This window comes from Streptomyces sp. CA2R106 (genome assembly GCF_037034245.1).
Lineage (GTDB): Bacteria > Actinomycetota > Actinomycetes > Streptomycetales > Streptomycetaceae > Actinacidiphila.
In genome coordinates, this window is sequence record NZ_JBAGKC010000003.1 from 113,964 (window position 1) to 168,388 (window position 54,425).

Annotated in this window: 59 protein-coding genes (2 of these 59 cut by a window edge); 38 read left to right on the forward strand and 21 right to left on the reverse strand. The window is 74.2% G+C overall.

Annotated features, from left to right (window positions below; translation table 11 throughout):
- From WA788_RS06080 to WA788_RS06095, 4 genes are all read left to right on the forward strand, one after another.
- Window positions 1–506: the 3' end of a baeRF3 domain-containing protein gene (locus tag WA788_RS06080; protein WP_335972998.1), read on the forward strand. It extends 592 nt beyond the left edge of the window; only the last 506 of its 1,098 coding nucleotides appear in the window; its start codon lies off the left edge, out of view; it ends in the stop codon at window positions 504–506.
- A gap of 240 nt (window positions 507–746) precedes the next feature.
- Window positions 747–1,187 (forward strand): XRE family transcriptional regulator, encoded by a 441-nt coding sequence (locus WA788_RS06085; protein ID WP_335972327.1) that lies wholly within the window; start codon window positions 747–749, stop codon window positions 1,185–1,187.
- A 207-nt stretch (window positions 1,188–1,394) separates the two neighbouring features.
- A complete protein-coding gene (locus WA788_RS06090) occupies window positions 1,395–1,973 on the forward strand; it encodes a ParH-like protein (protein WP_435130686.1) in 579 nt (192 codons plus the stop codon).
- Window positions 1,966–3,186, forward strand: coding sequence for an MAB_1171c family putative transporter (locus WA788_RS06095; protein ID WP_335972329.1), 1,221 nt, complete (start codon window positions 1,966–1,968; stop codon window positions 3,184–3,186). The genes WA788_RS06090 and WA788_RS06095 overlap by 8 nt, the downstream gene beginning before the upstream one ends.
- 158 nt (window positions 3,187–3,344) lie before the next feature.
- Here the strand turns inward: WA788_RS06095 and WA788_RS06100 are convergent, their stop codons facing one another.
- Window positions 3,345–3,938, reverse strand: a complete 594-nt coding sequence (locus tag WA788_RS06100; RefSeq protein WP_335972330.1) for an SRPBCC family protein — start codon at window positions 3,936–3,938, stop codon at window positions 3,345–3,347.
- A 238-nt stretch (window positions 3,939–4,176) separates the two neighbouring features.
- Here WA788_RS06100 and WA788_RS06105 point away from each other — a divergent pair, with 238 nt between their 5' ends.
- On the forward strand, window positions 4,177–4,641 hold the full coding sequence (locus tag WA788_RS06105; protein ID WP_335972331.1) for a universal stress protein: 465 nt from the start codon (window positions 4,177–4,179) through the stop codon (window positions 4,639–4,641).
- 93 nt (window positions 4,642–4,734) lie between these two features.
- Here WA788_RS06105 and WA788_RS06110 read toward each other — a convergent pair whose 3' ends face one another.
- Window positions 4,735–5,331 carry a winged helix-turn-helix domain-containing protein gene (locus tag WA788_RS06110; protein ID WP_335972332.1) on the reverse strand — a complete coding sequence of 199 codons (597 nt, stop codon included), beginning with the start codon at window positions 5,329–5,331 and terminating at the stop codon, window positions 4,735–4,737.
- A gap of 118 nt (window positions 5,332–5,449) precedes the next feature.
- Window positions 5,450–5,578, reverse strand: a complete 129-nt coding sequence (locus WA788_RS06115) for a hypothetical protein (RefSeq protein WP_335972333.1) — start codon at window positions 5,576–5,578, stop codon at window positions 5,450–5,452.
- Window positions 5,579–5,741: 163 nt separating this feature from the next.
- On the opposite strand from WA788_RS06115, the gene WA788_RS06120 reads away from it, so the two are divergent.
- On the forward strand, window positions 5,742–5,885 hold the full coding sequence (locus WA788_RS06120) for a hypothetical protein (RefSeq protein ID WP_335972334.1): 144 nt from the start codon (window positions 5,742–5,744) through the stop codon (window positions 5,883–5,885).
- A 125-nt stretch (window positions 5,886–6,010) separates the two neighbouring features.
- Here the strand turns inward: WA788_RS06120 and WA788_RS06125 are convergent, their stop codons facing one another.
- On the reverse strand, window positions 6,011–7,240 hold the full coding sequence (locus WA788_RS06125; RefSeq protein WP_335972335.1) for an acyl-CoA dehydrogenase family protein: 1,230 nt from the start codon (window positions 7,238–7,240) through the stop codon (window positions 6,011–6,013).
- 217 nt (window positions 7,241–7,457) lie between these two features.
- Here WA788_RS06125 and WA788_RS06130 point away from each other — a divergent pair, with 217 nt between their 5' ends.
- From WA788_RS06130 to WA788_RS06155, 6 genes are all read left to right on the forward strand, one after another.
- Window positions 7,458–8,105, forward strand: coding sequence for a TetR family transcriptional regulator (locus WA788_RS06130; protein WP_335972336.1), 648 nt, complete (start codon window positions 7,458–7,460; stop codon window positions 8,103–8,105).
- 253 nt (window positions 8,106–8,358) lie between these two features.
- Window positions 8,359–9,597, forward strand: coding sequence for a Mur ligase family protein (locus WA788_RS06135; RefSeq protein ID WP_335972337.1), 1,239 nt, complete (start codon window positions 8,359–8,361; stop codon window positions 9,595–9,597).
- Between the two features lie 89 nt (window positions 9,598–9,686).
- Window positions 9,687–10,415 (forward strand): type 1 glutamine amidotransferase, encoded by a 729-nt coding sequence (locus WA788_RS06140; protein WP_335972338.1) that lies wholly within the window; start codon window positions 9,687–9,689, stop codon window positions 10,413–10,415.
- 216 nt (window positions 10,416–10,631) lie between these two features.
- Entirely contained in the window at window positions 10,632–11,657 is a 1,026-nt protein-coding gene (locus WA788_RS06145) for a 6-phosphofructokinase (protein WP_335972339.1), read from the forward strand.
- A 99-nt stretch (window positions 11,658–11,756) separates the two neighbouring features.
- Window positions 11,757–12,737 (forward strand): cytochrome c oxidase assembly protein, encoded by a 981-nt coding sequence (locus WA788_RS06150; protein ID WP_335972340.1) that lies wholly within the window; start codon window positions 11,757–11,759, stop codon window positions 12,735–12,737.
- 15 nt (window positions 12,738–12,752) lie between these two features.
- Window positions 12,753–13,634, forward strand: coding sequence for a hypothetical protein (locus tag WA788_RS06155; RefSeq protein ID WP_335972341.1), 882 nt, complete (start codon window positions 12,753–12,755; stop codon window positions 13,632–13,634).
- 55 nt (window positions 13,635–13,689) lie between these two features.
- Here WA788_RS06155 and WA788_RS06160 read toward each other — a convergent pair whose 3' ends face one another.
- Window positions 13,690–14,568, reverse strand: coding sequence for a sulfotransferase family protein (locus WA788_RS06160; protein ID WP_335972342.1), 879 nt, complete (start codon window positions 14,566–14,568; stop codon window positions 13,690–13,692).
- 208 nt (window positions 14,569–14,776) lie between these two features.
- On the opposite strand from WA788_RS06160, the gene WA788_RS06165 reads away from it, so the two are divergent.
- Window positions 14,777–15,823 (forward strand): NAD-dependent epimerase/dehydratase family protein, encoded by a 1,047-nt coding sequence (locus WA788_RS06165; protein ID WP_335972343.1) that lies wholly within the window; start codon window positions 14,777–14,779, stop codon window positions 15,821–15,823.
- A 42-nt stretch (window positions 15,824–15,865) separates the two neighbouring features.
- Here WA788_RS06165 and WA788_RS06170 read toward each other — a convergent pair whose 3' ends face one another.
- Entirely contained in the window at window positions 15,866–16,681 is an 816-nt protein-coding gene (locus WA788_RS06170) for a DUF1707 SHOCT-like domain-containing protein (protein WP_335972344.1), read from the reverse strand.
- A gap of 163 nt (window positions 16,682–16,844) precedes the next feature.
- Between WA788_RS06170 and WA788_RS06175 the strand changes: the two genes are divergently transcribed.
- Window positions 16,845–17,693 (forward strand): TIGR02452 family protein, encoded by an 849-nt coding sequence (locus WA788_RS06175; RefSeq protein ID WP_335972345.1) that lies wholly within the window; start codon window positions 16,845–16,847, stop codon window positions 17,691–17,693.
- A gap of 134 nt (window positions 17,694–17,827) precedes the next feature.
- The gene (locus tag WA788_RS06180; RefSeq protein ID WP_335973000.1) at window positions 17,828–18,325 is read left to right on the forward strand and encodes a YbaK/EbsC family protein; all 498 of its coding nucleotides are present in this window, start codon (window positions 17,828–17,830) and stop codon (window positions 18,323–18,325) included.
- A gap of 7 nt (window positions 18,326–18,332) precedes the next feature.
- On the opposite strand, the gene WA788_RS06185 is transcribed toward WA788_RS06180, so the two are convergent.
- The 7 genes from WA788_RS06185 to WA788_RS06215 all read right to left on the reverse strand — a co-directional run bounded on the left by WA788_RS06185 (window position 18,333) and on the right by WA788_RS06215 (window position 23,280).
- Complete coding sequence (locus WA788_RS06185; protein ID WP_335972346.1) at window positions 18,333–19,130, reverse strand: urease accessory protein UreD; 798 nt, start codon at window positions 19,128–19,130, stop codon at window positions 18,333–18,335.
- The gene (gene ureG, locus WA788_RS06190) at window positions 19,127–19,804 is read right to left on the reverse strand and encodes an urease accessory protein UreG (protein WP_335973001.1); all 678 of its coding nucleotides are present in this window, start codon (window positions 19,802–19,804) and stop codon (window positions 19,127–19,129) included. Before ureG ends, WA788_RS06185 begins: the two co-directional genes overlap by 4 nt.
- A gap of 31 nt (window positions 19,805–19,835) precedes the next feature.
- Complete coding sequence (locus WA788_RS06195) at window positions 19,836–20,540, reverse strand: urease accessory protein UreF (protein ID WP_335973004.1); 705 nt, start codon at window positions 20,538–20,540, stop codon at window positions 19,836–19,838.
- A 6-nt stretch (window positions 20,541–20,546) separates the two neighbouring features.
- A complete protein-coding gene (locus WA788_RS06200; RefSeq protein WP_335972347.1) occupies window positions 20,547–22,268 on the reverse strand; it encodes an urease subunit alpha in 1,722 nt (573 codons plus the stop codon).
- Complete coding sequence (locus tag WA788_RS06205; RefSeq protein ID WP_335973009.1) at window positions 22,261–22,605, reverse strand: urease subunit beta; 345 nt, start codon at window positions 22,603–22,605, stop codon at window positions 22,261–22,263. Before WA788_RS06205 ends, WA788_RS06200 begins: the two co-directional genes overlap by 8 nt.
- 14 nt (window positions 22,606–22,619) lie before the next feature.
- Window positions 22,620–22,922 carry an urease subunit gamma gene (locus WA788_RS06210; protein WP_335972348.1) on the reverse strand — a complete coding sequence of 101 codons (303 nt, stop codon included), beginning with the start codon at window positions 22,920–22,922 and terminating at the stop codon, window positions 22,620–22,622.
- Window positions 22,923–22,989: 67 nt separating this feature from the next.
- A complete protein-coding gene (locus tag WA788_RS06215; protein WP_335972349.1) occupies window positions 22,990–23,280 on the reverse strand; it encodes a type II toxin-antitoxin system Phd/YefM family antitoxin in 291 nt (96 codons plus the stop codon).
- A 57-nt stretch (window positions 23,281–23,337) separates the two neighbouring features.
- On the opposite strand from WA788_RS06215, the gene WA788_RS06220 reads away from it, so the two are divergent.
- From WA788_RS06220 to WA788_RS06230, 3 genes are all read left to right on the forward strand, one after another.
- Complete coding sequence (locus WA788_RS06220; protein WP_335972350.1) at window positions 23,338–24,003, forward strand: ATP-dependent Clp protease proteolytic subunit; 666 nt, start codon at window positions 23,338–23,340, stop codon at window positions 24,001–24,003.
- Window positions 24,004–24,009: 6 nt separating this feature from the next.
- Window positions 24,010–24,387, forward strand: a complete 378-nt coding sequence (locus WA788_RS06225) for a hypothetical protein (RefSeq protein WP_335972351.1) — start codon at window positions 24,010–24,012, stop codon at window positions 24,385–24,387.
- 537 nt (window positions 24,388–24,924) lie between these two features.
- A complete protein-coding gene (locus WA788_RS06230; protein WP_335972352.1) occupies window positions 24,925–25,422 on the forward strand; it encodes a C40 family peptidase in 498 nt (165 codons plus the stop codon).
- 70 nt (window positions 25,423–25,492) lie between these two features.
- Here the strand turns inward: WA788_RS06230 and WA788_RS06235 are convergent, their stop codons facing one another.
- On the reverse strand, window positions 25,493–26,161 hold the full coding sequence (locus WA788_RS06235; RefSeq protein ID WP_335972353.1) for an ADP-ribosyltransferase: 669 nt from the start codon (window positions 26,159–26,161) through the stop codon (window positions 25,493–25,495).
- Window positions 26,162–26,285: 124 nt separating this feature from the next.
- Between WA788_RS06235 and WA788_RS06240 the strand changes: the two genes are divergently transcribed.
- Complete coding sequence (locus tag WA788_RS06240; protein WP_335972354.1) at window positions 26,286–26,975, forward strand: GNAT family N-acetyltransferase; 690 nt, start codon at window positions 26,286–26,288, stop codon at window positions 26,973–26,975.
- Between the two features lie 9 nt (window positions 26,976–26,984).
- Here the strand turns inward: WA788_RS06240 and WA788_RS06245 are convergent, their stop codons facing one another.
- Window positions 26,985–27,413 (reverse strand): ATP-binding protein, encoded by a 429-nt coding sequence (locus WA788_RS06245; RefSeq protein ID WP_335972355.1) that lies wholly within the window; start codon window positions 27,411–27,413, stop codon window positions 26,985–26,987.
- 284 nt (window positions 27,414–27,697) lie between these two features.
- Here WA788_RS06245 and WA788_RS06250 point away from each other — a divergent pair, with 284 nt between their 5' ends.
- Both WA788_RS06250 and WA788_RS06255 read left to right on the forward strand, forming a co-directional pair.
- On the forward strand, window positions 27,698–28,552 hold the full coding sequence (locus WA788_RS06250) for a helix-turn-helix domain-containing protein (protein ID WP_335972356.1): 855 nt from the start codon (window positions 27,698–27,700) through the stop codon (window positions 28,550–28,552).
- A complete protein-coding gene (locus WA788_RS06255) occupies window positions 28,549–28,797 on the forward strand; it encodes a DUF397 domain-containing protein (RefSeq protein WP_335972357.1) in 249 nt (82 codons plus the stop codon). Before WA788_RS06250 ends, WA788_RS06255 begins: the two co-directional genes overlap by 4 nt.
- Here the strand turns inward: WA788_RS06255 and WA788_RS06260 are convergent.
- Window positions 28,772–29,953: an 8-amino-7-oxononanoate synthase gene (locus WA788_RS06260; RefSeq protein ID WP_335973012.1), complete on the reverse strand. Its 1,182-nt coding sequence runs from the start codon at window positions 29,951–29,953 to the stop codon at window positions 28,772–28,774. The genes WA788_RS06255 and WA788_RS06260 overlap by 26 nt on opposite strands.
- Window positions 29,954–30,196: 243 nt before the next feature.
- On the opposite strand from WA788_RS06260, the gene bioB reads away from it, so the two are divergent.
- Both bioB and WA788_RS06270 read left to right on the forward strand, forming a co-directional pair.
- A complete protein-coding gene (gene bioB / locus WA788_RS06265) occupies window positions 30,197–31,438 on the forward strand; it encodes a biotin synthase BioB (protein WP_335972358.1) in 1,242 nt (413 codons plus the stop codon).
- Window positions 31,431–32,735, forward strand: coding sequence for an adenosylmethionine--8-amino-7-oxononanoate transaminase (locus WA788_RS06270; protein ID WP_335972359.1), 1,305 nt, complete (start codon window positions 31,431–31,433; stop codon window positions 32,733–32,735). The genes bioB and WA788_RS06270 overlap by 8 nt, the downstream gene beginning before the upstream one ends.
- 81 nt (window positions 32,736–32,816) lie before the next feature.
- Here WA788_RS06270 and WA788_RS06275 read toward each other — a convergent pair whose 3' ends face one another.
- Window positions 32,817–34,148 (reverse strand): DUF3500 domain-containing protein, encoded by a 1,332-nt coding sequence (locus WA788_RS06275; RefSeq protein WP_335972360.1) that lies wholly within the window; start codon window positions 34,146–34,148, stop codon window positions 32,817–32,819.
- Window positions 34,149–34,440: 292 nt separating this feature from the next.
- Here WA788_RS06275 and bioD point away from each other — a divergent pair, with 292 nt between their 5' ends.
- Window positions 34,441–35,178, forward strand: coding sequence for a dethiobiotin synthase (gene bioD / locus WA788_RS06280; protein WP_335972361.1), 738 nt, complete (start codon window positions 34,441–34,443; stop codon window positions 35,176–35,178).
- Between the two features lie 60 nt (window positions 35,179–35,238).
- Here bioD and WA788_RS06285 read toward each other — a convergent pair whose 3' ends face one another.
- Together WA788_RS06285 and WA788_RS06290 are read right to left on the reverse strand one after the other, a co-directional pair.
- Window positions 35,239–35,610: a fic family toxin-antitoxin system, toxin component gene (locus WA788_RS06285; RefSeq protein ID WP_335972362.1), complete on the reverse strand. Its 372-nt coding sequence runs from the start codon at window positions 35,608–35,610 to the stop codon at window positions 35,239–35,241.
- Window positions 35,607–35,843 carry an antitoxin gene (locus WA788_RS06290; RefSeq protein ID WP_335972363.1) on the reverse strand — a complete coding sequence of 79 codons (237 nt, stop codon included), beginning with the start codon at window positions 35,841–35,843 and terminating at the stop codon, window positions 35,607–35,609. Before WA788_RS06290 ends, WA788_RS06285 begins: the two co-directional genes overlap by 4 nt.
- Before the next feature lie 115 nt (window positions 35,844–35,958).
- On the opposite strand from WA788_RS06290, the gene WA788_RS06295 reads away from it, so the two are divergent.
- The 8 genes from WA788_RS06295 to mug all read left to right on the forward strand — a co-directional run bounded on the left by WA788_RS06295 (window position 35,959) and on the right by mug (window position 44,409).
- Window positions 35,959–36,381, forward strand: coding sequence for a GNAT family N-acetyltransferase (locus WA788_RS06295; protein ID WP_335972364.1), 423 nt, complete (start codon window positions 35,959–35,961; stop codon window positions 36,379–36,381).
- 237 nt (window positions 36,382–36,618) lie between these two features.
- Window positions 36,619–37,962 (forward strand): hemolysin family protein, encoded by a 1,344-nt coding sequence (locus WA788_RS06300; protein WP_335972365.1) that lies wholly within the window; start codon window positions 36,619–36,621, stop codon window positions 37,960–37,962.
- The gene (locus WA788_RS06305; protein ID WP_335972366.1) at window positions 37,959–38,975 is read left to right on the forward strand and encodes a hemolysin family protein; all 1,017 of its coding nucleotides are present in this window, start codon (window positions 37,959–37,961) and stop codon (window positions 38,973–38,975) included. The genes WA788_RS06300 and WA788_RS06305 overlap by 4 nt, the downstream gene beginning before the upstream one ends.
- A gap of 279 nt (window positions 38,976–39,254) precedes the next feature.
- Complete coding sequence (gene ctaD, locus WA788_RS06310; RefSeq protein WP_335973015.1) at window positions 39,255–40,967, forward strand: aa3-type cytochrome oxidase subunit I; 1,713 nt, start codon at window positions 39,255–39,257, stop codon at window positions 40,965–40,967.
- 35 nt (window positions 40,968–41,002) lie between these two features.
- Window positions 41,003–41,362 carry a hypothetical protein gene (locus tag WA788_RS06315; protein WP_335972367.1) on the forward strand — a complete coding sequence of 120 codons (360 nt, stop codon included), beginning with the start codon at window positions 41,003–41,005 and terminating at the stop codon, window positions 41,360–41,362.
- 89 nt (window positions 41,363–41,451) lie between these two features.
- Window positions 41,452–42,318, forward strand: a complete 867-nt coding sequence (locus WA788_RS06320) for an SGNH/GDSL hydrolase family protein (protein ID WP_335972368.1) — start codon at window positions 41,452–41,454, stop codon at window positions 42,316–42,318.
- A 40-nt stretch (window positions 42,319–42,358) separates the two neighbouring features.
- The gene (gene purB / locus WA788_RS06325; RefSeq protein ID WP_335972369.1) at window positions 42,359–43,792 is read left to right on the forward strand and encodes an adenylosuccinate lyase; all 1,434 of its coding nucleotides are present in this window, start codon (window positions 42,359–42,361) and stop codon (window positions 43,790–43,792) included.
- Window positions 43,789–44,409: a G/U mismatch-specific DNA glycosylase gene (gene mug, locus WA788_RS06330; RefSeq protein ID WP_443033989.1), complete on the forward strand. Its 621-nt coding sequence runs from the start codon at window positions 43,789–43,791 to the stop codon at window positions 44,407–44,409. The genes purB and mug overlap by 4 nt, the downstream gene beginning before the upstream one ends.
- Here the strand turns inward: mug and WA788_RS06335 are convergent.
- The gene (locus WA788_RS06335; RefSeq protein ID WP_335972370.1) at window positions 44,381–45,334 is read right to left on the reverse strand and encodes a LysR family transcriptional regulator; all 954 of its coding nucleotides are present in this window, start codon (window positions 45,332–45,334) and stop codon (window positions 44,381–44,383) included. The two genes, mug and WA788_RS06335, sit on opposite strands and share 29 nt — an antisense overlap.
- Window positions 45,335–45,492: 158 nt before the next feature.
- On the opposite strand from WA788_RS06335, the gene WA788_RS06340 reads away from it, so the two are divergent.
- Window positions 45,493–46,236 carry an SDR family oxidoreductase gene (locus tag WA788_RS06340; RefSeq protein WP_335972371.1) on the forward strand — a complete coding sequence of 248 codons (744 nt, stop codon included), beginning with the start codon at window positions 45,493–45,495 and terminating at the stop codon, window positions 46,234–46,236.
- A 157-nt stretch (window positions 46,237–46,393) separates the two neighbouring features.
- The gene (locus WA788_RS06345; protein WP_335972372.1) at window positions 46,394–47,551 is read left to right on the forward strand and encodes an ROK family protein; all 1,158 of its coding nucleotides are present in this window, start codon (window positions 46,394–46,396) and stop codon (window positions 47,549–47,551) included.
- Window positions 47,552–47,699: 148 nt separating this feature from the next.
- On the opposite strand, the gene WA788_RS06350 is transcribed toward WA788_RS06345, so the two are convergent.
- Entirely contained in the window at window positions 47,700–48,464 is a 765-nt protein-coding gene (locus WA788_RS06350) for a GntR family transcriptional regulator (RefSeq protein WP_335972373.1), read from the reverse strand.
- Between the two features lie 288 nt (window positions 48,465–48,752).
- Between WA788_RS06350 and WA788_RS06355 the strand changes: the two genes are divergently transcribed.
- From WA788_RS06355 to WA788_RS06370, 4 genes are all read left to right on the forward strand, one after another.
- Window positions 48,753–49,499 (forward strand): SDR family oxidoreductase, encoded by a 747-nt coding sequence (locus tag WA788_RS06355; RefSeq protein ID WP_335972374.1) that lies wholly within the window; start codon window positions 48,753–48,755, stop codon window positions 49,497–49,499.
- 181 nt (window positions 49,500–49,680) lie between these two features.
- The gene (locus tag WA788_RS06360) at window positions 49,681–51,162 is read left to right on the forward strand and encodes an NCS2 family permease (protein WP_335972375.1); all 1,482 of its coding nucleotides are present in this window, start codon (window positions 49,681–49,683) and stop codon (window positions 51,160–51,162) included.
- 412 nt (window positions 51,163–51,574) lie between these two features.
- Window positions 51,575–52,912, forward strand: a complete 1,338-nt coding sequence (locus WA788_RS06365; RefSeq protein WP_335972376.1) for a GNAT family N-acetyltransferase — start codon at window positions 51,575–51,577, stop codon at window positions 52,910–52,912.
- Window positions 52,913–53,045: 133 nt separating this feature from the next.
- On the forward strand, window positions 53,046–54,425 hold the 5' portion of the coding sequence (locus WA788_RS06370) for a DUF885 domain-containing protein (RefSeq protein WP_335972377.1). Its footprint extends 309 nt past the window's final position; only the first 1,380 of its 1,689 coding nucleotides appear in the window; the start codon lies at window positions 53,046–53,048; the stop codon falls past the right edge of the window.

The following is a 54,425-nucleotide window of genomic DNA, read 5'->3' on the forward strand; positions in this document are numbered from 1 at the left end:
TGGGGGCGGTGCAGGCGGCCGACCCGCGCCCGTTGTACCTGGTGGCCGAGCCGGAGGCGGTCAGCGCCCTGGACGAGGTCGGCCCGGTGGCCAGGGACGCGGTGGCGCACATCGGACAGGGCGGACTCGCCGGGGGCCCGGGCGAGGCGCTGGCCCGGGCGGTGGCCGACGCCGACCGCGAGCGCGACGAGCGCGCGGTCGCCGAGGTGCTCGACGACCTGGACCGGGCCCGCGGCCGCAAGGCGTTCGCCGGGGGCGTGGACGAGGTCTGGCAGTCGGTGAGCGAGGGCCGCGCGGCGCTGGTGGCGATCGAGGACGGCTACCGCACCACGGTCCGGGACGAGGGCGACCACCTGGTGCCGGCCGGCACCGAGGAGCGCGGCGCCCGCGACGACATCGTGGACGAGATCGCCGAGCAGGCGCTCGACACCGGCGCCCGGGTCCGCTTCGTGCCGGACGGCCACCTCGCCGACGCCGGCCACATCGCCGCGGTCCTGCGCTACTAGGCTGTCTCCGGCCCACAGCGCCGTCCCGCCCGAGGGGCGGGGGCCGACGGAGCCTGGTACTCCCCATGGCCGGGGGGAATGGGGGCGGGATGTGTCAGGCACGGCCCAGGCCGCCGCACGGCGGGCGGGCGTCCGCTTGCGGCCGGGTGGCGACAGAAGCGGTCCGGACAGCGGTGCCAAGTGGCGGCCCCCGCGCCTATCATGAGATTCCGGTTCTCGGCGGGGGCGGTGGAATCAGGCATGGTTGACGGGGACGGGTCGGCGCGCGGCGCGGCGACCCTTGCGGAGAAGATCGACGCGCTCTTCCGCGTGGTGCGCCGGTCGGGCCGGGAGGCGTACACGCACGAGGAAGTGGCGCGCGCCTGCCGGGAGGCGACCGGGGAGAGCTTCTCGACCACCTACCTCTGGCAGTTGCGCACCGGGCGGCGGACCAATCCGACCAAGCGCCACCTGGAAGCGCTCGCGCAGTTCTTCCGGATTCCGGTCGCGTACTTCTTCGACGACGACCAAGGCGCCCGGATCGCCGCCGAGTTGGAGCTGCTCGGCGCGCTGCGGGACGCCGGGGTGCGCAGCGTCGCGCTGCGGGCGGTGAACCTCTCGCCGGAGGGCATGGACACGATCAGCGACATGATCGACCTGATCGCCCGGCGCGAGGCGGACCGCAACCGCAACTCGCCCTAGGAGCCGCCGGGTTCGGGGCGAACGGGGAGCAGGGACCAACGGGGAGCAGGGCAGAACGGGGCAGAAGGGTTGACGGGATGCCACGGGTGCGGGTCCGGGAGCAGGTGACCGCCGGAACCGCACCGGGGCGTCTTGGAGCTTTCCGGACCGGGCGCGAGAGCGGACCTGGGCGGCGCGCGAGCGCCGGCCGCAGGCGGCGACAGGGGGATGGTGCACGTGAGAGCGCGGGCTGCCGTACATGACGCGCTGTGGGAGAAGTACCGCCGGGCCATGGGCTCGGGCGAACTGCCCCGGCCGTTCGACGAGATGGCGCTGATCGCACGGCTCGCCGAGCGGCGCGGCCGGCCGATCGAGCTGATCCCGGTCGACGCGCTGCCGAACCTGCCGTGCGGGCTGCTGATGGTCACCGACCACGCCGACTGCATCGTCTACGCCACCGACACCAGCGTGCTGCACCAGCGGCACATCCTGCTCCACGAGGCCGCGCACCTGGTGTGCGGGCACGACGGGGCCGGGCCGGGCGCCGGCGACGCCGCGGACCCGGGCGACGCCGCCACCGCCGGGTCCCGGGCGCTGCTGCCGCACCTGCCGGACACGCTGGTGCGACGGGTGCTGGGCCGTACCGTCTACACCGAACCGCAGGAGCACGAGGCGGAGTTGCTGGCGTCGCTGATCTGCTCGCGGGCCGCGCGGGAGGCCCGTACCCCGCCGCTCGCGGAGGGCCAGCAGCGCCGGCTGGGCTCGCTGTTCGGGGTGCCGCGGGCCCGGGGCCGATCGCGTGGTTGACGCGGGGACGTACACCGCGGGCGGGCTGCTGCTCGCCTTCGCCTGCTACCGGATGGTGGTGGTGCGGCTCGGCGGGCCCGACCCGGACCCGGCCACGCGCTACGTCGGCTGGTTCGCGCTGTCGATGGGCGCGGCGCTGCTGGTGCTGGCGCCGGCCACCGTACGGGCGGTGCACCGGTTCGGGCCGGCGCCGCGGGTGGCGGCGCTGCTGGGCACCGAGTTGAAGATGGGCGCGCTGACGGTACTGGCGCTGATCGCCCGGGCGCTGGCGGAGCCGGGGCGTCCGCAGCGCGAGGCGGAGCGGCGCTCGGCGCGGCAGGCGCTGGCGGCCGGTGTGCTGCTGGCCGCGCTGTTCCTGCCCGCGGGTGTCCGCGAGCACAACGGCACCGGGTACGTCACCGGCACCGCGGGCCGCTGGCTGCTGGCGGGCTACGACGTGCTGTTCGTGGGGTACTCGCTGCGCTGCCTGGCCCTGTTCGGCACCCTCCTCGGCCGCCACACCCGCGGGATGCCGCCCAGCGCGCTGCGTACGGGGCTGCGGCTGATGCGGGTGAGCGGCGCGGTCGGCGCGGCCTGGACGCTGCTGCTGCTGTGGGACGCGGTGCGGGTGCTGCGCTCGGGCCGGCAGGACACCGCCGAGCACCGGATGGCGGCGGTGCTGGCGCTGGTGTGCGTCCTGCTGGCGGTGGGCGGGGCGACGGCCAGTACGTGGGAGCGGGCGCTGACCGCGCCGGTCCGGCTGGTGCGTGCCGCCCGCTCCTACCGCGCCCTGGAGCCGCTGTGGTCGGCACTGTACGAGGCGCACCCGGGCATCGCGCTGCGGCCGCCGCGCCCGGACCGCTGGCCGGCGCTGCGGGACGTGCAGTTCGCGCTGTACCGGCGGGTGATCGAGATCCACGACGGGCGGCTGTCGCTGCGGCCGTACTACCCGGCGGACGCCCGGGCGTGGCTGGCCGCGCGGACGACCGCCGGGGCGGAGGCGCTGCCGGACACGCTGTCCAGGGCGCCGTCCGACGCGGCGGTGGAGGCGGCGGCGCTCGCGGCGGCGGTGGAGGCGCGGCGCGCGGGGCACAAGCCGGTGCCGCGGCGGCCCGCGGTGGCCGCGGCCGTGCCGCCGCGCACCGGGACGATCGACGGGGACGTGGCCTGGCTGACGGCGGTGGCGCAGGCATTCGCCCTGCTCACGGCGTCCGGCGGGCGCGACCGGCCATGAACGCGGACATGGACCCGGACACGGACTCGGACATGGACCCGGACGTGAAAGAGCCCCGGCCGGGACGGGGGGACCAGGCCGGGGCAGTCGCGGTGTGACGCCGCGGACACATCATGTTCACCGATGTTCACCGCATCGCCACATGAATACTTTAACACTCAATGAGCGTAGTCGAAGCCAGTGGGCGCGGCCTCGGCCCGCGCGGGGGGCGCGGCGGGCGCGGCCGGCTCCCCCGTCCGCGCCGCGGGCTGCTCGGTGCGCGCCGCGGCGGCCGCGTCGACCCCGGTGGCGATCATCGCCGACAGCGGCTCGACGGCGGTGCGGTTCTCACCCAGCAGTTCGCGCAGCTTCAGGCCGTCGGCGGGCAGGTCCCGCCGCCACGCCATCGCCACCAGCGGCCCGAGCAGCGCGAGCGCGGCACTGAGCGAGCTGGTCACCGACAGCCGTACCAGGGTGCCGTCGGCGTGCGGCAGCAGGTCGAAGCCGAAGTGCGGGACCTGGGTGCCCAGCGGGCCCCACATCCGCTGGCCGCGGAACGCTATCCGGCGGCCCGGCTCGAAGTCCGCGCAGACCAGGTGGTGCGGGCGGCGCCGCCCGGGAAAGCGGTAACGGTAGACCGCGCCGGGCCCCGGCGCCACATGCCCCGACTCCACCGAGGACACGCCCGAACTCCACAGCGCGAGGTTGCGGGCATCGGCGAGGAAGTCGAAGACCTCCGTAGGTGTACGCCGCACGAACACGTTCGTGGACACGCAAGGCATCGCTGACCTCCCCGGTAGCGGCGTGGACCCGGTAGCGCCGCGGACGGCCGCCGCGGGCGGACGCGGACCGCGGAGAACGGTGCGCTTGCCTCGGGTGGCCGTCTGCTTCACTCCACTTCCACAGCGTGCCCCGCAAAAGCGCACATGTCGTGGCGGTGCGGCCGATCGAGTGAGAACGCTGCGTGCACGGGGGTGATCAACGTGTGCCGTAAACCGATAGCCTGACCTGGTGGAAGAGCAGCAACTGCCGACCCGTTTCGAGCGCGGCACCGACGGCCCGAAGGTGATCGTCGCCGGACTCGACGGTTCGGACTCGTCCTGGCGGGCCGCGGCGTACGCGGGCGGTCTGGCCCGCCGGCAGCATGCCCTGCTCGCGCTCGTCTACGTGCAGCCGTACATCGCGGGCGGCGCCGCGCTCGGAGTGCCGGTCTCCGAGGCGGACACCGGGGTCGCCGAGCAGCTGCTCGCCGAGATCCGCGCCTCGGTGGAGCGGGTACGCGGGGCGTTCACGGTGCGCTGGGAGTTCCACACCTTCCGCGGCGACCCCTACAACGGGCTGGCGATGGCCGCCGACCAGCTCACCGCCGACGCCGTGGTGGTCGGCGCCTCCGAACGGGCCGGGCACCGCCTGGTCGGCTCGGTCGCGGTGCGCCTGGTGAAGTCCGGCCGCTGGCCGGTCACCGTGGTGCCGTAGCCCGCGGGGCGCGTACGGCGCGGGTCCCGGTCGTACGCGGACGTACGGCCGGGACCCGGTGGTGTTCTGCTGCTGCCCTCCCCCGCACAGGGCTCAGCGGGCGGCCTGCGCGGGCGCGTACTTGTAGCCCACCCGGCGCACCGTCACGATGCTGCCGCGGTGCGCGGCGCCCAACTTCCGCCGCAGCCGGGCGATGTGGACGTCCACGGTGCGGCCGTCGCCGACATGGCCGTAGCCCCACACGGTGGTGACGAGCTGGTCGCGCGAGTGCACGCGGTGCGGGTGCGCGACCAGGTGGGCGAGCAGTTCGAACTCCAGGTACGTCAGGTCCAGCGGGCGGCCGTCGACGGCGACGGTGCGGCGCTCGCCGTCTATCACCACCGGTGCGGTGGGCGCGCCGCGCTCCGCTGCCGCCGGGGCGGCGGCGTACGGCTGCGGGTCGGCGGCGGGCACCGGCTGCTCGGCGGTCGCCTGCTCGGCCGGGACCAGCACCAGGTAGCCGACCATCGGGGCGCCGCCGGGCACCGCGGGCAGCACATGGCCGGGCGCCGGCAGCCAAGTGGCCCCCGGCGGCAGGAAGTCGGGCGCGGGCGGGACCTCGTCGGGCCGCACCGCGCGCAGCCGCTGCCGGGCGGCGGACGGCGCGGGGACGGCGGTGGGGGCGGACGGGATGTGCGAGACGTTCGACATGGTTTCGGCTCTTTCGCGCGAGAGGTCGGAGAGGACTTCCGTATGCGCGGTACCGGAAACGTGCTGCCGCTGCCGACGGCACCCGGCGTGCGGCCGGGTGCGGTGCGGGTGCGTGGAGTCAGCGGGCGACGTGGTTCCGCGCGGGGATCGCGCGGCAACACCAGCGGTCGAAGTGGTGCTCCTGCCGGGACGGCCAGAAGGGCTCGAGGTCGTCGCGACCTGTCCCGGTGTCAGTGATGCTGGCCATGCGCCTATTGAACCAGACCTCGTGCCCTTCGTGTGAGGGTCCGGTGAGGTCCGGAACGTGTCCGCGGTCACTCCGGCCGCGGACACGTTCCGGCTCGGCGCACCCTGCGGCGGGGCGGCGCACCGCCGGGGCTACGCTGAGGCGTCGAGTCGAAGGAGTCGCCATGCAGTTCCACCACGCGCTCACCACCACCCTGGCGGTCAGCAATTCCCCCGGGCCCGGACCGGTGATGCGCACCTTCATCGTGGTCGCGGTCGTCGGCGCCGCCCTCCTCGGCTGGTTCCTCCTCCGCGGCTACCGGGACTGAACCCCCCAGGCTGCCCGGCCGCGCAGTTGCGGGACCTTGCGGTGGGTGGGTGGCCGGCCGCGCCGTTCCCCGCGCCCCTGGGTATGTGCGGCTCCTCCTGGGGCAAGCCACCGGCCGGGGCAGCCTCAGCGGATCGGCACCCCGGAAAGCGTGCGGGCGATGACGAGGCGCTGGATCTCGCTCGTACCCTCGAAAATCGTGTAGATCGCGCTGTCGCGGTGCATCCGCTCGACGGGGTACTCACGGGTGTACCCGTTGCCCCCGAGGATCTGGATCGCCTGCGCCGTGACCTTCTTCGCGGTCTCGCTGGCGAAGAGCTTGGACATGGAGCCCTCCGCCGAGGTGAAGGGCCGCCCGGCGGTTGCCATCCAGGACGCCCGCCACACCAGCAGCCGCGCGGCGTCGATCTGCGTGCGCATGTCCGCCAGTTGGAAGGCGACCCCCTGGTTGTCGATGATGGGGCGCCCGAACTGCTCGCGGCCCTTGGCGTACTCCAGCGCGTACTCGTAGGCGGCGCGGGCGGTGCCGACCGCCATCGCGCCGACCGCCGGGCGGGACGCCTCGAACGTGGCCATCGCCGCGTTCTTCACCCTCTCCCCGTCCCCGGACCTCGCCCGCTCCCGGGCGCGCGCCAGCCGCTCGTCGAGCTTCTCCTTGCCGCCGAGCAGGCAGTCCCCGGGCACCCGCACGTCCTCCAGGACGACCTCGGCGGTGTGCGAGGCGCGGATGCCGTGCTTCTTGAACTTCTGCCCCTGCGACAGCCCCGCGGTGCCGGGCGGCACGATGAAGGAGGCGTGCCCCTTGGTGCCGAGTTCGGGGTCCACCACGGCCACCACCACGTGGACGTTGGCGATGCCGCCGTTGGTCGCCCAGGTCTTGGTGCCGTTGAGCACCCACTCGTCGGTGGCCTGGTCGTAGACCGCGCGGGTGCGCATCGAGCCCACGTCGGAGCCGGCGTCCGGCTCGGAGGAGCAGAATGCGGCGACCTTCACGTCACTGGCGTCGCCGTACATCTGGGGCACCCAGGTGCCGATCTGCTCCTCGGTGCCGTTGGCGAGCACCCCGACGGCGGCCAGGCCGGTGCCCACGATGGACAGCGCGATGCCCGCGTCGCCCCAGAACAGCTCCTCCATGGTCATGGGGATGCCCAGGCCGGTCGGGTCGAAGAACTGCTGGGCGTAGAAGTCCAGCGAGTAAAGGCCTATCTTGGCCGCCTCCTGGATGATCGGCCAGGGCGTCTCCTCGCGCTCGTCCCACTCGGCGGCGGCCGGGCGCATCACGTCGGCGGCGAAGCCATGGATCCACTCGCGCACGGACTGCTGTTCGTCGTTGAGTTCGAGCGTGAAGTCGCCCATCGTCACCCTCCACGGACTTGTTACTTGCGGTAACGGCAGTCTGTTACCGTGCGGTAGGGAATGTCAACTCGCAGACCGCACAGCGGTCGGGCGCCGCCAGGGTGTTACGTTGCGCGCAGAAACCCGCAGCACACGCGCTGTGCGGACGAGTTGATCAGACAAGCAGCGGACCACCTGCGCCCGGTCACCCGAGCGCGGCAGGCCACCGGGAGGCACCGTGGAGACCGGGCATCGGCAGGACCAGCGGACCGCCACACAGCGGCGCCGCAACGAACTGCTGGAGGCCGCCGACCGCGTGGTGCTGCGCGAGGGGCCCGAGGCGTCGATGAACGCGATCGCGGCCGAGGCGGGCATCACCAAGCCGATCCTCTACCGCCACTTCGGCGACAAGTCCGGCCTCTACCGCGCGCTCGCCAAGCGGCACACCGACGCGCTGCTGGCCACCCTGCGCAGCGCGCTGGACTCCCCCGGCGACCGCCGCGACCGGGTCGAGGCGACCCTGCACGCCTACCTGTCGGCCATCGAGAGCCGGCCGCAGGTCTACCGCTTCCTCATGCACCCGGCCGAGACGCCCGCGGCGGACGGGGAGAAGGGGTTCGACGTCGGCCGCCACCAGGCGCCGCTGCTGCGGCGGATGGGCGAGGACCTCGGCGACGTCATCGCCGAGCGGCTGGACCTGGGCCCCGACACCCGCGAGGTGGCCCGGGTGTGGGGACACGGCATCGTCGGGATGATGTACGCCGCCGGGGACTGGTGGCTGGGCGAACGCCCCTGCTCCCGGGACCAGCTGGTGCGGACGCTGGCCGATCTGCTGTGGGGCCGGCTCACCCTGGCCGGAGACCGGGCCGGCAGCCGCGGGCTGTAGGCGGACCGCCCCCGGGCCGCCCATCCCCGGCCGCCCGCTCCGGGCCGCCCACTCCGGACAGACCGCCCCGGGCAGACTCGCACCGGTCCCCGGCCTGTCCCCTGACCGACCCCGACCGACCCCGGGCCGGCCGCGCACGGCCATCCGCGTCGCTCCGCGGACCGCGCGCCCCGCCGGGCGCCGCGGCGGTCAACTCCCCCGCCTGGAAGTCGATAGGCTGGCGCCGGGCGCAAGTCGAGGAGGAAACAACAGGATGGCAGGCAACTCTGAGCCGCTGACGCCGCGGGCGAAGCTCGCCGTGACGGCGGGCAAGGCCGCGGCCGCGGTCTCCCGCGTCGCAGGCAAGGGCAGTGGATCGGTGATCGGCGGCAAGGTCGCGCTGAGGCTCGACCCGGACCTGCTCGCGCGCCTCGCCCGCCACCTGGACGTCGTACTGGTGTCGGCGACCAACGGCAAGACCACCACCACCCGCCTGCTCGCCGAGGCGCTGCGCGCCGGCGGACCGGTGGTGTCCAACGCGCTCGGCGCGAACATGCCCGCCGGCATCACCTCGGCGCTGGCCGGCGGCTCGGACGCGAGGTTCGGCGTCATCGAGGTGGACGAGAAGTACCTCGCCGGAGTGGCGCGCGACGTCACCCCGAAGGCGATCGCGCTGCTCAACCTCTCCCGGGACCAGCTCGACCGCGCCGCCGAGACCCGGATGCTCGCCGAGAAGTGGCGCGAGGGGCTGGCCGGCTCCGACGCGATCGTCGTCGCCAACGCCGACGACCCGCTGATCGTCTGGGCCGCCTCCTCCAGCCCGACCGTGGTGTGGGTGGCCGCCGGGCAGGCGTGGAAGGACGACGCCTGGTCCTGCCCGTCCTGCGGCGGGGTGCTCCAGCGCCCGTCCGACGACTGGTACTGCGGCGAGTGCGGCTTCCGCCGCCCGACCCCGACGTGGGCGCTGTCCGGCGACCACGTGGTGGACCCGTACGGCGTCGCGTGGCCGATCCACCTCCAACTGCCCGGCCGCGCCAACAAGTCCAACGCGGCGGTGTCCACCGCGGTCGCCGCGGCCTTCGGCATCGACCCCAAGGTCGCGCTGGAGCGGATGTACAAGGTGCAGGCGGTCGCCGGGCGCTACGACGTGGTCACCTACCAGCAGCGCCAGGTGCGGCTGCTGCTGGCGAAGAACCCGGCGGGCTGGCTGGAGACGTTCTCGCTGATCGACCAGCCGCCGGCGCCGGTCGTGCTGTCGGTCAACGCGCGCGGCGCCGACGGCACCGACACCTCCTGGCTGTGGGACGTGGACTACACCCGGCTGGCCGGGCACCCGATCATGGTGCTCGGCGACCGGCGGCTGGACCTGGCGGTCCGCCTGGAGGTGGCCGGCCTGGACTTCCGGGTCTGCGCCGACCTGGACGAGGCGGTGCGCAGCGCGCCGCCCGGCCGGATCGAGGCGATCGCCAACTACACCGCCTTCCAGGACCTGCGCCGCAAGGTCGGAAACTGAACGGGCAGGCGGGACCCGCGCACGACCCCTGGTCGTCGCAGGCCCGGCCCCAGACCCGGTCCCGACAACGGACCCGAGGAGAAGCACGCATGAGTGATTCCAGCCTGCGCCTGGTGTGGGTCTACCCCGACCTGCTCAGCACCTACGGCGACCAGGGCAACGCACTGGTCGTGGAGCGCCGCGCGCAGCAGCGCCGGGTGCCGGTCACCCGCGTCGACGTCCGCTCCGACCAGCCGATCCCGACCTCCGGCGACATCTACCTGGTCGGCGGCGGCGAGGACCGTCCGCAGCGGCTGGCGGCCGAGCGGCTGCGCCGCGACGGCGGGCTGAACCGGGCGGTGGCCAACGGCGCGATCGTCTTCTCCGTCTGCGCGGGCTACCAGATCCTCGGCCACGAGTTCGTCAACGACCTCGGCCGCCCCGAGCCGGGCCTGGGCCTGCTGGACGTGGTGAGCACCCGCGGCGAGGGCGAGCGGTGCGTCGGCGACGTGCTGGCCGACATCGACCCGCAGCTCGGGCTGCCGCAGCTGACCGGTTTCGAGAACCACCAGGGCGTCACGCACCTCGGGCCCGCCGCCCGCCCTCTCGCCCGGGTGCGGGTCGGCCGCGGCAACGGCACCGGCGACGGCACCGAGGGCGCCTTCAACGACACGGTCTTCGGCACCTACATGCACGGCCCCGTCATGGCCCGAAACCCGCACATCGCGGACATGTTGATCAAACTGGCCCTGGACGTCAACGCGCTGCCGCCGGTCGACGACCAGTGGTACGACGCCCTGCGCGAGGAGCGGATCGCCGCGGCGGTGCAGCCTGCCTGAGCGCTCCCGGGTTGCGGTCTCCGGCCGTCCTGCGCGACGTCGTGGCTGGTCGCGCAGTTCCCCGCGCCCCTGTCTGTGCGGCTGCCTCCGTGTGGAGAGCGAGCCGCACAGACGGGACGAGCCTGACTGGAGGGTCCGGGCGCCGGGTAAGCTGAGCCGTGATCCATCCGGACGAAGGGGTCCGGCCGCCTGGTTGAGTTGCAGGAGTAGCGAGCGATGCGAATTGGTGTCCTGACCAGCGGCGGCGACTGCCCCGGGCTGAACGCCGTTATCCGTTCCGTGGTGCACCGCGCCGTGGTGGACCACGGTGACGAGGTCATCGGCTTCCACGACGGGTGGAAGGGCCTGCTGGAGTGCGACTACCGCAAGCTCGACCTCGACGCGGTCAGCGGCATCCTGGCGCGCGGCGGCACCATCCTCGGCTCGTCCCGGGTCCAGCCGGCCCACCTGCGCGGCGGCGTGGAGCAGGCCCGCGGCCATGTCGCGGACCTCGGCCTGGATGCGATCATCCCGATCGGCGGCGAGGGCACCCTCAAGGCGGCCCGGCTGCTGTCGGACGCGGGGCTGCCGATAGTCGGCGTGCCGAAGACGATCGACAACGACATCGCCTCCACCGACGTCACCTTCGGCTTCGACACCGCCGTGACTGTGGCCACCGAGGCGCTGGACCGGCTGAAGACCACCGCCGAGTCGCACCAGCGGGTGCTGATCGTGGAGGTCATGGGCCGGCACACCGGGTGGATCGCGCTGCACTCGGGCATGGCGGCCGGCGCGCACGCCATCGTGGTGCCGGAGCGGCCGTTCGACGTGGAGGAGCTGGCCGACGTGGTCGGCAAGCGCTTCGAGGCGGGCAAGAAGTTCGCGATAGTGGTCGTCTCCGAGGGCGCCAAGCCCCGCGAGGGCACGATGGACTTCACCGCGGGCGCCACCGACGTCTACGGGCACGAGCGCTTCACCGGCGTCGCCAACCAGCTCTCGGTGGAGCTGGAGGAGCGGCTCGGCAAGGAGGCCCGCCCGGTGATCCTCGGCCACGTCCAGCGCGGCGGCACCCCCACGGCGTACGACCGGGTGCTCGCCACCCGCTTCGGCTGGCACGCGGTGGAGGCGGTGCACCACGGCCGGTTCGGCATGATGACGTCGCTGCGCGGCACCGACATCAACCTGGTGCCGCTGGCGGAGGCCGTCGAGCAGCTCAAGACGGTGCCCGCCGAGCGGTACACCGAGGCGGAGTGCGTGCTCTGAGCCCCGCGCCCGGCGCGCCTCGCCGCCCACGCCCCCGGTCGGACCGCCGACCGGGGGCGGTTCTAGTCTGGTGGGGCACCTCGGGTGAAGGAGTGACAGATGGATCACGGCAGTTCGGCGTTGCTGGCCATGCCGGGAATGCCGGGTATGGACGCGGAGCTTCCGCCGTTCACGCTCGGCCGGGCACTGGCCTTCGGCGGTGATCCGTTCTTCCTGGTGCTGTGCGTGCTGATGCTGGCGCTGTACGGCTGGGGCGTGGCGCGGCTGCGGCTGCGCGGCGACCGCTGGGCGCCGGGCCGGACGATCGCGTTCGCGGCGGGTGTGCTGACCATCGGCGTCACCATGTGCACCAAGCTCAACGACTACGGCATGGCGATGTTCAGCGTGCACATGGTGCAGCACATGGTGCTGAGCATGCTCTCGCCGATCCTGCTGCTGCTGGGCGCGCCGGTGACGCTGGCGCTGCGGGCGCTGCCGACGGCCGGGCAGGGCCGCACCGGCCCGCGCGAGGTGCTGGTGAAGGTGCTGCACAGCCGGGTGGTGCGGGTGGTCTCGCACCCGGCGTTCACCATCCCGCTGTTCGTGGCGAGCCTGTACGGGCTGTACTTCACACCGATCTTCGACGACCTGATGCGCAGCCAGGCCGGGCACATCGCGATGATGGTGCACTTCCTGGCGGTCGGCCTGGCGTTCTTCTGGCCGATCATGGGCGTGGACCCGGGCCCGCACCGCTCGGGGTACGTGATGCGGATGCTGGAGCTGTTCGCGGGCATGCCCTTCCACGCGTTCTTCGGGATCGCGCTGATGATGGCGAGCGAGCCGATGGTGTCCACCTTCAAGCACCCGCCGGCCTCGCTCGGGGTGCAGGCGCTCAGCGACCAGACGGCGGCCGGCGGCATCGCCTGGGCGTTCAGCGAGATCCCGTCGGTGGTCGTGCTGGTGGCCCTGCTGTTCCAGTGGTACACCTCCGAGAAGCGGCAGGCGCGCCGCACCGACCGGGCCGCCGACCGCAACGGGGATGCGGAGCTCGTCGCGTACAACGCCTATCTGGCGTCGCTGGAGGCGCGCAGCCGCGGCTGACGAAGGGGGCCGCGCGTGGGCGGGCTGGTGAGAGTGGCGGGCGGGGCGCTGGAGTTGCCCGGCGGGGCCGTGGTGCGCTTCATGCGGACGCTGCGGCTGCCGGAGTCCGGGACCCATCCGCTGCCGCCGGGGCTGGGTGCCTTTCCGCTGCGGGCGGCGGCGGACGGCCCGGACGGTGCGGACGGTGCGGTCGACCAGGGGCCGGACGGCGGCGGGGTGCTGCTGCCGGTGCTCCAGCGGGAGGCGGTGTGGCTGGGGTTCGCCGCTTCCGCGCCGGTCGCCCTCCAGGTGCGGGCCGGGGCGGTGTGCGCGGTGTCGGGGCGCCCCTGGAGCGGCCGGCTGGCGCAGGACCCGCAGAACTACCTGGTGCTGCCGCGGCAGCCGTGGCTGGACGGGATCAGCTCCGGGCGGGGCACCACCCGGCAGTTCGTGGCGACACCGCCGGGCCCCGGACCGGCCGCGGCGGCGGGGGCCCGGCTGCAGTTGCAGGTCTTCGAGTTGCGCGCGCACGCCCGGGCCCGGGCGGGAGCCGCGCAGGACCGGGCGGGGTGGGGCGCGGCCCGGCCCGGTGGCCGGTCCGGGCCGGTGCCGGGGGTGCCGCTGGCGGCGCCCGCGCCGGGCGAGGCGGTGCGGGTCGACGCGGCCGCGACGGGCCTGGGTGCGGGCGGGCGGATGCGGCAGGAGGTCTACCCCGACCCGCGGCCGCTGGACGACTGGCGGGACGAACCGTCCGCGCGGGTGTGGGTGCACCTGGTCTCGGCGGCGCGCTGGGAGCAGGTCACCGGGCGCCCGGCCCCCGACTCCCCGGTGGACCGGGCGGCCTACGCCTCGGCGGGCCTGCCGTGGTTCGCGCACTACGACGAGGACGCCCCGGACCGCCCGGACCCGGCCACCTGACCCGGCCCCGCGCGGCGTTCCCCGGGCGGCGGCGCGGGTCAGCGCCGGGCGCGCCTCAGTCCAGGTAGCCCCAGGTACGGCACATCGGCAGCAGCGCCGCGGGGATCTCCTCCGGCGTCGGCAGCGGGCGGCTGCGCTGCACCGTGCCGGTTCTGATCTTGTCCTTCCAGTCGCCGAGCCCCTTGACGAACTCCCCGTGGTCGTTGTCACCGTAGGCGGTCATCGACTCCTCCCAGGGGATGTCCAGGAAGGCGCAGACCTTCCGGGTCTCGCCCTCCGGGTCCGCGGTCAGCGACTCGTAGCGGACGGTGTGGCCGGGCAGTTGCTGCCGGGTGCGCTCCAACTGCTCCATGTACGCCAGGACATGGGGGACCGCCCGCTCCATGGGGCGCCCGGCGGGGTCGCCCTCGTGCCAGGAGCGGGCCACGGAGGCCGGGTGGCGCAGCAGGAACACGAAGCGGGCGTCGGGCCAGCAGGTGGCCAGCCGCTCGCTGACGAAGACGTTGCTCGGGGTCTTCTCCACGAGGGTCGGCTTGCCGCTGCGGACCAACTCGCGGTGCAGGACGCGGTCCCACAGCAGGTGTTCGATGTCGGCGGTGTTGTGGCCGAACGAGTCCATCGCGGCGGTGACGGTGGGCGTGGACTGCCGTACGTGCAGCATCCGGACGTGGGTCTCGTGCGGCGCGCACAGCCGCGAGTGGCTGTTGAGGATGACCCGCAGCAGGGTGGAGCCCGAGCGCGGGGCGGACAGGATGAACACCGGTGCGCGCAGCAGCCGGTCGGTGGCCGGGTCGGCCGGGGGCCGGGCCGACGCGGCGACCGGGCCGGGGGCCGCCGGGTCGCGCGCGGGCGCCGGGGACGGCGGAGCGGTCCTGGTCAGGCGGGCGCGGGCGCCCTTTCTCAGCAGGGAGTTCGCGGTGCGGAGCCTCGACATGCCGGGAACTGTAGGGCGTGTACTTGGATCTGCGATGGGAGAAGCTTGGGAATCGCTTGAGAATCCCATGAGAGTCCGCGCCCCCGGTCCGGTGCGGCGGACGGCCGCCGCGAACGCCCGTGCGGTGGGGCCGGGTTGCGCCCAGGGCGTATCCGCGCAGGGCGAAAGGGCCTGGTGGGCCGGCCGCCTGCGGCCGTAGCGTCGCGGCATGACAGGTACCGCGTTCGTTCTCGGAGCATCAGGTCAGATCGGTCGGCGGGCCGTGCAGGCGCTCGCCGCTGACGGGTGGGAGGTGGTGGCGGCCTCGCGGGGCGGGGGCGCCGACCCGGCGTGGCCGCCGCAGGTGCGCAACGTCCGGGTGGACCGCGCGGACACCGCCGCGCTGGGCGCCGCGCTGGGCGACGGTGTCGACGTGCTCCTGGACTGCGTCGCGTACGACGGCGGCCACGCCGACCAGTTGCTGGGCCTGGCCGACCGGGTCGGTTCGGCCGTGGTGGTCTCCAGCGCCGCGGTCTACCAGGACAGCCAGGGCCGCAACTTCGACACGCAGGAGGAGCCGGACGGCGCCCCGCGCTATCCGGTGCCGCTGCCCGAGACCTGGCCGACGGTGGACGCGGGCCCGTCGTCGTACGCCACCCGCAAGGTCGAGCTGGAGCAGCGGCTGCTCGCGGCGGGCGACCGGCTGCCCTGCACGCTGCTGCGCGCCGGTGCGGTCCACGGGCCCTACAGCCCGCTGCCGCGCGAGTTGTACTTCGTCAAGCGGGCACTGGACGGCCGTACGGTGCGGGTGCTGGCGTACGGCGGCCGCAGCCGGTTCCACCCGGTGCACGTGGCGAACCTCGCCGAGTTGGTGCGGCTGGCCGCGCGCCGGCCCGGGGCGCGGGTGCTGAACGCGGGCGACCCGGCGGTGCCGACCGCGGCGGAGATCGGCGACGCGATCGACGCGGTGCTGGGCCGCAGCGTCGAGACGGTGCTCGTGGACGGCCCGCCGCCGGCGCCGACGGTGGGCGACCACCCGTGGGGGATGCCGCACCCGATGGTGCTGGACATGGCCGCGGCCGAACGGGAGTTGGGCTACCGCGCCGTCACGGCGTACGAGGAGTCGCTGCCGGAGACGGTGGCGTGGCTGACCCGGGAGCTGGCCGGCGGGGGCGACTGGCGGGAGCGCTTTCCGAAGGTGGCGGGCATGTCGGTGGGAGCGAACAACTGGTTCGACTACGCGGCGGAGGACGCCTGGCTCGACGCGCGGAGCTGACCGCGGGGCCGGGTCCCATGGACGGGCGGCGGCCCGGGGCGCTCAGGCGTCTCCGGTGTCGCGGCCGGGGCTTCCCTCCGGGCCGCGGCCCGTCCAGGGACCCCGGCCCGGTCCGCGCCCCATGTGCCGCTCCATCCGCCGCCCCATGAACTCCATCCGGGCCTCCATGTGGCGGCCCAGGTGCTCCATCCGCTCCTCCATGCGCTCGCCGAGGTGCCCGCCGAAGGCGCCGCCCATGTGGTGGCCGACCCACCACGCCCACTTCGAGCCGCGCGTGACCCGCACGTGCCCGAAGACGGAGCGCCCGGTGATCCGCACCACCGGCCCGTCGGCCTCGTCGCCTTTGCGGCGCCCGCTCTGCGACCGCTTGCCGAAGACCGCCGACCCGGTGTCGTAGACGTGGGCGTTGTCCGGGACCAGGATCTCGATCTTGCCGAAGAGCGACCTGGCGTCGATGACCACCTCGCGGCGGGTGAACATCGCCTGCCGCAGGTCGATGACGATCGCGCCGAAGCGGGCGCGCGCGGTGGTGTGCGGGGGCACCGGCCACTGGCCCGCGCGCCGCACCTTCGCGAAGAGCGCCTCGATGGGGGCGCTGTCGCCCGGCGAGACCAGCGACTCCCCCGGGGTGGGCGAGGGCAGGTCGGCGGTGAGCGGGACGAGTTCGCCGCGGGTGCGGGCGGCGTAGACCGCCTCCAGCCGCTCGGCGTGCTCGGTGACGTCGAGCCGCCCGACGGCCAGTGCGTCGCCGAGCAGCGCCGCCACCTGGTCCCGTTCGTCGTCCGAGACCCGGATGTGCGCGTCGCTGCCGGTGCTGCCGCCCGGCTCGGCCGGCTTGGGTGACGACCGATCGGACACGGGGCGACCTCCTGGCGGGACGGGACGGAACCAGGTTCACGATATATCGCGTCTTCCGGCCGCCGCAAGGTGACGGCACGGCACGCCCGCGGCCGCTGCCGCCCGCCGGCGCCGCCGATAACCGATCGCGCTGGCCGGGGAGTTGACCGTAGCGTGCGGGTCCATGAGTGCACGTCTGCGGAACATCGCCCGCGAGAACGAGCGGATCGTGGCCGAGGGCGGCTACACCGGGCCGGACGGCCGCCGGGTGGAGCTGGCCGAGCTGGTGGCGCGGGCGGCGGACGGCACGGCGGTGTACGGGCCCGGGCCGGTCGAGGTGCCGGTCGAGGAGCGGGGCGCGGTCGCGGGCGGTCCGGGTGCGCGCTGCACCGTCACCGCGGAGAGCAGCACCGCGGCGGCCGGCCGGCTGGCCGCGGCGGGCGGCGGCCCGGTCGCGGTGCTCAACTTCGCCTCGGCCCGCAACCCCGGCGGCGGCTACCTCAACGGCGCCCAGGCGCAGGAGGAGGCGCTGTGCCGCGCCTCGGCGCTGTACTCCTGCCTGCTGCGCGCCCCGCAGTTCTACGCCCACCACCGCGCGGACCGCGACACCTTCTACAGCGACCGCGTCATCCACTCCCCCGCCGTGCCGGTCTTCCGCGCCGACTCCGGCGCGCTGCTCGCGCGTCCCTTCCTCGCCGGTTTCCTCACCTCCCCGGCGCCGAACGCGGCCGTGATCGCGCGTACGATGCCCGAGCGGGTACCGGAGGTCGGGCCGGCGCTGGCGGTGCGCGCCGAACGCGTCCTGGAGGTGGCCGCCGCGCACGGCTACCGGCGGCTGGTGCTCGGCGCGTGGGGGTGCGGGGTGTTCCGCAACGACCCGGCCGTGGTCGCGGGTGCCTTCGCGGCGCTGCTCGGTCCGGGCGGGCGGTTCGCGCCCCTGGTGGACGAGGCGGTCTTCGCGGTGCTGGACCGGCGCGGGGACTCCCCCACCCGGGCGGCGTTCGCGGCCGTGTTCGCACCCGGCGCGCCGTGAGCGGCAACGGCGCCGTACCCGGCAGGAGTCGACCAGGCAGCAGCACCGGCACAGTGAGCGAGCGGGGCATGAGCGAGCAGGACACGCAGGGGCGGCAGGAGCAGGGCGCGCCCGGCACACACGAGGCGCACGGGATGTCCGGGACGTACGAGACGTACGACCGGCTGATCGCGCTGCTGGACGGGCAGGGCGCCGCCTACCGCGTCCTGGACCACGCACCGCAGGGCGCCACCGAGCTGGTGAGCGCGCTGCGCGGCAACTCCCTGGCGCAGGCGGCCAAGTGCATCGTGGTGATGGTCAAGGTCGGCAAAAAGGTGACCCGTTACGTGCTGGCCGTGGTGCCCGGCGACCGCCGGGTGGACCTGGCGGCGGTGAAGGGGCTGCTGTCGGGCACGTATGTGTCGTTCGCGTCGCGGGACATCGCCGAGCGGCTGGCGGGGAGCGTGAGCGGCACGGTGCTGCCGTTCTCCTTCGACGAGAAGCTCGAACTCGTCGTCGACCCGGCGCTGCTGGTCCATGACGAGCTGTACTTCAACGCCGCCCGCCTGGACCGGTCGCTGGCGCTGAGCACCAAGGACTACGTGCGGATCGCCGCGCCCCGCACGGAGGCGATCGCGGCGGCCGCGGACTGATCGGCGGCTACTCGGCCCCGAACCGCCGCAGGTAGCCGTCGAGCAGCCGGCGCAGCATCCGCCCGTCGGGGGCGAGCGCGGTGACGAGCAGCGCGGGGCCGGCCAGCGGGGTCAGGGCGGCGCGGCCGGAGGCGGGGGGCACGTCGGCGCGTTCGGCCGCCTGGCCGGCCAGGTCCGGTGCCACCAGCAGGAGTTGGCCGACGGCGCCGTGGCCGCCGAGGACGGCGGGCCCGGCCCAGCCGGGGGTGGCGCCGGGGCCGAAGGAGAGTTCCTGGTCCAGCAGCGGGCGCCCGTCCAGCCGTACGGTGAGGCGGCTGGACAGGCGTCCGGCCGGTTCGCCGTAGCGGCCGAGGATCTGCTCCTCGCGCAGCACCAGCCGGGCGCCGGGGGCGAGTTCGGCCCGGGTGGCGGCCTTGAGGTCGCTGCCGCGGGCGGCGATCAGCGGTTCGGGCAGCCACCGCAGTACGGCTCCGGCGCCGACGGTCAACCGCACGTCGTACGTGGCCTGTTCGCCGCCGCGGCCGGGCAGCGACACGGTGGCCGCCGACGCGCCGACGGTCAGCCGGGCGCCGGGCGCCGCCTCGGCCTCGATCCGCAGCCGGTCCCCGCCGAGCGGCGCGGTCATCGCGCCGACCACGGTCACCCGCGCCTCGCTGCCGGCCGGCCCGGTCCTGCGCAGCGCCAGCGGTCCGTCCCCGGCCAGCAGCGGCAGTGCGGTGCCGCCGCGGCCGTCGGGCGCGGCCCGTATCCGGGCGACGGCCGCCACGCCGCGCGCGCCGTCCACCGCCGCCGCGGGTGCGCTCATGCGCGGACCGCCGTCCAGGCCGCGAGGCGCTCACCGACCCACCGGGCGACCGGGTCCACCCCGCCGGGCTGCCGGACCGAGGTGAACAGCACCGGCAGCGGGCCGCGTTGGGCCTCCGCGTCGACGGCCATCCGCCGCAGGTCCGCGCCGACGTAGGGGGCCAGGTCCGTCTTGTTGACCACCAGCAGGTCGGCCGTGGTCACCCCGGGGCCGCCCTTGCGGGGGATGTCGTCGCCGCCGGCGACGTCGATCACGAACACCTGCGCGTCCACCAGGCCGCGGGAGAAGGTCGCCGTCAGGTTGTCCCCGCCGGACTCCACCAGCACCAGGTCCAGCGGGCCGACCGACTCCTCCAGTTCCTCCACCGCCTCCAGGTTCGCCGAGATGTCGTCCCTGATCGCGGTGTGCGGGCACGCGCCGGTCTCCACCGCCACGATGTGCTCCGGCGGCAGCACCGCCTCGCGCAGCAGGAAGTCGGCGTCCTCCCGGGTGTAGATGTCGTTGGTGACCACGCCGATCGCCAGGGAGTCCCGCAGTGTCCGGCACAGCGCCGCCACCGTCGCGGTCTTCCCCGATCCCACCGGTCCCCCGAACCCGATCCGCAGGGCGCGCCCGCCGGCCTGCGCGGACGACGTGTACCGCTGGGGGAACACCTCGGGATGGTCCAGGTGCATGGTCAACCACTCGCTTTCTCGCTGGTGCGGGTCATGACGCGAAGAGCCGGACGGGCCAGGCCGCGTGGGCCTCCGCGTCGAGGTCGATCAGGGGCGCGCAGGGCGCGGGGAGAGTGTCCGGCCCTTCGCGGCAGGCGCGTTCGGCGGCCGCGGTGGCGGCGGCCGCGACGGAGTCGACCTCGGGGGCGAGGCGGCCCAGGACGGCGGCCGCGTGGAAGGGGTCGAGGCCGAGCAGCCGTACGGCGGCGAACGCCGGGGTGCTCACGCTGTCGTAGGCGCCCGCGTGGGCCGCGTCGGCGGGCGGCAGGCCGGCCGCGGCGGCGGTGACGCCGAGCACGACGGCCTGGTGGGCGCCGCGCGGCCGGGCCGCGGCGAGCGCGTCGAGCGCGGGCGCCGGCCACACCGCCCGTGCGGCGCGCAGGAGTTGGCGGCCCAGCCGCCGGGAGGCCGCGCGCAGGGCCGCGGACGGGGTGCGGGCGTCGGCGGCCTCGTCGAGGCCGAGCGGGTCGGCCCCGGCGGTCGCCGCCGCGGCCAGTGCGGCGGCGACCTGTCCTGTGGTGTGCAGCCGGCCGCGGCAGAACTCCGCGAGACTGCCGGGGTCGCGCACCCTGCCGTCGGCCACGGCGGCCTCGACGCCGCCGGAGTGGGCGTGGCCGCCGGCCGGGAAGCGGCCGTCGGTGAGCAGCAGGAGCGCGGCCCGCGTGCCGGGCACATGGCTGGCGCGTTCGTTCGCCATCATGCCTCAGAAAAGGAAGTACCGCTGAGCCATGGGAAGTTCGGCGGCGGGTGCGGGTTCGACCACCTCGCCGTCGATCCGCACGGTGAAGGTGTCGGCGTCGACCTCGACCCGCGGCAGCGCGTCGTTCTCCCGCATGTCGGCCTTGGTGACGGCGCGGGTGCTGCCGGTCGCGGTGAACTGCTTGGCCAGGCCGAGCCGTTCGGGCAGCGCGTCGTCGATGGCGGCCTGGTTCACGAAGTTGACCGAGTTCGCGGCGGGCGCGGCGCCGACGGCGCCGAACATCGGCCGGGGCAGCACCGGTTGGGGTGTGGGGATGGAGGCGTTGGCGTCGCCCATCTGGGCGTACGCGATCTGCCCGCCCTTGATGACCAGGTCGGGCTTGACGCCGAAGAAGGCGGGCCGCCACAGCACCAGGTCGGCGAGCTTGCCGGGCTCCACGGAGCCGATCTCCGCGTCGAGGCCCTGGGCGACGGCGGGGTTGATCGTGTACTTGGCGACGTAGCGGCGGGCCCGGTGGTTGTCGGCGGGGCCGTCGCCGGGCAGGGCGCCGCGGCGGCGCTTCATGACGTGTGCGGTCTGCCAGGTGCGGGTGGCGATCTCGCCGATGCGGCCCATCGCCTGGGAGTCGGAGCTGATGATGCTGATGGCGCCCAGGTCGTGCAGCACGTCCTCGGCGGCGATGGTGGTGGGCCGGATGCGGGACTCGGCGAAGGCGAGGTCCTCCGGGACGGCGGGGTTGAGGTGGTGGCAGACCATCAGCATGTCGAGGTGCTCCTCGACGGTGTTGACGGTGTGCGGGCGCGTGGGGTTGGTGGAGGACGGCAGGATGTGGGGCTGCGAGACGACGGTGATGATGTCGGGTGCGTGGCCGCCGCCGGCGCCCTCGGTGTGGTAGGCGTGCACCCCGCGTCCGGCGATCGCGGCGAGGGTGTCCTCCACGAACCCGGCCTCGTTCAGCGTGTCGGTGTGGATGGCGAGTTGGGCGCCGCTGCGCTCGCACACCCGCAGGCACGCGTCGATCGCGGCGGGGGTCGCGCCCCAGTCCTCGTGGATCTTGAACCCGACGGCGCCGCCTTGCAGTTGGCGGTGCATGGCGGGCTCGTTGACGGTGTTGCCCTTGCCGAGCAGCCCGATGTTCACCGGGTACGCCTCCAGCGCGGCGAACATCCGCGCCAGGTGCCAGCCGCCGGGGGTGATCGTGGTCGCCTTGGTGCCCTCGGCCGGGCCGGTGCCGCCGCCGACGAGGGTGGTCACCCCGGAGGCGAGGGCCTGGTCGACGAGGGTCGGCGAGATGAAGTGGACGTGCGCGTCGATGGTCCCGGCGGTCAGGATCGCGCCGTTGCCCGCGATGATCTCGGTGTCGGGGCCGATGACGAGGTCGGGGTGGACGCCGTCCATCGTCTCGGGGTTGCCGGCCTTGCCCAGCGCGGTGATCCGGCCGTCGCGGATGCCGATGTCGGCCTTGACCACGCCCCAGTGGTCCAGCACCACCGCGCCGGTGATCACCGTGTCGGGGGCGCCTTCGGCGCGGGTGGCCCGGCCCTGGCCCATGGACTCGCGGATCACCTTGCCGCCGCCGAAGACGGCCTCGTCGCCCGCGGTGCCGGGCCCGCCGGCGAGGTCGCGTTCGACCTCGATGAGCAGGTCGGTGTCGGCCAGCCGGATACGGTCGCCGGTGGTGGGCCCGTAGAGGTCGGCGTATACGGCCCGGGACAGCTCAGGCACCGGTGGCTCCCTTCTCTGTGGGGCCGGCGCCGTCCAGCGGACCGGCGGTCTGCCCGCGCAGCCCCGCGACGACCCGCTGCCCGCCGATCGGCACCAGCTCCACCTCGGCCGGGATGCCCGGCTCGAAGCGCACGGCGGTACCCGCCGCGATGTTCAGCCGCAGGCCGTACGCGGCGGCGCGGTCGAACCGCAGCCCCGGGTTGGCCTCGGCGAAGTGGTAGTGCGAACCGACCTGCACCGGCCGGTCCGCTTCGTTGAGCACGGTCAGCCGGGTCACCGGGCGGCCGGCGTTGATCGGCACCCCGCCGTCGGCGGGCAGGACCTCTCCGGGAATCACCGTGGTCACCGCCCTCAGACGATCGGCTGGTGGACGGTGACGAGCTTGGTGCCGTCGGGGAAGGTCGCCTCGACCTGCACCTCGGGGATCATCTCCGGGATGCCGTCCATGACCTCCGCGCGGCTGAGCACGCCGCGCCCGGAGGCCATCAGCTCCGCCACCCCGCGCCCGTCGCGCGCCCCTTCGAGGATGTGCGCGGTGATCAGCGCCACCGCCTCGGGGTGGTTGAGCCGCACCCCGCGGGCGCGCCGCCGTTCGGCCACGTCCGCGGCCACATGGATCAGCAGCCGCTCCTGCTCATGGGGGGTCAACCGCACAGCCGCACCTCACTGTCCTCGGGGTGGTGAGAGTACGTCGGCGCGGTTACGGATACGTTAACGCCTGTTACGGGCGGTGGTCTCCGGGTTGCGGGCCGCGGTGCTCGGCGGCGATGCCGAACCGGCGGCGTTCGCCCGTGGCGGACGCGCGGCCGCCCACCGTGGAGACCGTGCTGATCACCTCGTCGTCGGCCCGTTCGTCGAGTTCCCGCAGTCGTTGCAGGTCAGCGGCGGAGACCAGGCCGACCAGCGGCTTGCCGTGCCGGGTCAGCACCACCTGCTCACCGCCGTACACCACGCGGTTGATCAGTTCGGCGAGCTGGGCGCGCGCTTGTGTCACCGGGACGTCATGGGTCATGCTCACCATCATAACGAGATGTACGTCCTGTACATTTTGACCTGACGGAGGTGTGCGATGACCGACCGCCCGACACCCACGGCGCGCTACGTCCTGCCCGAGTTCACCGAGCGCAGCAGCAACGGCGTCCGCACCATGGACCCCTACTCCAAGCTGCTCCAGGAGCGGATCGTCTTCCTGGGCACGCCGATCGACGACACCTCCGCCAACGACGTGATGGCGCAGCTGGTCCACCTGGAGAGCGCCTCCCCCGACCTGGACATCAGCATCTACATCAACTCCCCCGGCGGCTCGTTCTCCGCGATGACCGCCATCTACGACACGATGCAGTTCGTCACCTGCGACGTGGCGACGGTATGCATCGGGCAGGCCGCGTCGGCGGCGTCGGTGCTGCTGGCGGCGGGCGCCCCCGGCAAGCGGATGATCACACCGGGTGCCCGGGTCCTCATCCACCAGCCGTCCCTGGGCGACGTGGTGCAGGGCGACGTCTCGGACCTGGAGATCCAGGCGAAGGAGCTGCTGCGCACCCGGGAGCGGCTGGAGGCGCTGCTGGTGCGGCACACCGGGCAGCCGGCCGAGAAGGTGGCAGCGGACCTGGAGCGCGACACGATCTTCGACGCGCCGGCGGCGGTGGCGTACGGGCTGGTGGACGTGGTCACCACCAGCCGCAAGACCGGTACGGGCCCGGGCGCGGGCGGCGCGCGCGGCACCGGGGCGCGGTAGGCCGCCGTGTCGCCCGAACCCCCGCCGCTGCCCGCCCTCACCCGCTCCGAGGGCGAACTCGTCGACTGCTACCTCGAACTGGTCGACCTGCTGGGCCGGATCAACCCCTCGCGCACCACCGACACGTACACCGCGCTGCGGGCCGCGCAGGCGCTCGTCGGGCGGGCGGTGGCGCTGCGGGCCGCGCAGGCGCTCGTCGGGCGGGCGGTGGCGCTGCGCGACGCGCTCACGGTGATGCACCTGCGCGGTGAGACCGCACTGCACCACGCCACGCTCGGGCGGGCGCTGCGGGTGCTGGACGGGGAGCGGCGGGCCGCGCGGGTCACGGTCGCCGCGGCCCCCGCCGCCGACCCGGGCGGCCCGGACGGTCCCATCCGCCCCTGAGCGGGCGGTGCGCACCTCACGGCCCGTCACCGGGTTGCCCGACACGGCGGCCTCGCCGCGTCCACCCGTCGGCGTAGCGGGAACCGCCCTGGCAGAAGGCCGCGCGATTGCGCGTGTCGGCTGGACCACCCCGGCGCTCGGCACGGTCCGCCCAGTTCAGCCGGTACGGCGCCGGGGCGCGGGCGGCGCCGGGGCGGTCCACTTCACCCGCATGTACGCACAGTGACGAATGTCACACTCTGCGTTTCTGTCCCGGCGCGGCCGTGTCGTATGCGTAACGATCCGTGGTGACGACAAGCCCCCGCCGCCGTGGCGGGGCGGTCCGTGCGGATGCCCAGTCCTGCCGACGCGCGGATGCCAGGTCGACACGAGTGCAACGGCAGGAGCGGAGGACCCAGCACGACGGCCGCTTCGCGCCCGCCCTTCCCGGTGGGGGCACAGCCGGCCTTGGGGTGAAGCCGCCGCATGCGGCCGGGCATCTTCGCCAGCCCGAACCCGACAGGTCATCCTTCGCAGGCTGATGACGAAGGGTTGCGCATGTGTACGCCCAACCGCAGCTGCTTCCGGCCGGCCGCTTCCCGGCTCTCCCGGCTCGGCGCCGCCTCCCTGCTCACCGCGGCCGCCGTCTCCGTCCCCGCCCTCCTGCCGGGCACCGCCCAGCGCGCGGACGCCGCCACACTGGCCGCGAAAGCGCTCAGCATCGCCGCCTCGAAGAAGGGCGCGCCCTACCAGTGGGGCGCCACCGGGCCCTACCGCTTCGACTGCTCGGGGCTGACGCAGTACTCCTTCAAGCGCGCCGGCAAGAAGCTGCCGCGCACCGCCGCGGCGCAGTACAACCGCACCACCCACATCGCGGCGCACTCCCGCCGCGCCGGCGACCTCGTCTTCTTCCACACCGGCAGCTCGGGGGCGTCCGTCTACCACGTCGGTATCTACGCCGGCGCCGGGAACATCTGGCACGCACCCAAGACCGGCGCCAGCGTCCGCCTGGAGCACATCTGGTCCCGGGCCGTCTGGTACGGCCGCGTCACGTGACCCGCCCCGCCCGTACCAGCCCGGCGGGGCGGTACGGACGGGGCGGTACGGGCCGGGGGCAGCGCCCGGCTCAGCCCACCGGGACCAGCTCCGGGCCCTGCGGCTCGGGCGCGGGGACCAGCCGCCAGGGCACGTAGTACGGGTTGCGGACGCAGTCGGCGAGGATCTCGCTCTTGGTCGCCTTGTCCACCGGGCAGGCACCCACGATGAAGCGGCGGTCGATGCCGCCGGCGAAGGCCACTTCGTGCTGGTCGGCCCACTTGTGGGTGTCGCCGATCGTGGCGTTGACGTCGATCCCGCCGGGGGCGTCGACGTAGTAGTTGTAGGCCGACTTCCACTGCTTGTACAGGTCGTGGTCGTAGCTGGTGCTGACGAACGGCGAGGGCTGGTTGACCTCGACGTAGGCGGCCAGGTCGTACTGCCCGTCCTGCGGGGCCTTCGGGTGGAAGCCGTCGTGGAAGACGACGGCCGGCGCGCGCCCGTCGGCGCGGTACAGCTCCCCGCAGCTGGTGCGGTACGCCGGCGGGTCGGGCACGATGCGGTGCACGTCCACGCTGCGGTCGGCCGCGGCGTAGAGCGGGTCGTGGACGACCGGGCACAGCTCCGCCGCGGCCGCGGGTGCTTCGGGCGCCGCGCTCGGCGCGGCCGTCGCCGCCCCCGAGGACGTCTGCGTGGCGAGCACCGCGGTCAGGGTCAACGCGCCGGCCGCGGCGAGCGACCGGACTCGGTTCATGATCATGGCCGTAGCCTGCCGCCCCGTCCCCCGCCCCCGTCCGACCCTCACCCGTTCGTAGGCGCGCCCCCACCCCCCGAAGTTGACGCCCCCTCACCCGCGCGTGCCGCCCCGCTGCGACAATGCGCGGATGCCCCGCCCCACCGAACTCGCCCGCTTGCTCGCGGATGCCGCGCAGGGCCGCTTCCCGCCGCCGGACGGCACCGTGGCGTTCTGGCCGCAGCCCTCACCCCGGGACGCCGGCGTCATCGCGTTCACCGCGCACACCGTGGTCTTCGCCGACGCGGCCGTGCCCGCCGGCGCCCCGGCGGGCGGCTACCGCGGGGACCTCGGGGACCTGCTGCCGCCGGGCGACCTGTCCGCGCCCCTCGGCCCGCCGTTCCTCAGCGCCCTCGCGGCCCGCACCGGCCGCCGGGTCGGCACCACCGACGTCCTCACCGTCGCCTCCGCACTGCCGGGCCCGCCACCGCGCGTCGCCCTGCGTGCGGCCGACGCCCGCTCGCACCCCTTTGCCGCGGATGCGGCGGCCCACCGCGACGAGGTGCGCGTGTGGGCCGCGCCCGGCGGGGTTCTGGTGCTCGGGCGCGGCGTCGCCGGGCGGTGGGAGTCGGCTGTGGAGGTCGAACCGGGCGGGCGGGGGCGGGGGTTGGGGCGGGCGCTGGCGCTGGCCGCGCGCCATCTGGTGCCGGCCGGCGGGCCGGTGTGGGCGCAGATCGCGCCGGGTAACGCGGCGAGCCTGCGGGCCCATCTGGCCGCGGGGTTCGCCCCGGTCGGCGCCGAGGCGCTGCTGCTGCCCGGCGAGCGGCCGGCCGCTGGGTGAGGGGCGGGGTCAGGGGACGCGGACGGACCAGGGGAGGGTGAACCAGACGGTTTTGCCGCCGTCGCAGGTGGGGGTGATGCGCAGGCGGCCGCCGGACTCGGCGATGAGGTGGCGGACGATGGCCATGCCGCGGCCGTTGTCCTGCTGGACGGCGCCGGGCAGGCGCTGCGGCCAGCGCGGGTGGGAGTCGGTGACCCCGACGTGCAAGTGCTCGCCGCACTCCAGCCGGATGTCCACCGTGAAGTTGGGCGAAAGGCCCGAGGTGTGCAGCACCGCGTTGGTGGCGAGTTCGGAGACGGCCAGCCGTACGGAGTCCAGGGTCGGCGCGTCGGGCGGCAGCCCCCACTCGGCGAGCCGTGCGCACACGTAGGCCCGGGCCGCAGCGACCGACGCGGGGTCACTCGGCAGGGTGACGGATGCTTCCTGAAGGTCAGCCATGGTGACGCTGTTCCCTTTCCCGCCGGGTCCGGGCACCGGTCCGCACGGGATTCGTACGGCCAGGTCCGGATGCGGCTGATTCGCGCCAGAGTGTCATCCATCGTGCCGCCAATACGAGGCCGCGAGCACCTAATGCATATATCTGTCGCTCAAAACGGTGAACTCTGCTACGTGAGAACGCATTTGGTCGGCACACTGTCGTATCGCGCTGTTCGCGACGCACGGCACGCGTGCACGATGGCCACCGACGACCGCACGACTTCAGCCCAGGAGGCGCGAAACACATGGAACGAGTCCCGGCCGTACGCCGGCGCCGGCTCGGCGAGGAACTGCGCCGACTGCGCGATCTGACCGGTCTGACCAGCGAGGAGGCCGCCCGGCTCGCCGGCTGGCACCAGTCCAAGGTCAGCCGGATCGAGACCGGCCGGAGCAGCGTCCGCCCCGAGGACGTCCAAGTGCTGCTGGACGTGTACGCGGTGCACGACCGCGACCTGCGCGACCTGCTGGGGACCCTGGCCGGCCGCGGCTACCAGCGCGGCTGGTGGCACGACTTCCGCGACGTCCTGCCCACGGAGTACCGGGACTTCATCACCCTGGAGACCGGCGCGTGCCGGGCCCGCTCGATGGAGAACAGCGTGGTGCCGGGCCTGCTCCAGACCCCCGCCTACGCCCGCGCGCTGACCCGCGACGTGATGCCGCACCTGAGCGAACGCGAGGTGGACGCGCTCGTCGACGTACGGATAGCCAGACAGGCCGTCCTGCGCCAGGACCGGCCGCTGGAGCTGTGGGCGGTGCTCGACGAGTCGGTGCTGCGCCGCGAGGTGGGCGGCCCGGAGGTGATGGCCGGACAACTGCTGCGGCTGCACGAGGCGATGGAGCTGCCGCAGGTGCGCCTTCAGATCCTCCCGTTCACCGCGGGCGGACACCAGGGTGTGACAAATTCTTTCGTCATCTTCTCATATCCGCGCATTGCCGATCTGGACGTGGTTGTTGTCGACCATTTGACGAGTAGTCTCTACGTCGATCGGAAAGAGGACATCGCGGCGTACGGAGCAGCGTTCGCCCGATTGAGTGGCCGTTCTCTGCACAAGGAGGATTCGGCTGAGATGATCAACCGCATCCATAAGGAGTTCTCATGACCACGCTGCCCCGTTTCATTTCCTCCAGCCAGACGCTGACCGGCGCCCGTTGGCGCCGCAGCAGCCACAGCACCGCGGCGAACAACTGCGTCGAGGCCGCCCGACTGCCCTCGGGGGTGACCGCCGTCCGCGACTCCAAGGACGTCGCGGGCCCGGCGCTGCTCTTCGCCCCGCAGGCGTGGCGCGACTTCGTCCGCGACCTGGCGGCGGGGAGCCTGCTCAGCGCGGAGCGGTCCGGGCGATGACCTCGACCGCGTGCTGTACCTGCGGGCCGGTCAGGTCGCAGCGCGCGGTCAGCCGCAGCCGGGAGACCCCGTCCGGCACGGACGGCGGGCGGAAGCAGCCGACCGCCAGGCCCTCGTCCCGGCAGCGCGCCGCCCACGCCAACGCGCTGTCGGGCGAAGGCGCGCGCACGGAGACCACGCACGCGTCGGGCGCGGTGGCCTCCAGACCGCGCGCGGTGAGCAGCCGGTGGAAGTCCCGGGCCACCTGCCGGGCCCGGCCGGCCCGTTCGGGCTCGCGGCGCAGCAGCCGCAGCGCCGCCAGCGCGGCGCCCGCGGCGGCCGGCGCCAGACCGGTGTCGAAGATGAACGTCCGCGCCGCGTTGACGAGGTGCTCGATCACCGCGGCCGGGCCGAGCACCACCCCGCCCTGGGCGCCGAAGGACTTCGACAGGGTCGCGGTGCACACCACGTCGGGCGCGCCGGCGAGTCCGGCCCGGTGCGCGCTGCCGCGGCCGCCCTCGCCCATGACGCCCAGGCCGTGGGCGTCGTCGAGCAGCAGCGCCGCGCCGTACGCCCGGCAGGCCGCGGCGAGTTCGGCCAGCGGGGCCGCGTCGCCGTCGACGGAGAACACCGCGTCGCTGGCGACGAGCGCGGGGCCGCCGGGCGCGGCCGCCCCGGCCGCACCGTCCTGCCCGGGCGCTCGGGCGCCGCTGAGCGCCTTGCGCACGGCCTGGGGGTCGGCGTGCGCGACCACTTCGGTACCGGCCTTGGACAGCCGGCACCCGTCGATCAGCGAGGCGTGGTTGGCGGCGTCGGAGACCAGCAGCGTGCCGGGGCCGGTGAGCGCGGTGACGGCCGCGAGGTTGGCGGCGTAGCCGGAGGCGAAGACCAGGGCGGCCTCGAAACCGGTGAACGCGGCGATCTCCGCCTCGAGTTCGGCGTGCAGCGCGGTGCTGCCGGTGACCAGGCGGGAGCCGGTGGCGCCCGCGCCCCAGGTCAGGCAGGCGCCGGCGCCGGCCCGGACCACCTCCGGGTGGCGGGTCAGGCCGAGGTAGTCGTTGCCGGCCAGGTCCAGCAGTGCCGACTCCGCGGCGCGGGGGCGCAGTTCGCGGCGCAGCCCGGCGGCGCGGCGCAGCCGGTCCTGGGCGGTGAGCCAGCCGAACGGGCCGCCGGGCAGGACCTCGGGCACGGGGCCGGGGCCGCCGTCGGGGAGGGCTTCGGGCGCGCCGCCGGGGCGCCCGCCGGAGCCGTCGCCGGGCTGCCCGCCCGGCCGTTCGTGCTGCGCTGATCTGCTGTCCACGCCAGCAACGTACTCGGTGACCGGGCCCGTACCGGGTGTGGTGATGCACACATACCAGCGCGCCGATGTTGTGCGGCGCGCCATTGGCCGGGCCCGCCGCCGTAGGCGAGGATTGCGGGCATGGATCTGCTGACGGCACTGGTGGACAAGGGTCTGCGGCGCGAGTCGCCGACGCGGGACGAGGCGCTCGCGGTACTCGCGACCTCCGACGACGAACTGCTCGACGTGGTGGCGGCCGCGGGCCGGGTGCGCCGCAAGTGGTTCGGCCGCCGGGTCAAGCTCAACTACCTGGTGAACCTCAAGTCCGGCCTGTGCCCGGAGGACTGCTCGTACTGCTCGCAGCGGCTGGGCTCGAAGGCCGACATCCTGAAGTACACCTGGCTGCGGCCCGACGAGGCGGTCGCGGCGGCCACGGCGGGGGTGTCCGGCGGCGCGAAGCGGGTGTGCCTGGTGGCCAGCGGGCGCGGCCCGACCGACCGGGACGTGGACCGGGTCTCGAAGACCATCGAGGCGATCAAGGAGGGCAACGAGGGCGTGGAGGTGTGCGCGTGCCTCGGGCTGCTCTCCGGCGACCAGGCCGAGCGGCTGCGGGCCGCGGGCGCGGACGCGTACAACCACAACCTCAACACCTCCGAGGGCACCTACGCGGACATCACCACCACGCACACCTACGCCGACCGGGTCGACACGGTGCGGCAGGCGCAGGCGGCGGGGCTGTCGGCGTGCTCCGGGCTGATCGCGGGGATGGGCGAGAGCGACGCGGACCTGGTGGACGTGGTGTTCTCGCTGCGGGCGCTGGACCCGGACTCGGTGCCGGTCAACTTCCTGATCCCGTTCGAGGGCACCCCGCTGGCCAAGGAGTGGAACCTCACCCCGCAGCGGTGCCTGCGCATCCTGGCGATGGTGCGGTTCGTCTGCCCGGACGTGGAGGTGCGGCTGGCCGGCGGGCGCGAGGTGCACCTGCGCAGCATGCAGCCGCTCGCGCTGCACCTGGTCAACTCGATCTTCCTCGGGGACTACCTGACGAGCGAGGGGCAGGCCGGGCAGGCCGACCTCGACATGATCGCGGACGCGGGCTTCGAGGTGGAGGGCGCGGACACCACGACGCTGCCGGCGCACCGGCGCTCCGAGCAGCCGGCCGGCGAGGCGGCCGGTGCGGGCTGCGGCGGCCACGACTCGGCGTGCGGCACCTGCGAGCACGGCGCGCCGGAACCGGTGGCGGCGGCCGCGGCTTCGGCTTCGGCTTCGGCTTCGGCTTCGGCTTCAGCTTCCGCTGATGCCCCGTCAGGTGCCGGCGCCCGTACGGACCTGGTCGCCGTACGCCGCCGGGGCGCGGGGACGGACCTGCCGCCCAATGCCTGAACCGCTGCCCGTGGACGTGCTGCTGGACCTGGACCGGCGGCACGTCTGGCACCCGTACGGCCCGATGCCCGGCCGCCAGGAACCGCTGGTGGTCGCGTCGGCGTCGGGGGTGCGGCTGCGGCTGGCCGCGCCCGCGCAGGGCCGTACCGAACTCGTGGACGGCATGTCGTCGTGGTGGGCGGCGATCCACGGCTACCGGCACCCGGTGCTCGACGAGGCCGCCCACGCCCAGGTGGACCGGATGAGCCATGTGATGTTCGGCGGGCTCACCCACGAGCCGGCGGTGCGGCTGGCTACGCGGCTGGTGGAGATCACCCCGGAGCCGCTGCGGCACGTCTTCCTCGCGGACTCCGGTTCGGTGTCGGTCGAGGTGGCCCTCAAGATGTGCCTTCAGTACTGGCGTTCGCTCGGGCGGCCGGGCAAGCGGCGGCTGCTGACGTGGCGCGGCGGGTACCACGGCGACACCTGGCAGCCGATGTCGGTATGCGACCCGGATGGCGGTATGCACCATCTATGGTCCGGTGTGCTACAGGAGCAGGTCTTCGCGGACGCCCCGCCGCCAGGATTCGACGCGGAGCCGTCCGAGGCGTACACCGCCCACCTGCACGACCTGATCGGCCGCCACGCGGACGAGCTCGCCGCGGTCGTGGTGGAGCCGGTGGTGCAGGGCGCGGGCGGGATGGCCTTCCACTCCCCCGGCTACCTGCGGGTGCTGCGGGAGGCGTGCGACGCGCACGACGTGCTGCTGGTGTTCGACGAGATCGCCACCGGGTTCGGCCGCACCGGGCGGCTGTTCGCCGCCGACCACGCGGGCGTCGCGCCCGACGTGATGTGCGTCGGCAAGGCCCTCACCGGCGGGTACGTCTCCCTGGCCGCGGCCCTGTGCACCTCGCGGGTGGCCGAGGGGATCTCGCGCGGCGAGGTGCCGGTGCTCGCCCACGGCCCGACCTTCATGGGCAACCCGTTCGCCGCGGCCGTCGCGAACGCCTCCCTGGACGTGCTGCTCGACCAGGACTGGGCGACCGAGGTGAAGCGGATCGAGGCCGGGCTGCGCGAAGGGCTCGCCCCCGCGGCCGCGCTGCCCGGCGTGCGCGACGTCCGCGTGCTCGGCGCGATCGGCGTGGTCCAGCTCGACCACCCCGTCGACATGGACGCGGCCACCCGCGCCGCGGTCGCCGCCGGCGTCTGGCTGCGGCCCTTCCGCGACCTCGTCTACACCATGCCCCCCTACGTCACCGGCCCGGACGACATCGCCCGTATCTCCGCGGCCGTCGTCGCCGCGGCCACCGCCGCCTGACCGCCTGCCTGACCGCCCGGCCGCCGCTCCGGTGTGCGGCACCGCAGCGGCGGCCGGGCGGCGGGGTAACCGGCGGCGGGGCTACTGGTGGTGGGGCGAGGTCAGGTAGTGCTGGCGCAGCAGATCGCGGCCGTAGTCGTTGCCGTTCGGCGTGCGGACCACGGAGTGGACGTGCTGCTGGGTGGGGCCGTCGGCCCGGGTCTTGCCGTAGGCACCGCCGAGCGGGCCCGCGGCCTGGCAGTCGACCTCGATCCACAGCACGGGGCTGTGCACGCGCAGGTAGAACGGGTCGTCGTCGCCCGTGCCGCCGATCCAGGCGGCCCGGGTGTCGGCGAGGTGGCCGCGGATCTCGGCCATCTTCGCCTTCGCCAGGTCCGCCTTGCCGCGTGCGACGAAGACCTCGACCACCGCCAGGAGCTTCTCCTGCTGCGCGGGGGTCAGTTCGGTCGCCCGGATGCCGGCGTACGCCTCGACGGCGTTGTCCGCGAAGGCGCCCGCCTTCATGTCCTCGTCCGCCTTGCTGGACGAGATGACGGCGACCTTCTGCTGCGCCGCGGTCAGCGACTGGGCGAACGCCAGGCTCGCCTCGAGCTCCTGCGTGCAGACGCTGACGGTCTCGCCGTCGATCTCCAGCGAGGTCGGCTCGGTGCCCCAGAAGCAGGGGCTCATCACCACCTGGTCCCCGAGGACGAAGTAGTTGACGACCAGGTGGTGCCCGTCGAACTGGAAGCCCCACGGCTCGGTCGCCGAGGGCGTGCCCATCACCGTCCAGTAGTAGAGCACGTCGTTGAAGGTGTCGCTGTTGCCGACCAGGGTGCCCGCGGCCAGGTTGATCCGGCGGATGTTCTCCGTGGTCTCCAGGCCGTCCGCGCTCAGCGCCGCCCGCAGCAGGGCGGTGCCCAGGGCGTTCTGGTCGTCCGTCAGGTCCGCCAGCGAGACGCCCTGCCGCTTGAACCCGCCCGGGTCGAGGTTGCTCCACAGCCGCCACTCGGTGGAGTGGATGCCGAACTGCGTGGCGGACTTCTGGTCGTCGGCGAGGGCGGCGAGGAACTTCTCCGCCGCGGCGATCACCGGGGCGGTGGCGACGTGCTGGGAGTGGACGGTGAACAGGTCCCGGACGAGGCTGCCGTCGGTGGTCAGGCCGAAGAAGTCCTCGGTGATCGTCTGGCTGCCGACGCCCCCGCCGCCCGCGCCGGGGCCTCCCGGGGCACCGGTCGCGGTGGGCGTGGCGGTCGGGCTGTCCGTCGGGGTGGCGGTGGGCGTCGCGTCGTCCGCGAACGCCTTCGCGGCCGTGGCCCCCATGGTGGCGAAGGCCGCCACACCGCCGGCGGCGAACGCCCTGCGCATGAACCCTCGCCGGCTGTCGGCGTGCACCTGGGTGCCTTCGGTCGGGGCGTTCTCGCTGTCGGCCATTGACCGCTCCTTATCGTTGGGAGTCCTTGGGAGCCCTAGGGACGCGTGAGGCGTCTCGTTGGGGGAGGGAACCCTGGGGACTCTGGTCAAGAAGAATGAAAGGGACCTTAAAAACCGGTGAGATAACGCCCGAGGACGGGCCGGCCCGGCAAGTTGACGGAAAATCAACGGTCCGGAGCGCGGCCGCGACCGGTCCGGCGGCCGCCCGCGGCCGACGCCGACGGGAGACCCCGGTTTGTGCGGGGCGGGGGGTGGGCGTGCATGCTGGGGCTTTCCGAGGGGAGTTGCAGGCATGGCGATCGTTGTGGTGACCGGGACCGGCACCGAGGTGGGCAAGACGGTGGCGACGGCCGCGGTCGCGGCCGCGACCCTGGCGCAGGGGCTGAGCGTGGCGGTGCTCAAGCCGGCGCAGACCGGCGTCGCGGAGGGTGAGCCGGGGGACGCCGCGGAGGTGGCGCGGCTGGCCGGCGAGGTGACGGCGGTGGAGCTGGCGCGCTACCCGGAGCCGCTGGCCCCCGCGACGGCGGCGCGCCGCTCGGGCCGGGCGCCGATCACCCCGGCGGAGATCGCGGAGGCCGCGGCGAAGCTGTCCGCCGTCCATGACGTGGTGCTGGTGGAGGGCGCCGGGGGCCTGCTGGTCCGCTACGACGAGCAGGGCTCCACGCTCGCGGACGCGGCGGCGCTGATGCACGCGGGCGTGCTGCTGGTCGCACCGGCGGCGCTGGGCACCCTGAACGCGACGGCGCTCACCGCGGAGGCGCTGCGGGCGCGCCGGGTGAGCTGCCTCGGGGTGATCATCGGCAGCTGGGCGGCCGAACCGGGGCTGGCCGAGCGCTGCAACGTCGCGGACCTGCCGGAGTCGGCGGGCGCGCCGCTGCTCGGGGCGCTGCCGCAGGGCGCGGCGGCCCTGTCCCCGGCAGACTTCCGCACCGCGGCGCGCGACTGGCTCGCCCCGCAGCTCGGCGGGGTCTGGGACCAGGCCGCCTTCGCGCGGGTGTACGGCCCGCCGCAGCCGGTCACGCAGGGGTAGGGGTACGCAGGGCTACGGCTACGGCTACGGCGGTAGGGTCCGGGTACGGTGCGGGTGGCGTCAGCGCGTCCAGGCGCGCAGTTCGGCCGCGATGCCTTCCACGCCGACCCCGCCGTCCTTGATCAGGCGGGCCAGGTCGCGGACGCGTTCCGGTGACGTGGTGACCTTCAGCCCCTCCGCGACGAGGTAGGCGTAGGCGACGGCGGTGGCGAACAGCGCGTTGGAGCGTTCTAGGGCCGGGATGTGCATCAGCAGTTGGAGGAGCGCGGCGGCCCGCAGGTGCTCGTCGTCGTACACGGGGCGGCCGAATATCTCGGCGCCGTGCCGGCTCACGGCGGCCACCAGCGCGCCCCAGTCGGTGACCTGCGGGTCCCCCGGTGTGTTGTGCTCGGCGACCATCAGCAGCCACGCGAGGTCGATCCGCAGGGTCAACGGGCGCCTTCTCCGGTGCGGGGGGCGGCGTCGAACTCCTCGTCGAAGACGGCTTCGTAGCGCTTCATGAAGTCGGCCGCGGCCTCGACGAACGCCCGGCCCTTCTCCCCCTCGTCCTGGCGGACGAGCTCCTCGATGTAGCGGTTCACGCTGATGCCGCGCTGCGAGGCGCGTTCCCGCGCCGTCTCCGCGGTGGCTTCGTCCACCCGCACGTTCAACTGGGTTTTCGCCATGCGTCCACGCTAGCGCCGGGGCGCTAGTAGCGGCAAGACCGCGCTGGGCCGGTGCCGCGTCTCGCATGGCGGAAATGGTGGGGGCTCACGGGGGAGCGGCTGCTTGGGTGGGGGGATGAACGATCTTCGGATACGGCCGGCCGGCGCGGCCGACGCGAGCGCGGTGCTGGCGTTCTGGCGGGTCGCCGCGGAGGGGACCAGCATCAGCGACGACGAGGCGGGGGTGGTCGGGCTGGTCACGCGCGACTCGGAGGCGCTGCTGCTCGCCGAGCGGGACGGGGTGCTGGTCGGCTCGGTCATCGCCGGGTTCGACGGGTGGCGGTGCCACCTGTACCGGCTGGCCGTTCACCCGGACGCCCGCAGGCAGGGGGTTGCCCGGGCGCTCCTGGCCGCCGCGGAGGAGCGGTTCCTTTCGGTCGGGGGGCGGCGCGGTGACGCGATGGTCCTCGTCGCCAACGAGCGGGCTCAGTACGCCTGGCGTGCGAGTGGGTATCTTCCGGAGGAGCGGTGGCGGAGGTGGACCAAACAGTTGCGCTAGCCCTTCCCCCGGCCCACCCTGCCGCCCGGGGTGCCCCGTCCTGTGAGACCCGGACCCGACCCCGGTGGACAGCTGGCCGCGCAGTTCCCCGCGCCCCCAATGTGCTCAGCCACTCCCCGGAGCCGGTGGACGGCTCGTCGCGCCCCCATTCGCTCGGCAGATTGCTCGGCCGTTTCCCGGGGCGGCGGGGGTGCGGAGGGGTGGGGGTGGGGGTGATCATGGGGGCGAGGTGGTGGGATGACGGAGACGGTGCTGGTGGCGGTGGCGGTGCTGCTGACGTTCGTGTGCGGGGGGTTCGTCGCGGCGGAGTTCTCGTTGACGACGGTGGAGCGGGGGGAGCTGGAGCGGGCGGCGGCGGGCGGGGAGCGCGGGGCGGGGACGGCGCTGGCGGCGGTGCGGTCGCTGACGGTGCAGCTGTCGGGCGCGCAGCTCGGGATCACCGTGACGGGCCTGGTGATCGGGATGCTCGCCGAGTCGTCGGTGGCGAAGCTGCTGCGCGGCCCGCTGCGGGCGGCGGGCCTGCCGGCGTCGGCCGCGGCGTCCCTCGCCCTGGTGCTGGGCACGGCGTTGTCGACGGTGGCGCTGATGGTCATCGGCGAGCTGATCCCGAAGAACTGGGCGATCTCGCGCCCGCTGGAGGTGGTGAAGACGGTGGCGGGCCCGCAGCGGGCGTTCAGCACCGCGTTCGGCCCGCTGATCCGGCACCTGAACAACACCGCGAACCGGGTGCTGCGCCGTTTCGGCCTGGAGCCGGCCGAGGAGCTGGCCTCGGCGCGCGGCCCGCAGGAGCTGCGCGCGCTGGCCCGGCACTCGGCGAAGGCGGGCGCGCTGGAGCAGGACACCGCGGAGCTGTTCGTCCGCACCATCGGCCTGGCCGACCTGACCGCGCAGAACGTGATGACCCCCCGGGTCCAGGTCACCGCGCTGGAGGCGCGCGCCACCGCCGAGGACGTCGCGAACGCCACCCGCGCCACCGGCCTGTCCCGCTTCCCGGTCTACCGCGGCACCCTCGACACGGTCGTCGGCACCGTGCACATCAAGGACGTGCTGGCCGTACCGGGCGAGCGCAGGGCCCGGGTGCCGGTGACCGACCTGCTGCGCGAACCGCTGCTGGTGCCGCACTCCCTCGCCGTGGACCGGCTGCTCGACCGGTTCAGCAGCCGCCGCTCGATGGCGGTGGTGATCGACGAGTACGGCGGCACCGCGGGCGTCGCGACGCTGGAGGACATCGTGGAGGAGGTCGTCGGCGAGGTGCGCGACGAGCACGACCCGTTCGAGGCGCCCGAGCTGCGCCTGCTGCGCGAGGACCCGCTCGGCCGCCGTACCTATGACGCGGACGGCGCCGCCCGCACCGAGGACCGGCTGGAGCGGATCGGGCTGCACGCGCCGGACGGCCCGTACGAGACGCTCGCCGGTCTGGTCGCGCACCGGCTCGGGCGGATTCCGCGGCGCGGCGACACCGTCGAGGTGGAGGGCTGGCGGATCGAGGTGACCGACGCGAGCGGGCGGCGGGCGGCCCGCACCCGGCTGGTCTCCCCGCCGAGCGCGCCGGAGGACGACCCGGGCGGGCCGGCCCGGTGACCGCCGTCCAGCTGGTGGTGGGCCTGCTCACCATCGTGGCGAACGCCTACTTCGTCGGCGCCGAGTTCTCCCTGATCTCGGTGCGCCGCGACCAGGTCGAGCCGCGCGCCGAGGAGGGCGACCGCCGGGCGCGGCGGGTGCTGTGGGGCCTGGAGCACGTCTCGCCGCTGCTGGCCGCCGCCCAGCTGGGCGTCACCGCCTGCACCCTGGTGCTGGGCATCGTGGCCGAGCCGGCGATCACGCACCTGCTGGAGCCGCTGTTCCACGCGGCGCACGTGCCGGACGGCGCGGTGCACCCGGTGTCGTTCGTGATCGCGCTGGCGGTGGCGACCTATCTGCACATGCTCTTCGGCGAGATGGTGCCGAAGAACGTCGCGCTGGCCGACCCGGTGCGCTCCGCGCTGCTGCTGGGGCCGCCGCTGGTCGCCCTGACCCGGGCGCTGCGCCCGCTGATCTTCGCGATCAACGCGCTGGCCAACGCCGGACTGCGCCTGGTGCGGGTGGAGCCGCGCAGCGAGATCGCCGCGGTCTTCTCCGACGAGGAGCTGTCCCGGATGGTGGTGGACGCGGGGGCGGCCGGGCTGCTGGACGAGCGGGCCGCCGAGCGGCTGCGGGACGCGCTGGAGCTGGGCCGGCGGCCGGTCGGCGAGGTCGTCCTGCCGGCGGAGCAGGTGGTACGGGTCCGGCTGGGGGTCACCGCGGAGGAGTTGGAGGCGCTGGGCGCCCGAACGGGCCTGTCCCGTTTCCCGGTCGCCGACGACGACGGGCGGGTGCTGGGCTACCTCCACGTCAAGGACGCCCTGGACGCCGAGGAGCGCGACGAGCCGCTGCCGCGGTCGGCGCTGCGCCGTATCCCCCGGCTTGCGGCCGCCACGCCGCTCGACGACGCGCTCACCGCGATGCGGGCCGCGCGTGCGCACCTGGCGGCGGTCGTGGACGCCGGCGGGCGCGGGGTCGGCCTGGTGACGATGGCGGACGTCCTCAAGGAGCTGGTCGGCCGGGGCCGGCCCTGACCGCCCCGCCTCCCCGTTTCCCGCCCGCCCCGCTCCACCCGCTCCTGCTTCTACCCGACTAACGGGCTTTTCGCCCTAGCCGACTATTGATCAACCCGGCTGACCTGTCGGCGCGGCCGCTTCTGCGCCCGCCGCGGCCGTTGCCATGCTTCGCCTACGGCCGGGTCGCGGGCGGGCGCCGCTCTTTGGCGCCGCCGGGTCCGCGGGGCTTCGTGCGGGCCCGTTCCGTGTTCTTTCAGGTCCATCTCAGGGAGTGATGACGTGGCGGCGGGCAGCACCATGGAGCCGGTCGGGGCCGACGAGGAGTACGCCGACGAGGTCCCGGCCCGGCGCAGACGCCCGGGCAGCGTTGTCGTGAGCTGGATGACGACCACCGACCACAAGACGATCGGCACGCTGTACCTGGTGACGTCGTTCGCGTTCTTCCTGATCGGCGGGGTGATGGCGCTGCTGATGCGGGCCGAACTGGCCCGCCCGGGGATCCAGATCCTGTCGGAGGAGCAGTACAACCAGGCGTTCACGATGCACGGCACCGTGATGCTGCTGATGTTCGCGACGCCGCTGTTCTCCGGCTTCACCAACTGGATCATGCCGTTGCAGATCGGCGCGCCCGACGTGGCGTTCCCGCGGCTGAACATGCTCGCGTACTGGCTCTACCTGTTCGGTTCGCTGATCGCGGTCGGCGGTTTCCTCACCCCGCAGGGCGCGGCGGACTTCGGCTGGTTCGCGTACTCGCCGCTGTCCAACGCGATCAACTCCCCCGGCGTCGGCGGCGACATGTGGGCCATGGGTCTGGCGCTGTCGGGGTTCGGCACGATCGTCGGCGCGGTCAACTTCATCACCACGATCATCGGCATGCGGGCGCCGGGAATGACGATCTTCCGGATGCCGATCTTCACCTGGAACGTGCTGCTCACCTCGCTGCTGGTCCTGTTCGCCTTCCCGGTGCTCGCGGCCGCGCTGCTGTGCCTGGAGGCGGACCGGAAGTTCGGCGCGCACGTCTTCGACGCGGCCAACGGCGGCGCGATCCTGTGGCAGCACCTGTTCTGGTTCTTCGGCCATCCCGAGGTGTACATCATCGCGCTGCCGTTCTTCGGGATCGTCAGCGAGGTGATCCCGGTGTTCTCCCGCAAACCGATCTTCGGCTACCTCGGGCTGATCGCGGCGACCATCTCCATCGCGGGCCTTTCCGTGACGGTGTGGGCGCACCACATGTACGTCACCGGGGCGGTGCTGCTGCCGTTCTTCTCCTTCATGACGTTCCTGATCGCGGTGCCGACCGGGGTGAAGTTCTTCAACTGGATCGGCACCATGTGGAAGGGCTCACTGAGCTTCGAGACGCCGATGCTGTGGTCCATCGGCTTCCTGATCACCTTCCTGTTCGGCGGGCTGACCGGGGTGATCCTGGCGGCGCCGCCGCTGGACTTCCACGTCTCGGACTCGTACTTCGTGGTCGCGCACTTCCACTACGTCGTCTTCGGCACGGTGGTCTTCTCGATGTTCGCCGGCTTCCACTTCTGGTGGCCGAAGATGACCGGCAAGATGCTCGACGAGCGGCTGGGAAAGATCACCTTCTGGACGCTGTTCTTCGGCTTCCACGGCACCTTCCTCGTCCAGCACTGGCTGGGGGTGATCGGCATGCCGCGCCGCTACGCGGACTACCTGGCCGCCGACGGCTTCACCACCCTCAACACAGTCTCCACGATCAGCTCCTTCCTGCTCGGCCTGTCGATGCTGCCGTTCCTCTACAACGTCTGGAAGACGGCGAAGTACGGCAAGAAGGTCGACGTGGACGACCCCTGGGGGTACGGCCGTTCGCTGGAGTGGGCGACCTCCTGCCCGCCGCCGCGGCACAACTTCGTGACGCTGCCGCGTATCCGCTCCGAGTCCCCGGCGTTCGACCTGCACCACCCGGACATCGCGCACCTGGACGAGCTCACCAACCGGCCCGACGAGTCACTGACCGTGGCGCCGGGCGACAAGCAGCAGTAGCCGCCCAACGGCCCGACCACCGGACGGGAGCGCTCGTGCGCACGGACAGGAACGACCAGACGGAAGCGAGCGGGTACTCCGGGCTCGAACGGCTCGAGGGCTATCTGCTGTGGAACGCGGAGGTGGCCCAGGCCCACCGCGCGGCGGGCCGCTTCGCCGGCCATCTGCCGTGGCTGACCACGGCGGAGCGCGAGGAGGTCGAACGGGCCTACGTCGCCGACCGGTTGCTGCTCTCCCAGGAGACGCTGCACCGCATCGCCGACCGCGCCGCTCAGCTGCGCGCGGAGTACACCGGGCGCTATCTGCTGCTGAAGCGGCGGTGCGTGGCGGCCGCCGTGGTCGGGGGCAGCGCGGCGGCGGGGGCGGCGGGCGCGGCCGCGTACCTGGCCAGGTGAGGGCGGCGGCGCTTGCCGAGGGGCGCCGGCGGCGCCGGCCCGCGACCGCGGTCCCGCACCGCCGTACGCGCCGGTAGGATCTTGTCGCCATGCAGACGCCAGCCACCTTCTCCAGCCTCGTCGCCGTCGGGGACTCCTTCACCGAGGGCATGTCGGACCTGCTGCCCGACGGTTCCTATCGCGGGTGGGCGGACCTGCTCGCGGCGCGGCTCGCCGCGGCCTCCCGGGAGGCGGGCGGCCCGGGGGTGCGCTACGCGAACCTCGCGGTGCGCGGCAAGCTGATCCGGCAGATCTCCGACGAGCAGGTGGACGCGGCGGCCGCGATGCGCCCGGACGTGATCACGCTGGTCGGCGGGCTCAACGATGTCCTGCGGCCGGGCTGCGACGTGCCGGCGGTGTGCGCGGTGCTGGAGAGCTGTGTGCGGCGCCTCGCGCCGGCCTGCGACCGCCTGGTGCTGATGCGCAGCCCGATCCGGCGCGGCCCGGTCGCCACGAGGTTCCTGCCGCGGATGCTGGAGCTGTTCGACTTCGTGGACGCGCTGGCGGCCGAGCACGGCGCGGCCGTGGTCGACCTGTACGGGGCGCACGTGCTGGGCGACGACCGGATGTGGGCGGAGGACCGGCTGCACCTGACCGCGCAGGGCCACGAGCGGGTCGCGGAGGCGGTCTGGCAGGCGCTCGGCCTGCCCGCGCAGAGCGACTGGACCCGCCCGCTGCCGCCGGCGGTGCGCGCCGGATGGGCCGCCCGCCGGCTGTCGGACGCGCGCTTCACCCGCACGCATCTGCTGCCCTGGATCGGCCGCCGCCTGACCGGGCGCTCCAGCGGCGACGGCCGCGACCCCAAGCGGGCGCAGCTGCTGCCGTACGAGGTGCCGCTGCCGGGGGCGGCGCTGGGTACGGAGCCGGGGGCGCTGCCCGGCGCGGCGCCGGACGCGGTGCCGGGCGCCGACGTCTGAGCGTCCGGGGCACCGCTCGCGACCAGTAGAATCAGCCCACGTGACAGCCAAGCCGCGTATCCCGAATGTCCTCGCCGGTCGCTATGCCTCGACGGAGCTGGCCGCCTTGTGGTCGCCCGAGCAGAAGGTGGTGCTGGAGCGCCGGCTGTGGCTGGCGGTGCTGCGCGCCCAGGCCGATCTGGGCGTCGAGGTGCCGGCCGGCGCCATCGAGGACTACGAACGGGTGCTGGAGCAGGTCGACCTGGAGTCGATCGCGCGCCGCGAGCAGGTCACCCGGCACGATGTGAAGGCCCGGATCGAGGAGTTCAACGCGCTCGCCGGGCACGAGCAGGTGCACAAGGGCATGACCTCGCGCGACCTGACCGAGAACGTCGAGCAGTTGCAGATCCGGCTGTCCCTGGAGCACGCCCGGGACCGCACGGTCGCGGTGCTGGCCCGGCTCGGGCAGCTCGCCGCGCAGTACGGCGAGCTGGTGGTGGCCGGCCGCTCGCACAACGTCGCGGCGCAGGCGACCACGCTGGGCAAGCGGTTCGCGACCGCCGCCGACGAGCTGCTGGTGGCGTTCGGGCGGGTGGAGGAGCTGCTGTCCCGCTACCCGCTGCGCGGCGTCAAGGGCCCGGTCGGCACCGCCCAGGACATGCTGGACCTGCTCGGCGGGGACAGCGGCAGGCTCGCCGAGCTGGAGCGCCGGGTCGCCGGGCACCTGGGCTTCTCGCAGGTGTTCGGCTCCGTCGGCCAGGTCTATCCGCGCTCGCTGGACTACGAGGCGGTGACCGCGCTGGTGCAGCTGGCGGCGGCGCCCTCGTCGCTGGCGAAGACGATCCGGCTGATGGCCGGGCACGAACTGGTCACCGAGGGCTTCAAGCCCGGCCAGGTCGGCTCCTCGGCGATGCCGCACAAGATGAACACCCGTTCCTGCGAGCGGGTCAACGGCCTGATGGTGGTGCTGCGCGGCTACGCCTCGATGACCGGGGAGCTGGCCGGCGACCAGTGGAACGAGGGCGACGTGTCCTGCTCGGTGGTGCGCCGGGTCGCGCTGCCGGACGCGTTCTTCGCGTTCGACGGGCTGCTGGAGACGTTCTTGACGGTGCTGGACGAGTTCGGGGTGTTCCCGGCCGTGGTGGCGCGCGAACTCGACCGCTACCTGCCGTTCCTGGCCACCACGAAGGTCCTGATGGGCGCGGTGCGGGCCGGGGTGGGCCGCGAGGCCGCCCACGAGGCGATCAAGGAGAACGCGGTGGCGTCGGCGCTGGCGATGCGCGAGCAGGGCACCGAGCGCAACGAACTGCTGGACCGGCTCGCCGCCGACCCCCGCATCCCGCTGGACCGGGCGGCGCTGGACGCGCTGATGGCCGACCGGCTGCCGTTCACCGGCGCCGCGGCCGACCAGGTCGCGCAGGTCGCGCGCCGCGTCGAGGAGGTCGTCAAGGCCCACCCGCAGGCGGCCGCCTACCGGCCCGGGGCGATCCTCTGACGCCGGAGGAGGAGGCGCAGGCCCGCACCCGCGGGCTGCCCGACATCGTCGGGCCGGGGCTGCGGGTGCTGTTCTGCGGGATCAACCCCGGGCTGCTGTCGGCGTACCGGGGCGAGCACTTCGCCCGGCCGGGCAACCGGTTCTGGCCGGCGCTGCACGCCTCGGGCTTCACCCCGCGCCGGTACGCGCCCGCCGAGCAGCACGGCGCGCTCGCGCTCGGCTTCGGGCTGACGAACCTGGCCGGGCGGGCGACCGCGCGCGCCGACGAGCTGGCCGCGGCGGAGCTGGTGGCCGGCGGTGCGCGGCTGGCGGCGAAGGTCGCCCGGTACGAGCCGCGGTGGCTGGCGGTGCTGGGGGTGAGCGCCTACCGGGTGGCGTTCGCCGACCGGCACGCCGCCGTCGGCCCGCAGCAGCGCACGCTGGGCGCGACCCGCGTGTGGGTGCTGCCGAGCCCCAGCGGACTCAACGCGCACTGGCCGCCGGCGGCGCTGGCCGCGGAGTTCGCCCGGCTGCACGCGGCCGCCTTCCCCGGCGCCCCGGGCTCGCCGCCGGGCGGCGTGCACCCGGGCGGCGTGCACCCGGGCGGCGTCAAGGGCGCGCGTCCACCGGCGGTGTGAGCAGGCGGCGCGCGGCGTCCACGAAGTCCGCGACGAGCGGGCTGCGGTCGTCCGCGCGGGCGGCCACGACGACCTGGCACGGCTCGATGCCGTCCACGGGCACCACCGCGAGGTCGTCGCGTTCGGCGCAGCGCCGGTCGTAGGCGGGCACCAGGGCCACCGAGCGGCCGTCCGCGACGCCTTCGAGCTTGTCCTCGAAGGTCTCGGCGAGCAGCGGGCCGAGCGGGGCCCGGGTGCCGTCGGGGTGGGGGTCGAGCCGCCAGAAGCCGGTCCAGGCCGCGGCCATGCCCGCGCAGGCGACGAGGGGTTCGCCGGCGAAGTCGTCCGGGCCGACCGACTCCTTCCCGGCCAGGCGGTGGTCCGCGGGCACCAGCAGCGCCCGCGGCTCGTCGTAGAGCACGCTGACGCGCAGGCCGTCGTCCGGGATGGGCAGCGGGGTGCGGGCGACGAGCACGTCGACCTTGTGCTCGGGCAGGGCGCGGGTCTCGTCCCAGTCCAGGTGCCGGGTGCGGACGTGGGCCCGCGGGTGGCGGCGGCGCACCTCCCGTACGGCGGCGGTGACGACGAGGTCCTCGACGTATCCGACGGTGACGGTGTGCTGCGGCCCTGCCGCGCGGGCGGCGCGGGTGGCCTGCCCGGCGGCTTGCAGGAGGGCCTGCGCCTGCGGCAGGAAGGCCGCCCCGGCCGCGGTGAGGGTGCTGCCCTGGGTGGTGCGGTCCAGCAGCCGCACCCCGAGGGTCTCCTCCAACCGCTGGATCTGGCGGCTGAGCGAGGGCTGGGCGATGTGCAGTTCCTGCGCGGCGCGGGCGTAGTGCAGGTGCTCGGCGACGACGGTGAAGTACCGGACCAGCCGCAGGTCGAGGTCCGGGTCGGGCCCGGCCGCCTGCGGGCCGGGCGCCGCGGCGGGCTCGGTGGCATCGGTCATTCCCTCAGCGTACTCGTGATGCGGATCGCGTATGACGTGGTGCGAAACAGGTCTTGGACGCCCCGGTCCGGGCGGAGGTTGACTCGTGTCAGTCCCGCCGAGGCCGCTGCCCGGGGGACGTCGACCAGCAACCCACTCCTGAACCGAGGGTGTCCGCCATGGGCAAGTACACAGGCAAGAACGTCGTGATCACCGGAGGCAGCACGGGCCTGGGCCTGGCCACCGCCCGGCTCCTGACGGACGGGGGCGCCCGCGTCCTGATCACCGGGCGGGGGCAGGACGCGCTGGACGCGGCCCGCGCGCAGCTCGGCGACCGGGCGGTCGCGGTGCGCGGTGACGCCTCCTCGCTGCCGGACCTGGAAGCGCTGGCCGACCGGGTGAAGGCCGAACTGGGCAGCGTGGACGCCCTGTTCGCCAACGCCGGCATCAACGGCTTCGCGCCCTTCGAGGCGACCGGCGAGGAGCTGTACGACCAGCTGATGACCGTCAACGCCAAGGGTCCGTACTTCACCGTGCAGAAGCTCGCCCCGCTGCTGGCCGAGGGCAGCGGCGTGGTGCTCACCACCTCGGTGGTCAACGTGCTCGGGATGCCGACGCTGAGCGCCTACGCGGCCAGCAAGGCGGCGCTGCGCTCCATGACCCGCAGCCTGGCCCGCGAGCTGCTGCCGCGCAAGGTCCGCGTCAATGCGGTCAGCCCCGGCCCGATCGACTCGGGCATCCTGGAGAAGTCGATGCCCGAGGAGGCCGCCGAGCAGACCAGGGCGCAGATGGCCGCGCAGCTGCCGATGCTGCGGGTGGGCACCCCGGACGAGGTGGCCCGGGCGGTCGCCTTCCTCGCCTTCGACGCCACCTTCACCACCGGCGCGGAGTTCCCGGTGGACGGCGGCGGCTCCCAGTTGTGACGGCGGCGGCCACCCGGGTGCCTTGCGCCTGGTAACTTCGCCGGACGGCGGGTCGGCGCCGGGGGGCGCGGCGGGCGGCGGGGCGGCGGCGGCACTCGCCGCGCGGCGCCGCGGCGGGTACGATCCGCCACACAGGTACAGGCTGGGAGGACACACCTTGGAGCGCCTCACCGGTGGGGACCCGTCGCTGCTCAGGCGGATCAACTCCGCGGTCGTCCTCCACGCCCTGCGCGGCGCGCAGACCCCCACCCTCACCGAGCTGGTGCACAGCACCGGGCTGTCCCGGCCGACGGTCGAGGGCGTCATCGAGGGGCTGACCGAGACCGGCCTGGTGGTCGAGGTCTCCCCGGAGCCGGGTGACACCCGCAAGCAGGGCCGCCCGGCCCGCCGGTTCCGCTTCCACGCCGAGGCGGGCCACCTGCTGGGCATCGAGATCGGCGCGCACCAGGTGCGGGCGGTGCTCTCCGACCTCAGCGGCCAGGTGCTCGACACGCTCGGCCACGACGTGGCGGAGGCGGCCGGCGCCGACGACCGGATCGACCGGGTCCGCGCCACCGTCGCCGACCTGCTGCGCCGGGCGGGCGTGGCGCGCAGCACCCTGTGGGCGGTGGGCGTGGGCAGCCCGGGCATCGTGGAGGCGGGCGGCGAGGTGCGGCTCGGCACCGCGCTGCCGGGCTGGACCGGGCTGCCGCTCGGCGAGCGGCTGCAACGCTCCTTCCGCTGCCCGGTGCTGGTGGAGAACGATGCGAACGTGGCGGCGGTCGCCGAGCACTGGAAGGGTGCGGCGGTCGGCACGGACGACGTGGTGTTCGTGCTCGCCGGGCTGAGCCCGGGTGCCGGTTCGCTGATCGGGGGGCGGCTGCACCGCGGTTTCGGCGGCGCCGCCGGGGAGATCGGCGCGCTGCACCTGCTGGGGCGCGAGGTGACCCCGGAGCACCTGCTGTCGACCACGGGGACCCCGCTGCACCCGCTGGACGAGCCCGCTGTGGAGCGGGTGTTCGCGCTGGCCCGCGAGGGCGACGTGCAGGCGAAGGACGCGGTGGACCGGTTCCTGCGGCGGCTGGTGCACGACGTGGCCGCGCTGGTGCTGGCGATCGACCCGGAGCTGGTGGTGGTCGGCGGCTGGGCGGCCGGCCTGGACGGCGTACTGGAGCCGCTGCGGGCGGAGTTGGCCCGCTACTGCCTGCGGCCGCCGAACGTGGTGCTGTCGGCGCTGGGCCAGGAGGCGATCGCCACGGGGGCGCTGCGGCTGGCGCTGGACCACGTGGAGGAGCAGTTGTTCGCGGTCGAGCAGACGTCGCTGCCGCGGCACTGAGCCCTTCGGCGGGCGGCCGCTCGAAGGGACCGCCGGCAAATGCTGACAGACGCCGACAGACGCCGCCGGCCCGCGCCCGTAGGGATACGGGAGCGGGCCGGCGGTGTCGGTCCGTTCGGCGGCGGGCGCCGTGCGCCCGCGCGGTGGGTCAGGACGCCTCGCGGCTGCTGCCGGGCTCCTGGTGCAGCACCTCCAGCGCACCGGAGTCGCCGAAGGTGAGCCGGCAGGTGTCGGCGCGGTAGGTCGCCACGGAGGCGGCCGCGACGCGGCCCTGCGCGTAGTAGCGGGTGGTGAGCACCAGGACGGGCGCGCCGGGCAGCCGGTCGAGCTGCCGGGCGTCCTCCGCGCGGGCCGAGCCCAGCTCGACGGAGCGGTCCTCGCCCTCCAGCTCCATGGCGTGCAGTTCACGCAGCACCGCGGGGCCGTGCTCGGCGGGGGTGAGCATCGCGGACAGGCCCGGCACCGACGCGTTCGGCACGTAGAGCAGTTCGGTGGCGACCGCCTGGCCCTGGATGACGCGCTCGCGGCGCACGGTGTGCACGGCCTCCTCGCGGCCGGTGCCGAGCAGCGCGGCGACCGCGGCGGGGGCGGCGGCCTCGACGCAGCCCACGGTGTGCCAGGCGTCGCGCACGGCGCCGGGCCACACGTTGGCCGACGGGCCGACGGACACGCCGATCCGGGGCGGGGCGACGGTGGTGCCGACACCGCGGCGGCGCTGCAACCGCCCCTCCAGCTCCAGCTGTTCGAGCGCCTGGCGGAGCGTGGCGCGCGCGACGCCGAAGCGCGCGGCGAGGTCCCGCTCGTTCGGCAGGATCTCGCCGACCTCGAACTCCGAGTCCAGGGCGTCGTTCAGCACCGTCTTGAGGTGCCAGTACTTCGGCTCCTGCACCGCTTCGAGCTGCGTGGTCCCCACCCTGTCCTCGCAATCGCCGTCATGTCGCCGTGTCGCTCTGATACCGCCGTGCGCCCGTCCGCTGCCGGACCGGCCGACGTCACTTCTTGTGAAGCCTTGTTTCCGAACCAGTCTTTATTAAAGGTCCTTGCACTACTAGGACGATAGAGGCGCGTCGCGAACTTGGTCAAGACCAATCCTCGAACGGGCGCAGGCCCGGCGGGGGCGGATACATGCGGCGTTCACGCACTGTTGGCGGTGTGCTGCAATGGCGTCGGCAGGCAGTGCGAGGGGACGAGGAGCGGCGCGATGGAGCAGGTCAGCGTGGTCACCGGCGGCAGCCGGGGCATCGGGGCGGCGGTGGTGCTGCGGCTGGCGGCGGCCGGCCACCGGGTCGTGATCGGCTACGAGCGGGCGCGGGACGCGGCCGAGGACGTGGCCCGGCAGGTCCGCGAGGCCGGCGGGACCTGCCTGGCGCACCAGGTCGACACCAGCGACGAGCAGCAGGTCGACGCGCTGTTCACCGCGGCGCGCGACACGCTCGGCCCGGTCACCGGCCTGGTGAACAACGCCGGGATCACCGGCCCGCTCGGCCGCTTCGCGCAGACCCCGGTGGAGGTGATGCGGCGGGTGGTGGACGTCAACGTGATGGGCGCGCTGATCTGCGCCCGCCGGGCGGTGCGGGAGATGTCCACCCGGTACGGCGGCAGCGGCGGCTCGATCGTGAACATCTCCTCGGGCGGGGCGAGCCTGGGCAGCCCGGGCGAGTACGTCCACTACGCGGCGAGCAAGGCGGCAGTCGACACCATGACGCTCGGGCTGTCGAAGGAGCTGGCCGAGGAGGGCGTACGAGTCAACTCCGTGCAGCCCGGCATGATCGTGACCGGTATCCATGCGGCGATGGGCGACCCGGAGCGGCCCTGGCGCAGCGGCGACCGCATCCCGATGCGGCGCCCCGGGCAGCCGGAGGAGGTGGCCGGGGCGGTGGCGTGGCTGATGTCGCCCGACGCGTCGTACACCACGGGCGCGGTGCTGCGGGTGGCCGGCGGGCTGTAGGGGTCCCCGGGGGGCGGTCGTCCGCGCGGCACAGGGGCGGACCCGCGGCACAAGTGTTGACCTGAGCATGTCCGAAACCCGACGGTGATACGGGGTAACGCCGGGGAAACCCGCGCGGCGCCGCGCGGGGGCACAATCCGTGTGCCCCGCAACCGACTTCGGACAACTCCCAAGGAGCACCATGCCCGGTTCCGTCGCCGACGACGCCGTGAAGCCCGCCCCCGCGCCGCCCCCGGGAGGCGGCGCGCTGCTGGAGCGGTGGTTCCGGATAGCGCAGCGGGGCTCCACGCCCGGCCGGGAGATACGGGGCGGGTTCGCGACCTTCTTCGCGATGGCCTACATCCTGGTGCTCAACCCGATCATCCTGGCCGGCGGCACCCAGCACCCGGTGCTGGACAAGTACGGCCACCACCTCTCCTCGGCCCAGGTGCTGACCGTGACCGCGCTGGTGGCCGCGGTGATGACGGTGATCATGGGCGTCGGCGGCAACCTGCCGCTGGCCATCGCCACCGGGCTCGGCCTGAACGCCGTGGTCGCCTACCAGTTGGCGCCGAAGATGAGCTGGCCGGACGCGATGGGCCTGGTGGTCCTGGAGGGCCTGCTGATCTGCGTGCTGGTGCTCACCGGGCTGCGGCAGGCGATCATGGACGCCATCCCCGACGCGATCAAGAAGGCGATCGCGGTCGGCATCGGCATGTTCATCTGCTTCATCGGCCTGGTCGACGCCGGGTTCGTCACCCGCATCCCGGACGCCGCGGACAACACCACCCCGGTGCAGCTCGGCGGTTCCGGCACCCTGACCGGCTGGCCGGTGCTGGTCTTCTGCGTCGGGGTGCTGCTCACCATCTCGCTGGTGGCCCGCCGGATGCGCGGCGCGATCCTGATCAGCATCGTGGTGATGACCGTGGTGGCGCTCGTGGTCAACAAGGTCGCGGACATCCCGGACGCGGCCTGGGGCCTGAACCCGCCGAAGATGCCGCACAAGGCCGTCGCCACCCCGGACTTCGGACTGGTGGGCCACTTCAGCCTGTTCGGCGGGTTCCGCGACGCGGGCGTGGTGACCTGCCTGCTGTCGGTGTTCACGCTGGTGCTGTCGGACTTCTTCGACGCCATGGGCACGATCATGGGCATCTCCAGCGAGGCGGGGCTGCTCGACGAGCGGGGCCGGGTGCCGAACATCGGCCGGGTGCTGTTCATCGACGGAGCGGCCGCCGTCGCGGGCGGGGTCGCCTCGTCCTCCTCCAACACCGCCTACGTGGAGTCCGCGGCGGGCGTCGGCGAGGGCGCCCGTACGGGGCTGGCGAGCGTGGTGACCGGCGCGCTGTTCGCGCTGGCGCTCTTCCTGTCGCCGCTGGCCGGTGTGGTGCCCTCGCAGGCGGCCGCACCCGCGCTGGTCGCGGTGGGCTTCCTGCTGATGGCGCAGGTCCGGTCGATCGACTGGACCTCGTACGACACCGCGATCCCGGCGTTCCTCACCATCGCGGTGATGCCCTTCACCTACAGCATCACCAACGGCATCGGCGCGGGCTTCCTGTCCTACGTGGTGCTCAAGACGGCGCTGGGCAAGGTGCGCGAGGTGCACCCGCTGGTGTGGGGCGTGTCGGTCTTCTTCCTCGCCTACTTCGCGATCGACCCGCTCCAGCAGGCGTTCGGCGTGAAGTGACCGGTGCGGCGGGCGCCGTCCGCGGTCCCCCGGAGGAGGGGGCCGGCGGACCGCGGACGACCTTCGAAGCTCCGACCGGGACGGGGGCGCCCGGTCGGAGCCGCTGGCCGGGCCGGTGCGCGACCGGCCCGTACCAAGACAACTCCGGCCATCCCGGCGGAGTTCCCGACCCGCGCGCATAAATGCGCGGGATTTTTCCAGCGGCCCGGCAGCCCCGCGCCGAGCAGCCGCCCGACGGCCCCCGCGCCTTCCCGCGACCCTGCGATCCGCCACGGCGCCACCTCCTACCCGTGCGCAAGCCCTGGAACGCCCAGATCACCGCAAAGTCCGAGGTAACCGAAAAGAGCGCCCCTTTACCGTCCGGTCACGGTGTGTTCGTGATCGCGCAACACGCGTTCGGCAGGGTTGCCGTATGCCGCATTCGACCTCCGCTGCCTCCGCCCCCGCACGGCGCCGTCACAGGGGCCGTGAACTCGCCGTGATCGCCGCACTGGTCGCCGCCGGCCGCCGCGTACGGCGGTGGTGCCGCGCCGCCGCCGTGTCCTGGCCGGGGCGTCCGGCCCCCCTTCCGTCCGAAGCGGGGCCGGAGACCGCGGCCGCGCTATGGCGGCTGCGCACGACCGTACGCGACACGCCCGGCACGCTCGGCGCGGTGTGCACGGCGCTGGCCGACCGCGGAATCGACATCGTCTCGCTCCAGACGCATCCGCTGGCCGACGGCACCGTGGACGAGTTCCTGCTGCGGGCGCCGTCCGCGCTGCCGGCCACGGCACTGGCCGCGGCGGTGGCGCGGGCCGGCGGCGCCGACACCTGGCTGGAGCGCGCCGACGCCCACGACCTGGTGGACCTGCCCACCCGCATCCTGACCCTGGCCACCCGCACCGCGCTGGACACCGCCGAACTGCCGCTGGCGCTGCGCCGCCTGCTCGGCCGCTGCACCATCACCTCCACCCCCGCGGGGCGCGGAGACGAGCCGGGCGCGGAGACGTACGGCCAGGGACCTGCCGGGGAGCAGGGGCACGGCGGCGTCCGGTCGGCCGCGGAGGAACTGCCCACGGTCATGCGGCTGCGCGACCCGGCCGGCGGTGTGATCACCGTACGGCGCGAGCAACCGCCGTTCACGCCCACCGAGTTCGCCCGGGCCAGGGCGCTGGTGGAGCTGGACGCGCGACTCGGGACGCGGGTGCCGCCGCACCGGGCCGCCGCCGCGCTCCCCCTCGGCCACCGAGGTCCGCAGGGCGGCGAGGTCACGCTGCGCCGCGTCGGCCCGGAGGACCTGTCCGCGGCCCGCGCGATGCACGCGCGCTGCACCCCGGCCACCCTCGCCCGCCGCTACCACGGCCCGGTCGGCGACGCGGACCGCTACCTCACCCACCTGCTCGGCCCGCGCTTCGGCCGGTCCCTGGCGGCCGAGACCGCCGACGGGCGCCTGGTCGCGCTCGGCCACCTGCTGTGGGACGGCGAGGAGAGCGAGGTGGCGCTGCTGGTGGAGGACGCCTGGCAGCGCCGCGGCATCGGCACCGCGCTGCTGCGCGGGCTGGTCGAACTCGCCGCGGACGCCGGCCGGTCGAGCGTCTACGCGGTGGCGCAGGCCGCCAACACCGGGATGACCGCCGCGATGCGCGCCCTGGACCTGCCGTTGGACTACCAGGTCGAGGACGGCACCGTGGTCGTCACCGCGACGCTGCCCGCCGCGGCCGACGGCAGTCCCGCGCCGCTGCCGTGGACGGTGACCGACCACCGCCCGTGACGCGGGGGCGCGGGGGCGCGGCGGGGGCCGTTGGTGGCCTTCTTACGCCGCTGACCTGCGGTGATACCAGCGGCCGTGGCCGGTAAGGACATCCGGGGTGACGCCGTGCCGCCCGGCATACGAAGATGACCGCATGTCGTCACTCACCAGCAGCCCCCTGCCCCGCCAGGTCGCCGACACCTACGTCGACGCCCTGGTCGCCCTCGACCCGGCCCTCGGCACGTACCTCGGCGCCCCGGGCAGCGCCCGCCGGCTGCCCGACCACTCGCCCGCCGGCGCGCAGGCCCTGGCCGACCTGGCGCGCAGCACCCTGGCCGACCTGGCCGAGGCGGAGGCGCGGCCCGGCGGCGACAGCCCGGCCGAGCGGCGCTGCGCTCGCCTGCTGCGGGACCGGCTCACCGCCGAGATCGAGGTCCACGAGGCCGGCGAGCACCTGCGGGCGGTCAGCAACATCAACTCCCCGCTGCACTCCATCCGCGAGACCTTCACGCTGATGCCGCTGGCCACCGCCGAGGACCACGCCGACCTCGCGGCCCGGCTGCGCGCGGTGCCCGCGTCCGTCGCCGGCTACCGCGCCAGCCTGGAGGAGGGCCTGTCCCGCGGCCTGCCGGCCGGCCCGAAGCAGGTGGAGACCGTCATCGAGCAGCTGGGCACCTGGGTCGGCGACGGCGCGGAGAGCAGCTGGTTCGCGCAGCTCACCGCGGACGGCCCGGCCGAGCAGCGCGCCGAGCTGGACGCCGCGGCCGCCGAGGCCACCGCCGCCTTCGCCGAGATCCGCGACTGGCTGCGCGCGACGTACGCCCCGGCCGTGGCGGGCGCGCCCGACACCGTGGGCCGCGAGCGGTACGCCCGCTGGTCGCGCTACTGGAACGGCGCGGACCTGGACCTGGAGGAGGCGTACGCGTACGGCTGGTCGGAGTTCCACCGGCTGCTCGGGGAGATGCACGCGGAGGCGGGCAAGATCCTGCCCGACACCGACCCGTGGGACGTGCTGCACCACCTGGAGACGCACGGCACCGTCGTGGAGGGCGTGCCGGAGGTGCGCGAGTGGCTCCAGGCGCTGATGGACGAGGCGATCCGCGCGCTGGACGGCACGCACTTCGAACTCGCCGAGCGGGTCAAGAAGGTGGAGGCGCACATCGCCCCGCCCGGCGGCGCCTCCGCGCCCTACTACACCGGGCCCACCGAGGACTTCAGCCGGCCCGGCCGCACCTGGCTGCCGACGATGGGCCTGACCCGGTTCCCGATCTACGACCTGGTCTCCACCTGGTACCACGAGGGCGTGCCCGGCCACCACCTCCAGCTCGCCCAGTGGGTGCACATCGCCGACACCCTCTCCCGCTACCAGGCCACCGTCGGCATCATCAGCGCCAACGTCGAGGGCTGGGCGCTGTACGCGGAGCGGCTGATGGACGAACTCGGCTTCCTCACCGACCCGGAGCGGCGGCTGGGGTACCTCGACGCGCAGATGATGCGCGCGGTGCGGGTCATCATCGACATCGGCATGCACCTG

Excerpts from the sequence above, each read along its gene's own strand:
- WA788_RS06085 (WP_335972327.1), top strand. The coding sequence starts at position 747 with ATGGTTGACGGGGACGGGTCGGCGCGCGGCGCGGCGACCCTTGCGGAG.
- WA788_RS06090 (WP_435130686.1), top strand. The coding sequence starts at position 1,395 with ATGGTGCACGTGAGAGCGCGGGCTGCCGTACATGACGCGCTGTGGGAG.
- WA788_RS06110 (WP_335972332.1), bottom strand. The coding sequence starts at position 5,331 with ATGTCGAACGTCTCGCACATCCCGTCCGCCCCCACCGCCGTCCCCGCG.
- WA788_RS06115 (WP_335972333.1), bottom strand. The coding sequence starts at position 5,578 with ATGGCCAGCATCACTGACACCGGGACAGGTCGCGACGACCTCGAGCCC.
- WA788_RS06120 (WP_335972334.1), top strand. The coding sequence starts at position 5,742 with ATGCAGTTCCACCACGCGCTCACCACCACCCTGGCGGTCAGCAATTCC.
- WA788_RS06125 (WP_335972335.1), bottom strand. The coding sequence starts at position 7,240 with ATGGGCGACTTCACGCTCGAACTCAACGACGAACAGCAGTCCGTGCGC.
- WA788_RS06135 (WP_335972337.1), top strand. The coding sequence starts at position 8,359 with ATGGCAGGCAACTCTGAGCCGCTGACGCCGCGGGCGAAGCTCGCCGTG.
- WA788_RS06140 (WP_335972338.1), top strand. The coding sequence starts at position 9,687 with ATGAGTGATTCCAGCCTGCGCCTGGTGTGGGTCTACCCCGACCTGCTC.
- WA788_RS06145 (WP_335972339.1), top strand. The coding sequence starts at position 10,632 with ATGCGAATTGGTGTCCTGACCAGCGGCGGCGACTGCCCCGGGCTGAAC.
- WA788_RS06150 (WP_335972340.1), top strand. The coding sequence starts at position 11,757 with ATGGATCACGGCAGTTCGGCGTTGCTGGCCATGCCGGGAATGCCGGGT.
- WA788_RS06160 (WP_335972342.1), bottom strand. The coding sequence starts at position 14,568 with ATGTCGAGGCTCCGCACCGCGAACTCCCTGCTGAGAAAGGGCGCCCGC.
- WA788_RS06165 (WP_335972343.1), top strand. The coding sequence starts at position 14,777 with ATGACAGGTACCGCGTTCGTTCTCGGAGCATCAGGTCAGATCGGTCGG.
- WA788_RS06175 (WP_335972345.1), top strand. The coding sequence starts at position 16,845 with ATGAGTGCACGTCTGCGGAACATCGCCCGCGAGAACGAGCGGATCGTG.
- WA788_RS06180 (WP_335973000.1), top strand. The coding sequence starts at position 17,828 with ATGTCCGGGACGTACGAGACGTACGACCGGCTGATCGCGCTGCTGGAC.
- WA788_RS06185 (WP_335972346.1), bottom strand. The coding sequence starts at position 19,130 with ATGAGCGCACCCGCGGCGGCGGTGGACGGCGCGCGCGGCGTGGCGGCC.
- ureG (WP_335973001.1), bottom strand. The coding sequence starts at position 19,804 with ATGCACCTGGACCATCCCGAGGTGTTCCCCCAGCGGTACACGTCGTCC.
- WA788_RS06195 (WP_335973004.1), bottom strand. The coding sequence starts at position 20,540 with ATGGCGAACGAACGCGCCAGCCATGTGCCCGGCACGCGGGCCGCGCTC.
- WA788_RS06215 (WP_335972349.1), bottom strand. The coding sequence starts at position 23,280 with ATGACCCATGACGTCCCGGTGACACAAGCGCGCGCCCAGCTCGCCGAA.
- WA788_RS06220 (WP_335972350.1), top strand. The coding sequence starts at position 23,338 with ATGACCGACCGCCCGACACCCACGGCGCGCTACGTCCTGCCCGAGTTC.
- WA788_RS06230 (WP_335972352.1), top strand. The coding sequence starts at position 24,925 with ATGTGTACGCCCAACCGCAGCTGCTTCCGGCCGGCCGCTTCCCGGCTC.
- WA788_RS06235 (WP_335972353.1), bottom strand. The coding sequence starts at position 26,161 with ATGATCATGAACCGAGTCCGGTCGCTCGCCGCGGCCGGCGCGTTGACC.
- WA788_RS06240 (WP_335972354.1), top strand. The coding sequence starts at position 26,286 with ATGCCCCGCCCCACCGAACTCGCCCGCTTGCTCGCGGATGCCGCGCAG.
- WA788_RS06245 (WP_335972355.1), bottom strand. The coding sequence starts at position 27,413 with ATGGCTGACCTTCAGGAAGCATCCGTCACCCTGCCGAGTGACCCCGCG.
- WA788_RS06250 (WP_335972356.1), top strand. The coding sequence starts at position 27,698 with ATGGAACGAGTCCCGGCCGTACGCCGGCGCCGGCTCGGCGAGGAACTG.
- WA788_RS06255 (WP_335972357.1), top strand. The coding sequence starts at position 28,549 with ATGACCACGCTGCCCCGTTTCATTTCCTCCAGCCAGACGCTGACCGGC.
- bioB (WP_335972358.1), top strand. The coding sequence starts at position 30,197 with ATGGATCTGCTGACGGCACTGGTGGACAAGGGTCTGCGGCGCGAGTCG.
- WA788_RS06270 (WP_335972359.1), top strand. The coding sequence starts at position 31,431 with ATGCCTGAACCGCTGCCCGTGGACGTGCTGCTGGACCTGGACCGGCGG.
- WA788_RS06275 (WP_335972360.1), bottom strand. The coding sequence starts at position 34,148 with ATGGCCGACAGCGAGAACGCCCCGACCGAAGGCACCCAGGTGCACGCC.
- bioD (WP_335972361.1), top strand. The coding sequence starts at position 34,441 with ATGGCGATCGTTGTGGTGACCGGGACCGGCACCGAGGTGGGCAAGACG.
- WA788_RS06290 (WP_335972363.1), bottom strand. The coding sequence starts at position 35,843 with ATGGCGAAAACCCAGTTGAACGTGCGGGTGGACGAAGCCACCGCGGAG.
- WA788_RS06295 (WP_335972364.1), top strand. The coding sequence starts at position 35,959 with ATGAACGATCTTCGGATACGGCCGGCCGGCGCGGCCGACGCGAGCGCG.
- WA788_RS06300 (WP_335972365.1), top strand. The coding sequence starts at position 36,619 with ATGACGGAGACGGTGCTGGTGGCGGTGGCGGTGCTGCTGACGTTCGTG.
- ctaD (WP_335973015.1), top strand. The coding sequence starts at position 39,255 with ATGGAGCCGGTCGGGGCCGACGAGGAGTACGCCGACGAGGTCCCGGCC.
- WA788_RS06320 (WP_335972368.1), top strand. The coding sequence starts at position 41,452 with ATGCAGACGCCAGCCACCTTCTCCAGCCTCGTCGCCGTCGGGGACTCC.
- WA788_RS06335 (WP_335972370.1), bottom strand. The coding sequence starts at position 45,334 with ATGACCGATGCCACCGAGCCCGCCGCGGCGCCCGGCCCGCAGGCGGCC.
- WA788_RS06340 (WP_335972371.1), top strand. The coding sequence starts at position 45,493 with ATGGGCAAGTACACAGGCAAGAACGTCGTGATCACCGGAGGCAGCACG.
- WA788_RS06355 (WP_335972374.1), top strand. The coding sequence starts at position 48,753 with ATGGAGCAGGTCAGCGTGGTCACCGGCGGCAGCCGGGGCATCGGGGCG.
- WA788_RS06360 (WP_335972375.1), top strand. The coding sequence starts at position 49,681 with ATGCCCGGTTCCGTCGCCGACGACGCCGTGAAGCCCGCCCCCGCGCCG.
- WA788_RS06365 (WP_335972376.1), top strand. The coding sequence starts at position 51,575 with ATGCCGCATTCGACCTCCGCTGCCTCCGCCCCCGCACGGCGCCGTCAC.